This is a genomic window from Streptomyces longwoodensis (assembly GCF_001514125.1).
Classification (GTDB): Bacteria; Actinomycetota; Actinomycetes; order Streptomycetales; family Streptomycetaceae; genus Streptomyces; species Streptomyces longwoodensis.
In genome coordinates this window covers 165,276-220,838 of the sequence record NZ_KQ948562.1, presented here as the reverse complement: position 1 = coordinate 220,838, position 55,563 = coordinate 165,276, and the positions used below count along the sequence as shown (strand labels likewise).

At 73.0% G+C, this 55,563-nt stretch carries 56 protein-coding genes and 1 pseudogene (2 of these 57 running past the window's edge); 33 read left to right on the top strand and 24 right to left on the bottom strand.

The window, feature by feature from the left end; genetic code table 11:
• Positions 1-1,171, top strand: the 3' portion of a protein-coding gene (locus AQJ30_RS31260; RefSeq protein WP_067240627.1) for an aminotransferase-like domain-containing protein. 50 nt of this gene lie to the left of the window's left edge; only the last 1,171 of its 1,221 coding nucleotides appear in the window; its start codon lies beyond the left edge, outside the window; it ends in the stop codon at positions 1,169-1,171.
• A 24-nt stretch (positions 1,172-1,195) separates the two neighbouring features.
• Here the strand turns inward: AQJ30_RS31260 and AQJ30_RS31255 are convergent, their stop codons facing one another.
• The 4 genes and pseudogenes from AQJ30_RS31255 to argS all read right to left on the bottom strand — a co-directional run bounded on the left by AQJ30_RS31255 (position 1,196) and on the right by argS (position 4,301).
• Entirely contained in the window at positions 1,196-1,987 is a 792-nt protein-coding gene (locus AQJ30_RS31255) for a DUF4253 domain-containing protein (protein ID WP_067240625.1), read from the bottom strand.
• Between the two features lie 47 nt (positions 1,988-2,034).
• Complete coding sequence (locus tag AQJ30_RS31250) at positions 2,035-2,226, bottom strand: DUF397 domain-containing protein (RefSeq protein WP_067240623.1); 192 nt, start codon at positions 2,224-2,226, stop codon at positions 2,035-2,037.
• Positions 2,223-2,393, bottom strand: a pseudogene (locus AQJ30_RS37455) (Scr1 family TA system antitoxin-like transcriptional regulator); the annotation flags it as partial. The gene AQJ30_RS31250 and the pseudogene AQJ30_RS37455, both read right to left, overlap by 4 nt.
• Before the next feature lie 135 nt (positions 2,394-2,528).
• A complete protein-coding gene (gene argS / locus AQJ30_RS31245; protein ID WP_067240621.1) occupies positions 2,529-4,301 on the bottom strand; it encodes an arginine--tRNA ligase in 1,773 nt (590 codons plus the stop codon).
• A 137-nt stretch (positions 4,302-4,438) separates the two neighbouring features.
• On the opposite strand from argS, the gene lysS reads away from it, so the two are divergent.
• A complete protein-coding gene (gene lysS, locus AQJ30_RS31240; RefSeq protein WP_067240619.1) occupies positions 4,439-6,181 on the top strand; it encodes a lysine--tRNA ligase in 1,743 nt (580 codons plus the stop codon).
• A gap of 85 nt (positions 6,182-6,266) precedes the next feature.
• Here the strand turns inward: lysS and AQJ30_RS31235 are convergent, their stop codons facing one another.
• From AQJ30_RS31235 to AQJ30_RS31225, 3 genes are all read right to left on the bottom strand, one after another.
• Positions 6,267-7,568: a DUF2637 domain-containing protein gene (locus tag AQJ30_RS31235; RefSeq protein WP_245727206.1), complete on the bottom strand. Its 1,302-nt coding sequence runs from the start codon at positions 7,566-7,568 to the stop codon at positions 6,267-6,269.
• A 76-nt stretch (positions 7,569-7,644) separates the two neighbouring features.
• On the bottom strand, positions 7,645-8,676 hold the full coding sequence (locus AQJ30_RS31230; RefSeq protein WP_079084418.1) for a DUF3558 domain-containing protein: 1,032 nt from the start codon (positions 8,674-8,676) through the stop codon (positions 7,645-7,647).
• 131 nt (positions 8,677-8,807) lie between these two features.
• A complete protein-coding gene (locus AQJ30_RS31225; RefSeq protein WP_067240615.1) occupies positions 8,808-9,659 on the bottom strand; it encodes a hypothetical protein in 852 nt (283 codons plus the stop codon).
• A 179-nt stretch (positions 9,660-9,838) separates the two neighbouring features.
• On the opposite strand from AQJ30_RS31225, the gene AQJ30_RS31220 reads away from it, so the two are divergent.
• The gene (locus AQJ30_RS31220; protein ID WP_067240613.1) at positions 9,839-11,032 is read left to right on the top strand and encodes an RtcB family protein; all 1,194 of its coding nucleotides are present in this window, start codon (positions 9,839-9,841) and stop codon (positions 11,030-11,032) included.
• Here the strand turns inward: AQJ30_RS31220 and AQJ30_RS31215 are convergent.
• From AQJ30_RS31215 to AQJ30_RS31200, 4 genes are all read right to left on the bottom strand, one after another.
• Complete coding sequence (locus AQJ30_RS31215; protein ID WP_342671642.1) at positions 11,004-11,903, bottom strand: LAGLIDADG family homing endonuclease; 900 nt, start codon at positions 11,901-11,903, stop codon at positions 11,004-11,006. The genes AQJ30_RS31220 and AQJ30_RS31215 overlap by 29 nt on opposite strands.
• A 141-nt stretch (positions 11,904-12,044) precedes the next feature.
• Positions 12,045-13,304, bottom strand: a complete 1,260-nt coding sequence (locus tag AQJ30_RS31210) for a tyrosine-protein phosphatase (protein WP_067240611.1) — start codon at positions 13,302-13,304, stop codon at positions 12,045-12,047.
• A 10-nt stretch (positions 13,305-13,314) separates the two neighbouring features.
• Positions 13,315-14,100: an SDR family NAD(P)-dependent oxidoreductase gene (locus AQJ30_RS31205; protein ID WP_067240610.1), complete on the bottom strand. Its 786-nt coding sequence runs from the start codon at positions 14,098-14,100 to the stop codon at positions 13,315-13,317.
• A gap of 305 nt (positions 14,101-14,405) precedes the next feature.
• A complete protein-coding gene (locus AQJ30_RS31200) occupies positions 14,406-14,741 on the bottom strand; it encodes a YnfA family protein (RefSeq protein ID WP_067240608.1) in 336 nt (111 codons plus the stop codon).
• Between the two features lie 232 nt (positions 14,742-14,973).
• Here AQJ30_RS31200 and AQJ30_RS31195 point away from each other — a divergent pair, with 232 nt between their 5' ends.
• Together AQJ30_RS31195 and AQJ30_RS31190 are read left to right on the top strand one after the other, a co-directional pair.
• Positions 14,974-15,171, top strand: coding sequence for a hypothetical protein (locus AQJ30_RS31195; protein WP_159052404.1), 198 nt, complete (start codon positions 14,974-14,976; stop codon positions 15,169-15,171).
• Positions 15,172-15,185: 14 nt separating this feature from the next.
• Positions 15,186-15,728, top strand: coding sequence for a MarR family winged helix-turn-helix transcriptional regulator (locus AQJ30_RS31190; protein WP_067240604.1), 543 nt, complete (start codon positions 15,186-15,188; stop codon positions 15,726-15,728).
• On the opposite strand, the gene AQJ30_RS31185 is transcribed toward AQJ30_RS31190, so the two are convergent.
• Entirely contained in the window at positions 15,700-16,590 is an 891-nt protein-coding gene (locus AQJ30_RS31185) for a helix-turn-helix transcriptional regulator (protein ID WP_067240602.1), read from the bottom strand. The two genes, AQJ30_RS31190 and AQJ30_RS31185, sit on opposite strands and share 29 nt — an antisense overlap.
• Before the next feature lie 161 nt (positions 16,591-16,751).
• Here AQJ30_RS31185 and AQJ30_RS31180 point away from each other — a divergent pair, with 161 nt between their 5' ends.
• The 4 genes from AQJ30_RS31180 (at position 16,752) to AQJ30_RS31165 (ending at position 20,872) form a co-directional block, all read left to right on the top strand.
• Positions 16,752-17,876: an LLM class flavin-dependent oxidoreductase gene (locus AQJ30_RS31180; RefSeq protein ID WP_067240601.1), complete on the top strand. Its 1,125-nt coding sequence runs from the start codon at positions 16,752-16,754 to the stop codon at positions 17,874-17,876.
• A complete protein-coding gene (locus AQJ30_RS31175) occupies positions 17,873-18,454 on the top strand; it encodes an FMN reductase (protein WP_067240599.1) in 582 nt (193 codons plus the stop codon). Before AQJ30_RS31180 ends, AQJ30_RS31175 begins: the two co-directional genes overlap by 4 nt.
• A gap of 204 nt (positions 18,455-18,658) precedes the next feature.
• Positions 18,659-19,441: a response regulator transcription factor gene (locus AQJ30_RS31170; protein WP_067240597.1), complete on the top strand. Its 783-nt coding sequence runs from the start codon at positions 18,659-18,661 to the stop codon at positions 19,439-19,441.
• Positions 19,442-20,872, top strand: coding sequence for a HAMP domain-containing sensor histidine kinase (locus AQJ30_RS31165; protein ID WP_067240595.1), 1,431 nt, complete (start codon positions 19,442-19,444; stop codon positions 20,870-20,872).
• 208 nt (positions 20,873-21,080) lie between these two features.
• Here the strand turns inward: AQJ30_RS31165 and AQJ30_RS31160 are convergent, their stop codons facing one another.
• From AQJ30_RS31160 to AQJ30_RS31140, 5 genes are all read right to left on the bottom strand, one after another.
• Positions 21,081-22,169: an ABC transporter ATP-binding protein gene (locus tag AQJ30_RS31160; protein ID WP_067240593.1), complete on the bottom strand. Its 1,089-nt coding sequence runs from the start codon at positions 22,167-22,169 to the stop codon at positions 21,081-21,083.
• Complete coding sequence (gene modB, locus AQJ30_RS31155) at positions 22,166-22,972, bottom strand: molybdate ABC transporter permease subunit (protein WP_067240592.1); 807 nt, start codon at positions 22,970-22,972, stop codon at positions 22,166-22,168. Before modB ends, AQJ30_RS31160 begins: the two co-directional genes overlap by 4 nt.
• Entirely contained in the window at positions 22,969-23,814 is an 846-nt protein-coding gene (gene modA, locus AQJ30_RS31150; protein WP_067240590.1) for a molybdate ABC transporter substrate-binding protein, read from the bottom strand. The genes modB and modA overlap by 4 nt, the downstream gene beginning before the upstream one ends.
• A 143-nt stretch (positions 23,815-23,957) precedes the next feature.
• A complete protein-coding gene (locus AQJ30_RS31145; protein WP_067240588.1) occupies positions 23,958-24,353 on the bottom strand; it encodes a TOBE domain-containing protein in 396 nt (131 codons plus the stop codon).
• A 70-nt stretch (positions 24,354-24,423) separates the two neighbouring features.
• On the bottom strand, positions 24,424-25,056 hold the full coding sequence (locus AQJ30_RS31140; protein WP_211279139.1) for a hypothetical protein: 633 nt from the start codon (positions 25,054-25,056) through the stop codon (positions 24,424-24,426).
• 363 nt (positions 25,057-25,419) lie between these two features.
• Here AQJ30_RS31140 and hemL point away from each other — a divergent pair, with 363 nt between their 5' ends.
• The 8 genes from hemL (at position 25,420) to AQJ30_RS31095 (ending at position 33,698) form a co-directional block, all read left to right on the top strand.
• Positions 25,420-26,766: a glutamate-1-semialdehyde 2,1-aminomutase gene (hemL, locus tag AQJ30_RS31130; protein ID WP_067240586.1), complete on the top strand. Its 1,347-nt coding sequence runs from the start codon at positions 25,420-25,422 to the stop codon at positions 26,764-26,766.
• Complete coding sequence (locus AQJ30_RS31125; RefSeq protein ID WP_067240584.1) at positions 26,763-27,458, top strand: histidine phosphatase family protein; 696 nt, start codon at positions 26,763-26,765, stop codon at positions 27,456-27,458. The genes hemL and AQJ30_RS31125 overlap by 4 nt, the downstream gene beginning before the upstream one ends.
• A 136-nt stretch (positions 27,459-27,594) precedes the next feature.
• Entirely contained in the window at positions 27,595-28,917 is a 1,323-nt protein-coding gene (locus AQJ30_RS31120; protein WP_067240582.1) for a polysaccharide deacetylase family protein, read from the top strand.
• Positions 28,918-28,999: 82 nt separating this feature from the next.
• Entirely contained in the window at positions 29,000-29,704 is a 705-nt protein-coding gene (locus tag AQJ30_RS31115; RefSeq protein WP_079084416.1) for a TlpA family protein disulfide reductase, read from the top strand.
• Position 29,705: 1 nt separating this feature from the next.
• Positions 29,706-30,479 carry a cytochrome c biogenesis CcdA family protein gene (locus AQJ30_RS31110; RefSeq protein WP_067240580.1) on the top strand — a complete coding sequence of 258 codons (774 nt, stop codon included), beginning with the start codon at positions 29,706-29,708 and terminating at the stop codon, positions 30,477-30,479.
• 3 nt (positions 30,480-30,482) lie between these two features.
• The gene (gene resB, locus AQJ30_RS31105) at positions 30,483-32,201 is read left to right on the top strand and encodes a cytochrome c biogenesis protein ResB (protein WP_067240578.1); all 1,719 of its coding nucleotides are present in this window, start codon (positions 30,483-30,485) and stop codon (positions 32,199-32,201) included.
• On the top strand, positions 32,198-33,277 hold the full coding sequence (gene ccsB / locus AQJ30_RS31100; RefSeq protein WP_067240577.1) for a c-type cytochrome biogenesis protein CcsB: 1,080 nt from the start codon (positions 32,198-32,200) through the stop codon (positions 33,275-33,277). Before resB ends, ccsB begins: the two co-directional genes overlap by 4 nt.
• Before the next feature lie 25 nt (positions 33,278-33,302).
• Positions 33,303-33,698, top strand: coding sequence for an SRPBCC domain-containing protein (locus tag AQJ30_RS31095; RefSeq protein WP_067240576.1), 396 nt, complete (start codon positions 33,303-33,305; stop codon positions 33,696-33,698).
• 59 nt (positions 33,699-33,757) lie between these two features.
• Here the strand turns inward: AQJ30_RS31095 and AQJ30_RS31090 are convergent, their stop codons facing one another.
• The 3 genes from AQJ30_RS31090 to AQJ30_RS31080 form a co-directional block, all read right to left on the bottom strand.
• Positions 33,758-34,207 carry a nucleoside deaminase gene (locus tag AQJ30_RS31090; RefSeq protein ID WP_067240574.1) on the bottom strand — a complete coding sequence of 150 codons (450 nt, stop codon included), beginning with the start codon at positions 34,205-34,207 and terminating at the stop codon, positions 33,758-33,760.
• A gap of 61 nt (positions 34,208-34,268) precedes the next feature.
• Entirely contained in the window at positions 34,269-35,267 is a 999-nt protein-coding gene (locus AQJ30_RS31085) for a quinone oxidoreductase family protein (protein ID WP_067240572.1), read from the bottom strand.
• 125 nt (positions 35,268-35,392) lie between these two features.
• Positions 35,393-35,782 carry a PLD nuclease N-terminal domain-containing protein gene (locus tag AQJ30_RS31080; RefSeq protein ID WP_067240570.1) on the bottom strand — a complete coding sequence of 130 codons (390 nt, stop codon included), beginning with the start codon at positions 35,780-35,782 and terminating at the stop codon, positions 35,393-35,395.
• A 195-nt stretch (positions 35,783-35,977) separates the two neighbouring features.
• Between AQJ30_RS31080 and AQJ30_RS31075 the strand changes: the two genes are divergently transcribed.
• From AQJ30_RS31075 to AQJ30_RS31040, 8 genes are all read left to right on the top strand, one after another.
• A complete protein-coding gene (locus AQJ30_RS31075; protein WP_067240568.1) occupies positions 35,978-37,429 on the top strand; it encodes a menaquinone biosynthesis decarboxylase in 1,452 nt (483 codons plus the stop codon).
• The gene (gene mqnP, locus AQJ30_RS31070; RefSeq protein WP_067240566.1) at positions 37,426-38,328 is read left to right on the top strand and encodes a menaquinone biosynthesis prenyltransferase MqnP; all 903 of its coding nucleotides are present in this window, start codon (positions 37,426-37,428) and stop codon (positions 38,326-38,328) included. The genes AQJ30_RS31075 and mqnP overlap by 4 nt, the downstream gene beginning before the upstream one ends.
• Positions 38,329-38,439: 111 nt before the next feature.
• Positions 38,440-39,123, top strand: coding sequence for a UbiX family flavin prenyltransferase (locus tag AQJ30_RS31065; protein ID WP_079084415.1), 684 nt, complete (start codon positions 38,440-38,442; stop codon positions 39,121-39,123).
• A 121-nt stretch (positions 39,124-39,244) separates the two neighbouring features.
• A complete protein-coding gene (locus AQJ30_RS31060; RefSeq protein WP_067240563.1) occupies positions 39,245-39,700 on the top strand; it encodes an Lrp/AsnC family transcriptional regulator in 456 nt (151 codons plus the stop codon).
• Positions 39,701-39,738: 38 nt separating this feature from the next.
• Complete coding sequence (mqnE, locus tag AQJ30_RS31055) at positions 39,739-40,902, top strand: aminofutalosine synthase MqnE (protein ID WP_067240561.1); 1,164 nt, start codon at positions 39,739-39,741, stop codon at positions 40,900-40,902.
• Between the two features lie 32 nt (positions 40,903-40,934).
• Positions 40,935-41,459: a GNAT family N-acetyltransferase gene (locus tag AQJ30_RS31050; RefSeq protein ID WP_067240559.1), complete on the top strand. Its 525-nt coding sequence runs from the start codon at positions 40,935-40,937 to the stop codon at positions 41,457-41,459.
• A gap of 105 nt (positions 41,460-41,564) precedes the next feature.
• Positions 41,565-41,867 carry a DUF4229 domain-containing protein gene (locus tag AQJ30_RS31045; protein WP_067240557.1) on the top strand — a complete coding sequence of 101 codons (303 nt, stop codon included), beginning with the start codon at positions 41,565-41,567 and terminating at the stop codon, positions 41,865-41,867.
• Between the two features lie 102 nt (positions 41,868-41,969).
• A complete protein-coding gene (locus tag AQJ30_RS31040; protein ID WP_067240555.1) occupies positions 41,970-42,638 on the top strand; it encodes a TetR/AcrR family transcriptional regulator in 669 nt (222 codons plus the stop codon).
• Here AQJ30_RS31040 and AQJ30_RS31035 read toward each other — a convergent pair.
• Positions 42,635-43,543 carry a MaoC family dehydratase gene (locus AQJ30_RS31035; protein ID WP_067240686.1) on the bottom strand — a complete coding sequence of 303 codons (909 nt, stop codon included), beginning with the start codon at positions 43,541-43,543 and terminating at the stop codon, positions 42,635-42,637. The two genes, AQJ30_RS31040 and AQJ30_RS31035, sit on opposite strands and share 4 nt — an antisense overlap.
• The gene (locus tag AQJ30_RS31030) at positions 43,543-44,928 is read right to left on the bottom strand and encodes a 3-oxoacyl-ACP reductase (RefSeq protein WP_067240553.1); all 1,386 of its coding nucleotides are present in this window, start codon (positions 44,926-44,928) and stop codon (positions 43,543-43,545) included. Before AQJ30_RS31030 ends, AQJ30_RS31035 begins: the two co-directional genes overlap by 1 nt.
• A 130-nt stretch (positions 44,929-45,058) precedes the next feature.
• Here AQJ30_RS31030 and AQJ30_RS31025 point away from each other — a divergent pair, with 130 nt between their 5' ends.
• The 3 genes from AQJ30_RS31025 to AQJ30_RS31015 all read left to right on the top strand — a co-directional run bounded on the left by AQJ30_RS31025 (position 45,059) and on the right by AQJ30_RS31015 (position 49,059).
• The gene (locus AQJ30_RS31025; protein WP_067240552.1) at positions 45,059-46,345 is read left to right on the top strand and encodes an acetyl-CoA C-acetyltransferase; all 1,287 of its coding nucleotides are present in this window, start codon (positions 45,059-45,061) and stop codon (positions 46,343-46,345) included.
• A 264-nt stretch (positions 46,346-46,609) separates the two neighbouring features.
• Positions 46,610-48,529 carry an AMP-dependent synthetase/ligase gene (locus AQJ30_RS31020; protein ID WP_067240550.1) on the top strand — a complete coding sequence of 640 codons (1,920 nt, stop codon included), beginning with the start codon at positions 46,610-46,612 and terminating at the stop codon, positions 48,527-48,529.
• A 41-nt stretch (positions 48,530-48,570) separates the two neighbouring features.
• Positions 48,571-49,059, top strand: coding sequence for a hypothetical protein (locus tag AQJ30_RS31015; protein WP_067240548.1), 489 nt, complete (start codon positions 48,571-48,573; stop codon positions 49,057-49,059).
• A gap of 27 nt (positions 49,060-49,086) precedes the next feature.
• Here the strand turns inward: AQJ30_RS31015 and AQJ30_RS31010 are convergent, their stop codons facing one another.
• Positions 49,087-49,557, bottom strand: coding sequence for a hypothetical protein (locus AQJ30_RS31010; protein WP_067240546.1), 471 nt, complete (start codon positions 49,555-49,557; stop codon positions 49,087-49,089).
• Between the two features lie 150 nt (positions 49,558-49,707).
• Complete coding sequence (locus AQJ30_RS31005) at positions 49,708-49,911, bottom strand: cold-shock protein (protein ID WP_067240544.1); 204 nt, start codon at positions 49,909-49,911, stop codon at positions 49,708-49,710.
• A gap of 298 nt (positions 49,912-50,209) precedes the next feature.
• Between AQJ30_RS31005 and AQJ30_RS31000 the strand changes: the two genes are divergently transcribed.
• The 5 genes from AQJ30_RS31000 to AQJ30_RS30980 all read left to right on the top strand — a co-directional run.
• Positions 50,210-51,058, top strand: a complete 849-nt coding sequence (locus AQJ30_RS31000; RefSeq protein WP_067240543.1) for a menaquinone biosynthetic enzyme MqnA/MqnD family protein — start codon at positions 50,210-50,212, stop codon at positions 51,056-51,058.
• Between the two features lie 71 nt (positions 51,059-51,129).
• On the top strand, positions 51,130-52,944 hold the full coding sequence (locus AQJ30_RS30995; RefSeq protein WP_067240685.1) for a serine/threonine-protein kinase: 1,815 nt from the start codon (positions 51,130-51,132) through the stop codon (positions 52,942-52,944).
• A gap of 5 nt (positions 52,945-52,949) precedes the next feature.
• A complete protein-coding gene (locus AQJ30_RS30990; RefSeq protein ID WP_107119744.1) occupies positions 52,950-53,723 on the top strand; it encodes a prepilin peptidase in 774 nt (257 codons plus the stop codon).
• A gap of 78 nt (positions 53,724-53,801) precedes the next feature.
• Entirely contained in the window at positions 53,802-55,016 is a 1,215-nt protein-coding gene (mqnC, locus tag AQJ30_RS30985; protein WP_067240539.1) for a cyclic dehypoxanthinyl futalosine synthase, read from the top strand.
• Positions 55,017-55,023: 7 nt separating this feature from the next.
• Positions 55,024-55,563 carry the 5' portion of an amidohydrolase family protein gene (locus tag AQJ30_RS30980; protein WP_067240537.1) on the top strand. It continues 66 nt past the right edge of the window, so only the first 540 of its 606 coding nucleotides appear in the window; it begins with the start codon at positions 55,024-55,026; its stop codon lies beyond the right edge, outside the window.

Here is a 55,563-nt window from a genome sequence, read left to right as displayed (position 1 = left end):
GCCGCTCGCCGCCCGCGCACGGACCGTCGGCGGGTCGCCGGTGCGGGACATCCTCGCCGTCACCGCCCGCCCCGAGGTCATCAACTTCGCCGGCGGGCTGCCCGCCCCGGACGTCTTCGACCAGGCCGGGGTGGCCGCCGCCTTCCGGTACGTGCTCGACGAACTCCCCGCGCAGGCCCTGCAGTACGCCACCACCGAGGGCGAACCCGCCCTGCGCGACCTCCTCGCCGCCCGGCACACGGCCCGCGGACTCGCCACCGACGCCGACGACCTGCTCGTCACCACCGGCTCCCAGCAGGCCCTCTCCCTCCTCGCGAGCGCGCTCCTCGACCCCGGCGACACCGTCCTCGTCGAGGAGCCCTGCTACCTCGCCGCCCTCCAGGTCTTCGGCCTCGCCGGCGCCCGCGTCCTCGCCGTCCCCGGCGACGCCGACGGGCCCGACCCGGACGCCCTCGCCGACCTCGTCGTGCGCGAGCGGCCCAAGCTGCTCTACACCGTCCCCACCTTCCAGAACCCCACCGGCCGCACCCTGCCCGCCGGCCGCCGCGCCGCGCTCGCCGCCGTCGCCGCGCGCCACGGCCTGTGGATCGTCGAGGACGACCCGTACGGCGAACTGCGCTACGAGGGCGAGCGCGTGCCCTGGATCGCGACCCACGACGACGCCCGCGACCGCACCGTGCTGCTCGGCTCCTTCTCCAAGGTCATGGCCCCCGGACTGCGCCTGGGCTGGCTGCGCGCCCCCGCCGAGCTGCGCCGCGCCTGCGCCGTCGCCAAGCAGGCCGCCGACCTGCACACCCCGACCGTGAACCAGCTCGCCGCCGCCCGCTACCTCACGGAGTACGACCTCGACGCCCACGTCGCCAGGGTGGCGGGCGTCTACCGCGAGCGCCGCGACGCCATGCTCGCCGCCCTGCCCGGCGCGCTCCCCGAGGGCTCCACCTGGAACCGCCCCGAGGGCGGCATGTTCCTCTGGGCGCGGCTGCCGGAGCCGTACGACACCACCGCGCTGCTGCCCCGGGTCGTCGCCGAGGACGTGGCCTACGTCCCCGGCGCGCCCTTCTACGCCGGCACCCCCGACCCGGGCACGCTGCGGCTGTGCTTCGTGACCCAGACGCCACAGGAGATCACGGAGGGCCTGCGACGCCTGGGCCGAGGCCTGCTGGGGGGTTGAGTTCCTCTTTCGGTGGGACGGGGCTCAGTCCCACCAGAAGGTCCAGGCGTGCTCGCCGACGAGCCCCTTGGCGTAGGCGTCGAGCGTGCCCGGGCCGCTCTGCAGGATGTTGTCCGGGCAGAACGCGAAGTGCTCCGCCGCCACCTGCCCGGCCTCCGTGAGGGTGGCCGGCGGGGCGGCGACGGACGCGACCAGGACGTCGAAGCCGAGGCCGACGACGCGCAGCCCGAAGCGGTCCTCCCAGGTGCGCAGCACGGCGCACAGGCGCGCGACGTCGCCCTCGTGGTTCAGCGGGCCCGTCCAGCCGACGGCCGCGGGTATGTCGGCGCTGCGTCGGGCGGACACCAGGGCCAGGTGCGGGTCCTTGAACCAGGACGGGCACTCGGCGGACAGCCCGTCGGCGACCTCCGCGGCCCGCACGTCCGGCGTGGCGGTCGCACCGGGCCGGCTGTCGCCGAGCCCGGGCCACGGCTCGTCCTCGGCGGCGCACTCCTCCCAGTACTCGGCCAGCACCTCGTCCGGGTCGTGGTCCCCCGGGTACGACACCTCGCCGGGCAGCAGCTCCCACCCCTCGGGCCCGCCCTGCGACCCGCCGAGGTCCACCAGCACGGGCAGCAGCCCGGCCCGCGCCGCGGGCCCGCCGAGGGCGCTCCAGGTGCCGGGCGCGGCCGACTTGTCTGCGTGCCACAGCAGGGGTTCGTGCCACGGTCCGTCCTCCGTGACGTCGATCAGCCGCCCCGGCGGAAGCCGGAGCCCGAGCGAACGCCCACTCGGATCGGTGGCCAGGGAGGGCAGCGGATTGGGAAGAGTCGCCATGCGGCCGACTGTAGGGGCGCCCACTGACAACGGCCCGCGGCCGAGGCTCACTTCACGGCGTAGGCGAGGAAGTCGGTCCAGGTGGCGGGGGTGATGTGGAGGGTGGGGGCGTGGTGGTCCGGGGCGGTCTTGGAGTCGCGGACGTGGATGGTGTGGGGGGTGACGGCGACTTCGAGGCAGGCGCCGCCTTCGCTTCCGCTGTAGGACGACTTGGACCACTGAAGGGCCTCGGTGCTCATCGCTCTCCTCGCAGGCGGTCGAGCAGGCGCAGCGAGTCCTGGGTGGTCATGGCCTGCGTCCGCAGCATCGCATGTCTGCGCGCCAGGATGGATACCTCCTCCGGGCTGGAGACCCACTGGCTCCCGCGCTGCGACTCGGTGTAGGCCACGTGCTCGTGGTTCGGCGTTCAAGGCGCGACAAGTGGGGCGTGCGGCAACGGGAGCTCGGCAGGCGGTGTGGTGCGACTTCGCCTTCTGATCAGCGCAACGGCCCCGCCGGAAGGATCCCGACGGGGCCGTTCACGCGTGCAGTTGACGCGGCGTCAGAGACGCTCAGGCGTCCTGATGCCCAGCAGGGCCATGCCCTGGTGGAGGGTCTTCGCCGTGACGTCCGACAGGAACAGGCGGTTCTCCGCGACGTCCCGCGGCGGCTCCGGCTTGATCACCGGGCACTTGTCGTAGAACGTCGTGAAGAGCGAGGCCAGTTGGTACAGGTACGCGGCCAGCTTGTGCGGGGCGTACTCGGCGGCCGCCTCCCCCACCGTCTCCGCGAACGCGTCCACGTGCAGGCCCAGGGCCCGCTCCGCCGGGTGGAGTTCCAGTTCCGGGTGGGCCGCGGGGCGGACCTCGCCGGCCTTGCGGAGGATGGAGTGGATGCGGGCGTAGGCGTACTGGAGGTAGACCGAAGTGTCGCCGTTGAGGGAGACCATCTGGTCCAGGTCGAACTTGTAGTCGCGGGCCGCCGACGTCGACAGGTCCGCGTACTTCACCGCGCCGATGCCCACCTGGGTGCCCCGCTCGGCGATCTCCTCCTCGCCCAGCAGGCCCTGGGTGTCCTTCTCGCGCACCACGGCCGTCGCCCGGTCGATCGCCTCGTCGAGGAGGTCGACGAGCTTGACCGTCTCGCCCTCACGCGTCTTGAACGGCTTGCCGTCCTTGCCGAGGACCGTGCCGAAGGCGAGCTGGACCGCCTTGACGTCGTCGTTCAGCCAGCCGGCCCGGCGGGCGGTCTCGAAGACCATCCGGAAGTGCAGGGACTGCCGGGCGTCCACGACGTACAGCAGCGTGTCCGCCTTCAGGTGGAAGACGCGGTCGCGGATCGCGGACAGGTCGGTCGCCGCGTAGCCGTAGCCGCCGTCGGACTTCTGGACGATCAGCGGGACCGGCTTGCCGTCCGGGCCCTTGATGTCGTCGAAGAACACGCACAGCGCGCCCTCCGAGCGGACCGCCACCCCGGACTCCTCCAGCAGGCGGCACGTCTCGGCGAGCATGTCGTTGTAGCCGGACTCGCCGACGATGTCGGCGTCCCGGACCTCCATGTCCAGCTTCTCGAAGACGGAGAAGAAGTAGATCTTCGACTCGTCGACGAACTTCTGCCAGGTCGCCAGCGTGTGCGCGTCGCCCGCCTGGAGGTCCACCACCCGGCGCCGGGCGCGCGTCTTGAACTCCTCGTCGGAGTCGAACTTCCGGCGCGCGGCCTTGTAGAGGCGGTCCAGGTTCGACATCGCCTCCTCGCCGCTCACCTCGGCGCCGCCGTGGTCCAGCTCGTGCGGGTGCTCGTCCAGGTACTGGATGAGCATGCCGAACTGGGTGCCCCAGTCGCCGATGTGGTGCCGGCGCACCACCGTCTCCCCGGTGAACTCCAGCAGTTGGACCACCGCGTCACCGATGACGGCGGACCGCAGGTGACCGACGTGCATCTCCTTCGCCACGTTCGGCTGGGCGTAGTCGATCACCGTGGTGCCCGGCTCCGACGCGAGCGGCACACCGAGGCGGCCGGTGTCGTCCGCGTACCGCGCGGCCAGGTTCCGCACGATCGCCCCGTCCGCGACGGTGACGTTCAGGAAGCCCGGACCCGACACCTCGACGTCCGCGATCACGTCACCGGTGACCACCCGGGAGACGACCTGCGCCGCCAGCTCCCGCGGGTTCGCGCCGGCCTTCTTCGCCAGGGCCAGCATGCCGTTGGCCTGGTAGTCCGCCCGGTCGCTTCGTCGCAGCAGCGGGTCCGCGGAACCGGCCTCGGGCAGGGCGGCCGAGATCGCGGACGACAGGTGCTGCTGGACGGAGTCGCTGAGGGACGTGACCGAGGCCATAGGAGTGGGTGCCGTTCTCCTCGTGGGATGGATAGACCCAGCCAGTATCCCACGGGGGGTAAAGCCGTTTTCCCGGCCACGGCGCCGTCTGGGAGTATGGGAAGGTCCAATCCCCTTCCAGCTCCAGATCAGAGGACGTGCCGATCGTGGCTCAGAGCACCGAGACCACCGACTGGGTCTCCCGTTTCGCGGACGAGGTCATCGAGGCGTCGGAGCGCCGGGCCCCGGGCAAACCGGTCGTGGTCGCGTCCGGGCTCTCCCCGTCCGGCCCGATCCACCTCGGCAACCTCCGCGAGGTCATGACCCCGCACCTGGTCGCCGACGAGATCCGCCGCCGCGGGTACCAGGTGCGCCACCTGATCTCCTGGGACGACTACGACCGCTACCGCAAGGTCCCGGCCGGCGTCCCCGGTGTCGACGAGACCTGGTCCGAGCACATCGGCAAGCCGCTCACCTCGGTGCCCGCCCCCCAGGGGTCCCCGCACCCCAACTGGGCCGAGCACTTCAAGGCGGCGATGGCCGCCTCGCTCACCGAGCTGGGCGTCGAGTACGACGGGATCAGCCAGACCGCGCAGTACACCTCCGGCGTCTACCGCGAGCAGATCCTGCACGCCATGAAGCACCGCGCCGACATCGACGCCGTGCTCGCCCAGTACCGCACCAAGCCCAAGACCGGGCCCAAGCAGTCGCAGAAGCCCGTCGACGAGGCCGAGCTGGAGGCCGCCGAGGGCTCCGGCGCCGCCGCCGAGGACGACGGCTCCTCCGGCTCCGCCGGGTACTTCCCGTACAAGCCCTACTGCGGCAACTGCGAGAAGGACCTCACCACCGTCACCTCCTACGACGACGACACCACCGAGCTGACCTACACCTGCTCGGCGTGCGGCTTCTCCGAGACCGTGCGGCTGGCGGAGTTCAACCGCGGCAAGCTGGTCTGGAAGGTCGACTGGCCCATGCGCTGGGCCTACGAGGGCGTCGTCTTCGAGCCCAGCGGCGTCGACCACTCCTCGCCCGGCTCCAGCTTCCAGGTCGGCGGGCAGATCGTCGGCATCTTCGGGGGCGAGCAGCCCATCGGGCCGATGTACGCCTTCGTCGGCATCTCCGGCATGGCCAAGATGTCCTCCTCCCGCGGCGGGGTGCCCACCCCGGCCGACGCGCTGCAGATCATGGAGCCCCAGCTGCTGCGCTGGCTCTACGCCCGCCGCCGGCCGAACCAGTCGTTCAAGATCGCCTTCGACCAGGAGATCCAGCGGCTCTACGACGAGTGGGACAAGCTCGACGCCAAGGTCGCCGACGGGACCGCCCTGCCCGCCGACGCCGCCGCCCACTCCCGCGCCGTGCGCACCGCCGCCGGTGAGCTGCCGCGCACCCCGCGCCCGCTGCCGTACCGGACGCTGGCCTCCGTCGCCGACATCACCGCCGGCCACGCGGACCAGGCGCTGCGCATCCTCAGCGAGCTCGACCCCGACCAGCCGCTCGGCTCGCTCGACGAGGCACGGCCCCGGTACGACAAGGCCGAGGCGTGGATCAACACCCACGTGCCCGCCGACCAGCGCACCATCGTCCGCGACGAGCCCGACACCGAGCTGCTGAAGTCCCTCGACGACCGCGGCCGCGAGTCCGTACGACTGCTGCTCGACGGGCTGGCCGACCACTGGTCACTGGACGGGCTGACGCACCTCGTCTACGGCGTGCCCAAGGTCCAGGCCGGGTTCTCCGCCGACGCCACCCCCAAGGAACTGCCCGCCGAGATCAAGACCGCCCAGCGGGCGTTCTTCGCGCTGCTCTACCACCTGCTGGTGGGCCGGGACACCGGCCCGCGCCTGCCGACCCTGCTGCTGGCCGTGGGCCAGGAGCGCGTACGGCGGCTGCTCGGCGAGTAGCCCGGCGACGCGGTGACGCACGCATGAGGAAGGGGGCCCTCCCCGGGAGGGCCCCCTTCCTCATGCTCATCGCCGCCGCCGGGGCTCAGGCGATGTGGTCCTCCTCCAGCTCCGCGTTGTAGCGGTTCGTGAAACGGTTGACCATCCGCTTGGCGTCCTCCGGCAGCAGCGCCAGGCCGAACTCCGCCTCGACGTTCTCGCTCAGCTCACGGGCCGTCGGATAACCGCTGCCACTGCTGATCGACTGCTTGAAGACCTGGTAGTAGTCCTCCTCGGTCGGCTCCGGCGCGCCGCCGCCCTCGCCGAGCTCCCGCGTGCGGCCCGGGGCCACCGGGATCGGGAAGCTGCCCGTCTCCTCCGGAGAAGGCTCCGGCTCCTCCGGCGGAGGCTCCTGCAGGTACTGGTCCTGGTACTGCTCGGCCTGCTGCTGCTCCTCGTACCAGTCCGCGTACTGCGCTTCCGGGTCGTAGTTGGGGTCGTAACCCCCGTGGTACTCGATCTGCCGCGGGTCCCGCGCGTGCAGCCACGGGCTCACCTCCGGCTCCGGCTCGGCCGGCTCGGGGCGCCGCGCGGGACCGGGCACCGCCCGGCCCACCGGCGCCGCACCGGCCGCCGTACCACCGCCCGCCGCCACCCCCGCCAGCTCCGGCACCGCCGCCGGCGCCTGCTGCCGCGGGGCCGGCGGCAGCAGCACCGGCTCGATCCCCGCCGCCGCCAGGCCCGCCGGGGCCGTCTCCGCGAGCGGCACCCCGTAGCGCGCCAGCCGCAACGGCATCAGCGACTCCACCGGCGCCTTGCGCCGCCACGCCCGGCCGAAGCGCGAACGCAGCCGCGCCTGGTAGACGAGACGTTCCTGCTCCAGCTTGATGACCTGCTCGTACGAGCGCAGCTCCCACAGCTTCATCCGCCGCCACAGCAGGAACGTCGGCACCGGCGACAGCAGCCAGCGGGTCAGCCGCACGCCCTCCATGTGCTTGTCCGCCGTGATGTCCGCGATCCGGCCGATCGCGTGACGGGCCGCCTCCACCGACACCACGAACAGCACCGGGATGACGGCGTGCATGCCCACACCCAGCGGGTCCGGCCAGGCCGCCGCGCCGTTGAACGCGATGGTCGCCGCCGTCAGCAGCCACGCCGTCTGCCGCAGCAGCGGGAAGGGGATGCGGATCCACGTCAGCAGCAGGTCCAGGGCCAGCAGGACACAGATGCCGGCGTCGATGCCGACCGGGAACACGTACGAGAAGTTCCCGAAGCCCTTCTTGATGGCCAGCTCCCGGACGGCCGCGTACGAACCGGCGAAACCGATGCCGGCGATGATCACGGCGCCGGTCACCACCACGCCGATGAGCACGCGGTGCATCCGGGTCAGCTGTATCGGCGCTGCCACTCGTACTCCCTCCCCATTGCGTGTCGTTGCGCGCAACAGAGTGGCACATGTGTGCGGCGCACGGGGTGCCGGTCCGTCAGCTCTTGCGGGAAGCGGAGGGAGAGGCTCCCGCCGCGGCCGCCTTCGCGGCGGACTTCGACGGGGAGGCCGACGGAGACACGGAGGGCGCCGACGACGCCTTGGACGACGCCTTGGACGACGTCGACGGCGACGCCGAAGCCGACGGCTTCCCGTCCGAACCACCCGACGCGGCACCGCCGTTGCCCTCGCCATTGGCCGCGCGGACCGACACCACGGCCTCCTTCGCCGCCTTCTCCGCCGCCTTCACCAGGGTGTCGGCACTGGGCGTCTTGTCACCGGCCAGACCCGCGCCGTTGTAGTCGACCGTCACCACCACGTTCTCCACCCGCGCGACGACCGTCTGCTGCTTGAAGGCGCCTTCCTTCTTCTTCAGGTCGTACCGCACCACCGTCGCCTGGTCACCGGTACCGGGCACCGCCTGCGACGTCGTGCCCTTGGCACCCGCCACGGCCTGCGCGTCCCCGACCTGCTTCGCGTAGTACTCCTGCGCCAGCCGGTCACCGGCACCCCGCGTCGCGTCCGACTCGAAGCGCAGCAACGACACGTTCAGCCAGCGGAACTGCGAGCCCTTGACGCCGTTGTTGTCCAGGCTGCTCCACGAGCAGCTCGCCCGGTCCTGCGGGTCCGTGGACGTGCCCTGCTTCGCCTTCGCCTTCGGCACCAGCTCGGTCAGCGTCTTCGCGGACAGCGTCGCGCACGCCTTCGGCAACGCCTTGAACGCCGCCGCCTGCACGGTCGGCGCCGCGCTCACCGACGGGTCGGACGCCGAGGAGCCGCCCGCGTCCGCCTGGGCGGTGCCGCCCGAACCAGCGGAGTCGTCGGAGCCGGAGTCCGAGGAACAGGCCGCCGCGAACAGCAGCACGGGCAGGGCGGCCGCGGCGGCCAGGGCGCGGTTCACCCCGCCGGCCCGGGACGCACGCCGCACCCGCCGGTCACCGCCGTCCGTCAGGACGCCCGGCTCACTGCGGTCGGTCCGGTCGCTCTGGTCGTCTCGCTGGGCTCGTCGCTGCATGGTTCCTTCACTCATGACGCTCGTGGTTCCTGCGGTCGGATCGGGTCCGGTCGGTCCGGTCGGATCGGGTCCGAGGGGCCACCGTACGCGGTGGACGAGCGGCGCGGCTCCCGTTCCCGGCCCCCGCGGCGCCGCCCGCCGGGCACCTAACCGGCGAGCGCGTCGGCCAGCTGGGAGGCCAGTTTCCGCACCTTGTCCTGCATTTCCTTGCTGTCCGGGACGGCACCGACGGTGGCCGGCTGCTCCTCGTACTGGACGGTCACGATGACGTTGGACGTGCGGAACGCCACAGTGATCGTGCGCTGTTTCGCCGTCGAACCCGAGCTGCTCAGGACGTCGTTGAGGAACGCCTCGTCACCGAGGTCGTCCAGCGTGCGGGGCTGGAGGTCCGCCGAGGCGGTCGAGGACGACGCCGACGGGGTCGGTGTGCCGCTCGCGGAGGAGGCGCCGGCCGGGGAGGTACCGGAGGGGGAGGTGCTCGCGCTCGCCGACGGGGTGCCGCCGCCCGTGCCGCCCGTGCCACCCGTGCCGCTCGGCGCCGGCGCCGGCGCCGGCAGGTCGGCCGCGTCCCGCTTCCCGGCGAACAGCTGCTCCGCCTGCGCGTCGTCGCTCACCGCGTTCGCGTACGACACGACGCGCTCGAAGTCCACCGACAGGTGGTCGGTGGCCTCGCTCGACTCCACCTTCCAACGGCAGCCGACCTTGCGGTGCGTGTCGAAGGTGAGGGTGGCCGAGCCGTCGTACGCCGCCTCGCGCTGCTGCTGGTCCGGCAGCTGCCGGATGCCCGGCAGGAGCGAGTCGAGCGTGCCCCGCGGGACGGCGCCGCACGGCTCGGGCAGCGTGGCGTACTTGCCGGGCTGGGCGGGCGCGGTGACCGTGCCGGCCTGACCCGACTTGGAGTTGTCGTCGGAACCGCCGTCGTCCGAACCGCCGGTGCAGCCGGCCAGCAGCGCCGCGAGGAGGGCGGCGACGCCGGTTACGTACGCCTTCCGCTGCACGGTCGGCTCCTCTCGGGGTGGGTGGCCTGCTAATTGCGTTGCCGGGCGGGGGTGACTCCTGGAGACAATGTGTATCGCACGCACCACCGCGCACGCCGGTCCGGCGTCCCGTTCGTGGCCCTTGGCGCCGGTTTTGCGATTCACCACTTCTGTCTGTCTTCCGGGGGAATGAGGGCGTTATGTCGTACGTCGAGATGCCGGGTGCGAAGGTACCGATCCGCATGTGGGCCGACCCGGCGACCGTCGAGGAGGGCGCGCTCCAGCAGCTGCGCAACGTCGCGACGCTGCCGTGGATCAGGGGCCTGGCGGTCATGCCGGACGTCCACTACGGCAAGGGCGCGACGGTCGGCTCGGTCATCGCCATGCAGGGCGCGGTGTGCCCGGCGGCGGTGGGGGTGGACATCGGCTGCGGCATGTCGGCGGTGAAGACGTCCCTGACCGCGAACGACCTGCCCGGCGACCTCTCCCGCCTGCGCTCGCGCATCGAACAGGCGATCCCGGTGGGCCGGGGGATGCACGCGGACCCGGTGGACCCGGGGGGCTTCCACGGGCTGGCCACGGCGGGGTGGGAGGACTTCTGGGGGCGGTTCGACCGGGTCGCCGAGGCGGTGCGGTTCCGCAAGGAGCGGGCGGCCGCCCAGATGGGAACCCTCGGCCAGGGCAATCACTTCGTCGAGATTTGTGTCGATTCGTCCGATTCGGTGTGGCTGATGCTGCACTCCGGCTCCCGCAACATCGGCAAGGAGCTCGCCGAGCACCACATCGGGATCGCGCAGCGCCTGCCGCACAACCAGGGGCTCGTCGACCGCGACCTGGCCGTGTTCGTGGCGGACACCCCGCAGATGGCGGCCTACCGCAACGACCTGTTCTGGGCGCAGGAGTACGCCAAGTACAACCGCACCCTGATGATGGCGCTGCTCAAGGACGTCGTGCGCAAGGAGTTCAAGAAGGCGAAGCCCACCTTCGAGCAGGAGATCTCCTGCCACCACAACTACGTGGCGGAGGAGCGGTACGAGGGCATGGACCTGCTGGTGACCCGCAAGGGCGCGATCCGGGCGGGCTCCGGCGACTACGGGATCATCCCGGGCTCGATGGGCACGGGCTCGTACATCGTGAAGGGCCTCGGCAACGAGAAGTCCTTCAACTCCGCGTCCCACGGCGCCGGTCGGCGGATGAGCCGCAACGCCGCCAAGCGCCGCTTCTCCACCAAGGACCTGGAGGAGCAGACGCGGGGCGTGGAGTGCCGCAAGGACTCCGGTGTGGTGGACGAGATCCCGGGCGCCTACAAGCCGATCGAGCAGGTCATCGACCAGCAGCGGGACCTCGTCCAGGTGGTGGCGAAGCTCAAGCAGGTCGTCTGCGTGAAGGGCTGACGTGGGGGGACCCGGGTGACGCCCGGGCCCTCACCCGGTCACGGCCGGCTGGGCGTGCCCACTTGGCCGGTGCCCAGGCGCCACCGGCGCAGGTGACAGCTCTGGATCGTCCTGCCGAGTGCCTCCGCCGCCGCTGCCGGGCTGTCACAGGCGAGGAGGATCCGTCCTCCTCCTGCGTCCAGCGGCGCCGCGTGTGGGCGGCTCGCATGCCCGCCGGGCGAGCCCAGGCCGAGAGCAACCCGGCGGCGGTCCGTTTGCGCTCCAAGGACAGGCAGCCGGGGTAGTAGAGGTCCGCGGCCAGGCGCTGGGCCACCTCCATCGTGTAGAGGACGTTGTAGATGTTGTCGCGGGCGTTGCGGCTGAGGATCCGCTCGGCCCCCGTCGTGTCCTTGCAGTAGTCGCGCAGGAAGCGTGCGACGGCGTCACTGGCGGTGGTCAGGGAGACGAAGGGGAAGCCCTTGCTGGTGAAACCGACCGAGCCGTCCGCGTCGATCAGGCCCCGCAGGTAGTCGCGACGGGAGAACTCCCCGTGCGGAGGAGCGATCGTCGCCGACTTGCGTCCGTACGGCAGGCCGCAGGCGTTGAGTCGGGTCCTCGCCTCCAATGAGCACAGGGTCCACGTGGCCGACGTGTGGGCCTCGGCGAAGTTGGTGGTTCTGGTGCGCTCGGTGACGCTGCTGTAGTAGGGCGTCAACCGCTGGAACGCGCGCAGCAGATCGATGTCGTGGCTGTTGAGTTCGACCGACAGCTTGCCCTTCCGCCCGGCACTTTGCTGCAGGTGCCCGTCCGCCTGCAGGAATCCGAACATGTAGGCGTACTCGGGGACCGTGAGGTCCATGAACCGGTGGTCGACGGGCTCGCGGTCAGCCATGGGAAGCCCCCCACTTCCATGCTGGTCGGGCCCGCGGCCGGAGGTGTCCCGGTCGCGGGCCGACGAGTTGATCGTGTGGCGCGAGCCCAGGTCGGCAGTTCGGTGGCCGGATGGGTGATCGACCACCCTCACCCCTGTGGGTTACCTCAGCCGCTTCTCCAGCAGGGTCACCGCGTACGGGCTGCCCGTGGCGTTCGGTTTGGCCTTTTGTTCTCCTACGACGGTGTAGCCCGCCTTCTCGTAGTAGGCGCGCAGGTGCGGGTTGGTGGCGAGGCAGTCCAGGCGGGCGTGGGTGCGGCCGGTGGCCGTGATGCGGGACTCGGCGTGGGCGAGGAGGTGGCGGCCGGTGCCGGGCGGGGCCGTGTGCGGGGTGACCATCAGGCGGTGGACGTAGCCCGCGTCCGCGGGGCGGGGGCCCCAGGCCGCGAGGTCGGTCCACCACAGCTCGTAGGCGCCGGTCAGGTGGGGGCCGGTGTGGGCCAGCCAGACCTCGCCCTCGCGCATGCGGCGCAGGAAGTGTTCCTCGTCCTTCGCGCCGGGCTGCCACTGGTCGATGCCGCGGGCCTGCTGCCACAGGGCCGCCGTGGAGTACAGGCGCACCAGCGCGGGCGCGTCGTCCGGGGTCGCCCTGCGGTACACCGGCTCCGGGCGGCCGGCGGGCGGCTCCTCCAGGTAGCGGGCGCGCAGGGCGGCCTTCAGGGCGTCGACGTCCATCCCCAGGGCCGTGGCGACGTACGCGTCGACCGAGCCGTACCGCTCGCGCAGCGCCGCGAGGAACAGGCGCATCACCGCGGCGGGGGCCGTGCCGAAGGCCGGCCAGGCGGGGGTGCGGCCGCCGTTGCGGGCGGTCCACTCCGCGAGCAGGGCACCGGTGGCCAGTCCGGTGAGGGAGAAGTCCTCGACGACCGTCGTCTCGGGCACGTCCAGGAGGGTCAGCACCAGGGCGGCCAGCTCGCCGGTGCGGTCCTTGCCCGACGCGCAGTGGAAGACCACGGGCTCACGCGCGTCCGCGATCAGCTCCAGGGCCGTGCGGATCTCCGCGTGGCCGTCCTCGGCCACCTCCAGGAAGCGCTCCGCGAGGTACGGGCCCGGGTCGACGTCCGCCGTCAGCGCCGCCTGGTCGTACGGGCGGTGCTCGATGCTCAGGTGGTGGTAGGTGAAGGAGGCGTCCTCGGGGACCCGGCCCCGCGCCTCGATCTCCCAGCCGTGGCGCAGGTCGATCACCGTGCCCACGCCGAGGGCGAGGAAGCGGTCCCAGTCCGCGGTGCCGGTGCGCAGCTTGCCGAGCGAGTCGGCGCGGTACAGCAGGCCGGGCCGGACCCGGTGGCGGCCGTCCGCGGTGCGGTAACCGCCCAGGTCACGGACGTTGTGCAGGGTGTCGAAGGGTATGTGCCGGTCCACGCCGCCCGCCCTACCGCTGTTCCCGGTGGACCTTGGTGTTCGACGCCTGGGCGCGCGGCCGCAGGACCAGCAGGTCGACGTTGACGTGGCTGGGGCGGGTGACGGCCCAGGTGATGGTCTCGGCGACGTCGTCCGCGGTGAGCGGCTCGGCGACGCCCTCGTAGACCTTCGCCGCCTTCTCGCGGTCGCCGCCGAAGCGGGTCAGCGCGAACTCGTCCGTCTTGACCATGCCGGGCGCGATCTCGATGACGCGGACCGGCTTGCCGACGATCTCCAGCCGCAGCGTCTCGGCGAGCACGTGGGCGCCGTGCTTGGCGGCGACGTAGCCCCCGCCGCCCTCGTACGTGCCGTGCCCGGCCGTCGAGGACACCACGACCACCGTGCCGTCGCCGCTCGCCTCCAGCTTGGGCAGCAGGGCCTGGGTGACGTTCAGGGTGCCGAGGACGTTCGTCTCGTACATCGTGCGCCAGTCCTCCGGGTCGCCGGTGGCGACCGGGTCGGCGCCGAGCGCGCCGCCCGCGTTGTTCACGAGCACGCCGATGGTCTTGAAGGCGGTGGCGAACTCGTCGACGGCGGCGCGGTCGGTGACGTCCAGGCGGTACGCGGTCGCGGAGCCGCCGGCCTCGGTGATCTCCTTGGCGAGCGCCTCGACGCGGTCTTCGCGGCGGGCGGTGAGGACGACGCGGTAGCCGGCCGCGGCGAGCCGGCGGGCCGTGGCGGCGCCGATGCCGCTGCTCGCGCCCGTCACGACGGCGATGCGGGAGGCGGCGGACGGGGCGGCGGGGGCGGTGGCCATGGAGGGCGACTCCTCGTGCGGACGACGGGTGGCTGGCCCCGCCAGGATAAGCGGGGCGTCGTCGGCGCCGGTGGGCCGGAGGGCCGGAGGGCCCGTGGGGGGTGGGGGGTTGGGGCGGGGCGCCGGTCCCGGTGGGTGGCTCGGGGAGCGCTGGTCGGTCTGCGGCGGCGGCGGGGGGAGGGGCGCTCGGTGTCCGTCGGCGGCCGGGGAGAGGCGCTCGGTCTCCGTCGGAGGCCGGGGAGGGCGGTCGGTCTCCCCGGGCGGCCCGCGGGACGGGCAGTATCCGCCGCGTGAGAGGCCCGCGCTCAGTTCCCCCGCGGCGCGTACATGATCAGTGCCATGCCCGCCAGGCAGACCACCGCGCCCGTGACGTCCCAGCGGTCCGGCCGGTAGCCGTCGGCGACCGCGCCCCACACCAGCGAGCCCGCGACGAAGACGCCGCCGTACGCGGCGAGGATGCGGCCGAAGTGGGCGTCGGGCTGGAGCGTGGCGGCGAAGCCGTACGCGCCGAGCGCCAGGACGCCCCCGGTGATCCACAGCCAGCCGCGGTGTTCGCGCACGCCCTGCCACACCAGCCAGGCCCCGCCGATCTCGAACAGCGCGGCGACGACGAAGAGGGCGACGGAGCGGAGGATCGACATGGGGGCAGCTTCGCAGACGCCCCCGCGCGGGGCCCGGCTCGGGCGACGTCACCCGGACGTCACCTGTTGGAGGGCGCCTGCCGGTCGGCGCGCGGGGGATACATCACCAGGTCCCGTGGGTCCGGTCGGCCGAGGAGTGACTGTGGTGGTGGCAAGGGGCGGCAGGCGCCGTGCGCGGGTTCTCGCTCGCCGGGGGGTGGCGGTCGGGTGCGCGCGCACCGGTGAGCGGGACGTGATGTGCCGTACGGGCGCGCTGGACGCGGACGGGTGGGGCCGGGAACTCGCGCTGGGGGTGTGGCTGCGGGGGCGTCCGGCGGAGGTGACGCTGGACATCGACACGGTGTGGGCCGCGGGGGCGGTGGACCGCGACCGGGGGGACGACCGGCAGCGGCTGCTGGTGCTGGACACCGGCGACACGTACTCCTTCTGACGGGTGGTGCAGGCATGTCCAGCTACTCCGGGTACGCGCGGGTCCGGCTGCTCGACGAGCTGTCCGTCGTCTCGCACCGCTACGTCGCCTCGTACGCGCTGTTCAACCAGGCCGTCGCCGACCACCTCGGGCTGCACCCGACCGACCTGCAGTGCCTGAACCTGCTCACGCTGGAGCCGGGGCCGGTCACGACCGGCCGGGTCGCGCAGCTGACGGGCCTCACGACCGGGTCGGCGACGCGGCTGGTGGACCGGCTGGAGCGGGCCGGGTACGTCCGCCGGCAGCGGGACGCGGCCGACCGGCGCAAGGTGCTGGTGGCGACGGTGCCGGAGCGGATCGCCGAGTTCCGGCGGATGTGGGAGCGGCTGGGCGGCGACCGCTCGGAGCTGTTCGAGGACCTGGAGGAGGAGGAACTCGCCGCGATCGTCGGTCACATGCGGCGGACGGTGCAGTTCAGCGGGGAGCAGATCGCCCGGCTGAGGTCCGGAGGCGTGCGGGACCCGGAGAACGGCGGACCAGGGGCGTCCGTCAGCGCACGGCCTGGGCGTACGCCGTAGGGGGCACGCCCACGGTCGCGGTGAAGTCGCGGACCAGGTGGGCCTGATCGGCGTAGCCGAGGTCGGCGGCGAGGGCGGCCCAGTCGACCGCGCGCTCGGTCTCGGCGCGCTCCAAGGCCTCGTGGATGCGGTAGCGCAGGATGACCCACTTGGGGCCGACGCCGACGTACGCCGAGAAGAGCCGTTGCAGCAGCCGTACGGAGAGCCCCTCGGCGCGGGCGAAGTCGGCGACGCGGCGGATGGAGCGGTCGGTGCGGATGCGCTCGGCCAGGGCCATCGCGAGGTCGGCCTGGGGGTCGGGGCGGGGACCGAGGGAGAGGAGGAAGGCGTCGAGGGCGGCGACGCGGGCGTCCTCCTCGGGCGGGTCGAGGACGGCGGCGACCGTGGCGTGCATGGTGTGCACGACGGGCGTGGCGTGAGTGCTCTGTGTGACTCGCGTGCCCTCCGTGGCCCGCGTGACCTCCTGGCCCGTCGGCCCCGTCAGGGCCTCGGGGAAGCGGACCCGGCGGCCGGTCCAGCCGGACACCGGGTGGTCCGGGAAGAAGGGGCGGAAGCCGCCCGGCCGGAACTGGACGCCGCAGACCCGGCCCCACCCCTCCAGCTTCTGCGTGAAGAGCCCGAGCCCGATACCGGAGACCTCGGCGAACGGGTCCTGGTCGCCGAAGCGCTGGAAGACGATGTTGACCGACGGGTGCGGGACGACGTGGGAGGCGTACGGCTGGGGGAGGTCCCAGTCGATCAGCCAGTAGTGCTCCAGGTAGGGGCGCAGGGCCTCGGCGGGTTCGCGGCGGCGGAACCGCACACGGGCGAAGAGCTCCGCGGCGTCCACGATGCCTCGGGTGTCACGGCGGGGAGCGGCCATGGGGCGATCGTAGGACGGGGGTCCGACAGTCACAGGGGAGCAGGGGAGCAGGGGAGCAGGGGGAGCAGAGGGGGCTGGGGGAGCGCGGTGGAATACGGGGACGGGGGCCGCTGTTTGCCCGTATAGTTTAATCGTCAACCAAATGCGGAGGGTGAGCGGCCATGCAGTTCGGGATCTTCACGGTCGGCGACGTCACGCCGGACCCCACCACGGGGCGTACGCCGACCGAGCGCGAGCGGATCAAGGCCATGGTCGCCATCGCGCTCAAGGCCGAGGAGGTCGGCCTGGACGTCTTCGCGACCGGCGAGCACCACAACCCGCCGTTCGTGCCGTCCTCCCCGACGACGATGCTCGGCTACATAGCGGCCCAGACGCAGCGGCTGGTCCTGTCCACCTCCACCACGCTGATCACCACCAACGACCCGGTGAAGATCGCGGAGGACTTCGCGATGCTCCAGCACCTCGCCGACGGCCGGGTGGACCTGATGATGGGCCGCGGCAACACCGGCCCGGTCTACCCGTGGTTCGGCAAGGACATCCGCCAGGGCATCAACCTCGCCGTCGAGAACTACGCGCTGCTGCACCGGCTGTGGCGCGAGGACGTCGTGGACTGGGAGGGCAAGTTCCGCACCCCGCTGCAGGGCTTCACCTCAACCCCGCGTCCCCTGGACGGGGTCCCGCCGTTCGTCTGGCACGGCTCCATCCGTTCGCCGGAGATCGCCGAGCAGGCCGCGTACTACGGCGACGGCTTCTTCCACAACAACATCTTCTGGCCGGCCGACCACACCAAGCGGATGGTCGAGCTGTACCGCGACCGGTACGCGCACTACGGCCACGGGACGCCCGAGCAGGCCATCGTGGGCCTCGGCGGCCAGGTGTTCATGCGCCCGAACTCCCAGGACGCGGTCCGTGAGTTCCGCCCCTACTTCGACAACGCGCCGGTGTACGGCCACGGGCCCTCGCTGGAGGACTTCACCCAGCAGACCCCGCTGACCGTCGGCTCCCCGCAGCAGGTCATCGAGAAGACGCTGGCCTTCCGCGAGTACGCCGGTGACTACCAGCGCCAGCTGTTCCTGATGGACCACGCGGGGCTCCCGCTGAAGACCGTGCTGGAGCAGATCGACCTGCTGGGCGAGGAGGTCGTACCGGTGCTGCGCAAGGAGTTCGCGGTGGGCCGCCCGGCCGGGGTGCCGGAGGCGCCGACCCACCCGACCCTGCTCGCCGCCGCCCGCAGGGGCCGGGAAGCCGAGGACCAGGACGTCAAGGACCAGGAGGTCGTGGCATGAAGCTCGTCGTGGTGTCCGCGGGACTGAGCGTGCCGTCGTCGACGCGGCTGCTGGGGGACCGGCTGGCCGCAGCGGTGGAACGCCGGGCCGGGGACGTGGACGTCCAGGTGGTGGAGCTGCGCGAGCTCGCAGTGGAGATCGCCCACCACTTCACCAACGGCTTCCCGGGCCGGGCACTGGCCGCCGCGCTGGACGCGGTGGCCGGGGCCGACGGGCTGATCGTGGTCACGCCGGTGTTCTCCGCGTCGTACAGCGGACTGTTCAAGTCCTTCTTCGACGTGCTGGACAAGGACGCGCTGACGGGCAAGCCGGTGCTGATCGCCGCGACCGGGGGCACGGCACGGCACTCGCTGGTCATGGAGCACGCGCTGCGGCCGCTGTTCGCGTACCTGCGGGCCGTGGTCGTGCCCACCGGGGTCTACGCCGCCTCGGAGGACTGGGGCGGCCCGGACGGCCTGGCCGACCGCGTCGAACGGGCAGCCACCGAACTGACCACCCTCATGCAGGGCCTCACCCCGACCCCCCGCACCCCGAAACCGGACTTCGAGGTCACCCCCTTCGCCGAACTTCTGAAATGAGGGCCACTGCTCCCACCTCAGGGGCGCGGGGCGGTTTCGACATGCGGCTCCGCCGCGTGGGCGCGACCAGCCCCCACCGGCCCGCACCCGCAAAACGACCGCCCCACGGCACAACGCCCACGACACGGTGAGAGCCCAGTAAGAAGCCCATCCCCACCCATCCCACCCCCGCCCAACCGCCGGAGGCCTTGGCAGACTGGACCCGTGCCTCAGACCCTGCTCCTCGCCGAAGACGACCGCGCCATCCGTCACGCCCTCGAACGGGCGCTGACCCTGGAGGGCTACCAGGTCACCGCGGTCGCCGACGGCGTGGAGGCACTGGCGCAGGCGCACAAGAGCCCGCCGGACGTCCTCGTCCTCGACGTGATGATGCCGGGCATCGACGGCCTCCAGGTGTGCCGCGTGCTGCGCGCCGAGGGCGACCGCACGCCCATCCTCATGCTCACCGCCCTCGTGGAGACCGCGGACCGCATCGCGGGCCTGGACGCCGGCGCCGACGACTACGTCGTGAAGCCCTTCGACGTCGAGGAGGTCTTCGCCCGGCTGCGCGCCCTCCTACGCCGCACGAGCAGCCCCACGGGCACCACGGGCACCACCGGTGCCGGGACCGGTCGTGACGCCGGTGGCGGCCCGGCCGGTCCCGGCACGCCCGCCCCGGCCGTCCGCGAGTCCGAACCCCCCGCCGAACGGCTCCTCACCGCCGCCGGCCTGCGCATGGACCCCCAGGCCCGCCGGGCCTGGCGCGGCGGGCGCGAGCTGGAACTGACCCGCACCGAGTTCGAGCTGCTGGAACTGCTCGTCCGCAACGCAGGCATCGTGCTCGACCACTCCACGATCTACGACCGCATCTGGGGCTACGACTTCGGCCCCGGCTCCAAGAACCTCGCCGTCTACGTCGGCTACCTGCGCCGCAAGCTCGACGAGCCCGGCGCGCCGCAGCTCATCCACACCGTGCGCGGTGTCGGCTACGTCCTGCGGGAGGACTGAGTGGGCACCGCCCCCGGCGTCCGGCTGCGCCGGCTGCTGGCCCGGCGGCGCCCCAAGCTCGTCTCGCTCGGCACGACCTTCGCGGTGTCGTTCGCGGCCGTCGCCGCCGCCGTGACCGTCCTGGTCGGCATCCTGTCGTACAACGCCGCCGCCCGGCTGGTCCGCGTCGACCAGCAGTCCGTCTTCGACGAGGTGGTGCAGGACCTGCGCGACGAGGTCCGCCAGCACGCGATGACCCCGGAGGACTTCTCCTCCTCCGCGCCGGGTCACGACCTGGTCCGCCCCGCCCGCACCGACGTCCAGGTCCTCGGACCCGACGGCGCCGTCGTCGACCCCGGGCGGCCCGGGCTGCCGGTGACCGCCGCCGACCGGGCCACCGCCACCGCGGCGACGGCCGGGCGGATGACGGCGCACAAGGACGTCGACGTCGGCAGCGACGTCTACCGCATCGCGACCGTCTCCCTCGGCAGCGGCCGGGGCGCCGTGCAGGTCGCGCAGGAGTTCAGCGACACCGAGGACCTGCTGCGGGCCCTCCAGCAGCGCACGCTGATCCTGATGGCGGCGGTCGTCACGGCGGCCGGGCTGTTCGGCTGGTGGCTGGCCCGGCGCATCACGCACCGGCTGGTCATCCTCACCAGCGCCGCGGAGGACGTGGCCCGCACCCGGCAGCTCGGGGTGCAGGTGCCCGTCACCGGTTCCGACGAGGTGGGGCGGCTCGGCCGGGCCTTCGACCGGATGCTGGGCCGCCTCGCGCAGTCCGAGGAGGACCAGCGCCGGCTCGTCCAGGACGCCGGCCACGAGCTGCGGACGCCGCTGACGTCCCTGCGCACCAACATCTCCCTGCTGCGCCGGATCGACGAGCTGCCGCCCGGCACCCGTGACGACCTGGTCGCCGACCTCACCCAGGAGGCGCGGGAGCTGACCGACCTGGTCAACGAGCTCGTCGAGCTGGCGGCCGGGCAGTCCGGCACGGAGCCGCCGCAACGGGTGGACCTCGGGGAGATCGCCGAGGAGGTCGCGGCGCTCGCCCGGCGCCGTACCGGGCGGGAGGTGCTGGTGCGGGCCAGCGGGGACACCACCACCGACGGGCGGGCGGGGATGCTGACGCGAGCGGTGTCGAACCTCGTGGAGAACGCCACGAAGTTCGACCGGGGCGGGGAGGCGCCGGTCGAGATCAGTGTCGTGGGGCCGGCGCGGCCGGGGACGGTGCGGGTGGAGGTGCTGGACCGGGGGCCCGGGATCGCCGAGTGCGATCTGACGCGGGTGTTCGACCGGTTCTACCGGGCTGCGGATGCGCGGTCCCTGCCGGGGTCGGGGCTGGGGTTGTCGATCGTGCGGGAGGTTGCGCTGTCGCATGGGGGGACGCCGTTTGCGTTTCGGCGGGCGGGGGGTGGGGCGGTGATCGGGTTCACGGTGGGTGGGCGGCCGTAGTTTTCTGGGTGCGGGTGGGTGGGGGCTGGTCGCGCAGTTCCCCGCGCCCCTGGGGGTGTGGGTGGTGCGGTGTTCGGTTCCCTGCGGGCCGTCATGGGCTTGTCGCGCAGTTCCCCGCGCCCCCGGTAGCTTCCGCCGGCCTGAGAGTTTCCGCACCGCTGGCTGCCCCCAGCCCCTGACAGTTGCCGCCCCCGACCAACCGGGTGGATCACGCCGGGTAGGCGTGGGTCTGGGTTGCTTTGACCGTGGCCCAGACCTGGGTGCCGGGGCGGAGGTCCAGTTCGGTGGTGGCGACGGTGGTGAGGTCGGCGGCCAGGGAGAGGTCGCCGGTGAGGGCGAGGCGGATCCGGTCGCCGTGGGTCTCCAGGCCGGTGACCTGGCACTGCCAGAGGTTGCGGGCGCTGGAGCCGGTCGGGCGGTCGCGGTGCAGGGTGACCGCGCTGGGTGGGAAGGCGACGAAGACCGGGCCGGTGAGGTCCTCGGTCGTGGTGATCGCGGGCCCGGCGTCCAGGCGGACCGTGTGTCCCGCGGCCTCGCCCCGGTAGAGGTTGAGGCCGACCAGGTGGGCGATGTAGTCGGTGCGCGGGTGGCGGGCGATGTCGGAGGGCCCGCCCTCCTGGACGCTGCGGCCGTCCTCGATGACGACGAGGCGGTCGGCCAGCACCATGGCGTCCAGCGGGTCGTGCGTCACGAGCACCGCGACCGCCTCGAACTCGGCCAGGTGGTGCCGGAGTTGAGCGCGCACGTCGAGGCGGGTGCGGGCGTCGAGGGCGGCCAGCGGCTCGTCGAGGAGCAGCAGCCGCGGGTGGGTGGCCAGGGCGCGGGCGAGGGCCACGCGCTGCGCCTGGCCGCCGGAGAGCCGGCGCGGCTTGCTCGCCGCGTGCTCGGCGAGGCCCATGCGCTCCAGCCACTCGGCGGCCTGCGCCCGGGCCCGCGCCCGCCCGGCGCCCCGGCAGCGCGGTCCGAACGCGACGTTGTCCAGCGCGGACAGGTGCGGGAAGAGCAGGTAGTCCTGGAAGACCACGCCGACCGGGCGGTCCTCCGGCGCCGTACGCTCCAACGGCACGCCGTCCAGCCGTAGATGACCGCCGGACAGCGGGACGAGACCGGCGAGGGCGCGCAGTGCGGTCGTCTTGCCGGCGCCGTTGGGGCCGAGGAGCGCGACGACGTCGCCGGGGGCCGCGGACAGCGCCACGTCGAGCCGGAACGAGCCCCGCTCCACGACCAGGTGGGCGTCCAGCCCCTCGGCGGGGCGGGGCGCGGCGACGGCGGCCGGGGTCGGGTCCTTCATGGTCATGAGGCGGTCATCCAGCGGTCGCGCAGGCCCGCCAGCACCGCGATCGACACGGCGAGCAGGACCAGGCTGAGGGCGATCGCCGCCTCGGGGTCGTTCTGCAGGGCGAGGTAGACCGCGAGCGGCATGGTCTGGGTGCGGCCGGGGAAGTTGCCGGCGAACGTGATGGTCGCGCCGAACTCGCCGAGCGCCCGCGCCCACGCGAGGACGGCACCCGCGGCGACACCGGGCGCGATGAGGGGCAGGGTCACCCGGCGGAACGCGGTGAAGCGGGAGGCGCCCAGCGTCGTGGCGGCCTCCTCGTAGCGGGGGTCGGCGGCGCGCAGGGTGCCCTCGACGCTGATGACCAGGAACGGCATCGCGACGAACGCCTCGGCGATCACCACGCCGGTCGTGGTGAACGGCAGGGTGAGCCCGAACCAGGAGTCCAGCCACCGCCCCACCACCCCGTTGCGGCCGAGCGCCATCAGCAGCGCCACACCGCCCACCACCGGCGGCAGCACGAGCGGCAGCGTGACCAGGGCCCGCACCAGCCCCCGCCCCCGGAACTCGACCCGGGCCAGCAGCCAGGCCAGCGGCACCCCGAGCACCAGGCTCACCGCGGTCGCCGCCGTCGCGCACACCAGGGACAGCCGCAGCGCCTGCCACACCTCGGCGCTGGTCAGCAGCTCCGGCATGCTCCGCCAGGGGGCGCGGACCAGCAGCGCCACCAGCGGCAGCACCAGGAACACCAGCCCGGCCAGCGCGGGCAGCAGCAGCGGCAGCGGGGCGCCGCCCCGGCCGGGGCGCGGGGGCGGGGGCGTCACGGCTCGAGGAACCCGGCCCCGGTCAAGACCTTCCGGCCCTCGGCGGAGCGCACCAGGGCGATGAACGCCTCGGCGGTGTCGGTGCGCTGCGCGCCCTTGAGGAGGGTGATCGGGTAGTCGTTGACGGCGTCGGCCGACTCGGGGAAGTCCACGCCCTCCACCTTGTCACCGGCGGCCCGCACATCCGTCCTGTACACGACGGCGGCGTCGGCCTCCTTCAACACGACCTTGTTCAGCGCGGACTTGACGTCCTCCTCGTAGGAGACCGGGGTGAGCTCCAGCCCGGCGGCGTCCAGGGCCTTCCGTGCGGCGGCCCCGCACGGCACGGCCTTGTCGCACAGCACGACCTTCAGGCCCGACCGGGTGAGGTCCTTCAGCGAGGCGATCTTGTCGGGGTTGCCGGGGAGGGTCGCGATCTCCAGCTGGTTGCGGACGAAGGTGGCGGGCGTGCCGGCGGCGTCGCCCGCGTCGGTGACGACCTTCATCGTCTTCGGGCTGGCCGAGGCGAACACGTCGGCGGGCGCGCCCCCGGTGATGCTCGCGGCCAGGGCGTCGCTGCCGCCGAAGCTGAAGGTGACCGTGGTGCCGGGGTGCGCCTTCTCGAACTCCTTGCCCAGCGTGGTGAAACTCTCCTTCAGGGAGGCGGCGGCGAAGACGGTCACCTCACCGGACAGCTTGCCGGTCGAGTCCTTGCCGGAGGAGCTCGTGGCGGCGGAGTTCTTCCCGGACGCGTCGGAGCCGGAGTCGGAGCAGGCGCTCAGGGCCAGCAGGGCGGCGGCCCCCGCACCGGCCACCTGCAGCGTCCGGCGGGTCCGGTGGGTCCGGCGCACGGAACGGGTCATCACGGGTCCATTTCCTCGGGTCCTGACGGACTCGGCCACGGTCCGATGATAATGCCGCACCTGCGAGGTGAAAGCCCCTAGTCGCATCGCATGAGCAGGGTCTGAGCGCGCCGTGCCTGGCATGTGCGATCGTACGAGGGTCCTCAGGCCCGGTCGACGTGCACGTTGGTGGACTTCACCCGGGCCGTGGCCTCCATGCCGACCTCCAGGCCCAGTTCCTCCACGGCCTCCCGGGTCAGCAGGGACACCAGGCGGTGCGGGCCGGCCTGGATCTCCACCTGGGCGGCGACGTCCCCGAGCTTGATCGCCGTGACGATGCCGGGGAAGGCGTTGCGGACGGAGGTGGTGGGGACGTCCTCCTCGCCGCTGCCGGTGCGCGCGAGCTCCACGGAGAAGGAGGCCAGGTCCCTGCCGTCGATGAGCCGCTTGCCGTGCTCGTCGCGGTGGGTGGCCACCCGGCCCGCGTCCGCCCACCGCCGGGCGGTGTCCGGGCTCACTCCGAGCAGCCGCGCGGCCTGACCGATCGTGTATGACTGCATGCGCGCCAAGATAGGCCAGCGCCGGGACACGCACCGGGAGGGGCCACGGCCGGCCCCGGCCGCGGTCGGCTCAGGGCCAGACCAGGCAGTACGGCTGGTGTCCCGCCTCGTGGAGGCGGTGCGAGAAGTCCTGCCACTCGTGCAGCAGCTGGTACACGTTGAACGCGTCCCGCGGGCCGCCCCGGTCCGGGACCGTCGACCAGATGAACGCCGCCGCGCCGACCGCTTCCTCGCCGATGTCGCGCAGGGGGTCGACGACCGTCATGGGGAGCTTCACGACCGCGTAGTCGGGGTGCAGGACGACCAGTTCCAGCGGGGGGACCTTGTGCAGGGGGACGCCCTCGATGCCGGTGAGGACCATCGCGGCCATGGTCTCGGGCTTGATCTTGGTGAACATGCCGCCCATGCCGAGTTCGTCACCGCCGAGTTCCTCGGGGCGCATCGAGATCGGGACCCGGGCCGCGGTCGCGCCGTCCGGCGCGCCGAAGTACTTGTACGTCACCCCCACCCGACCACCATTCCTGCTCCCGGCCCGCAGCGGGTCCACCCGGCCCAGCCGGTCGATCCGCTCGGACTCGCTCGGTGCACCCTGTGCCTGACGTGCCTCGTTCGCTTCCTCCGCGTCGCGCCGGTGCCTTCCCCGCCGGGCACGTCGAGGACCCAGGTCGTCAGTCCCCTCGCCCAGTCCGCCACCGCGATGCATATCTCCACCCGACTGCTTTTCTAGGACGCGTGGCCCCCGCCGCGCAACCCGATCATCGTGTCAGTGACCTCCCCCACGGCCGCCCGCCGAAACGTGCGCTCAAACACCTCTCGACTGGGGGCGCGGGATCTGCCCGGTCCCTGACCATCACGGGCCGCGCGGGCCGTCCGTTCAAGAACTCTGTGTATCAGGGGCCAGTTTCGCAGATCACCGGCGCCCGCATGAGTTCGATCACCGGCCGGCGCCGACCCGCCCGCCCGTCCCCACGCCCCGCTGCCGCGTCGGCCCCCTGGCCTACCCTGAGGAGGTCACCCAGCATCCGGAGTCCGAGCAAGTCGGAGAAGGTCGGAGAAGTCGCAGGTCATGAGCGAAACGCCCTCTTCGGGAGCGCCCTCCGCGGCGCCCTACCCCTACGAAGCGCCTGTCTCCCAGGCACTGTTCGACCGTGCGGCCGCCGTCACGCCGGGCGGGGTGAACTCCCCGGTGCGCGCCTTCCGCGCGGTCGGCGGCACGCCCCGGTTCATGGTGTCCGGCAAGGGCGCCTGGCTCACCGACGCCGACGGGCGCGAGTACGTCGACCTGGTGTGCTCCTGGGGACCCATGATCCTCGGGCACTCCCACCCCGAGGTGATCGCCGCCGTGCAGGACGCCGTCGCGCGCGGTACGTCCTTCGGCACGCCCGGTGAGGGCGAGGTCGCGCTCGCCGAGGAGATCGTCGCGCGCGTGGCGCCCGTGGAGCAGGTGCGGCTGGTCTCCAGCGGCACCGAGGCCACCATGAGCGCCATCCGCCTGGCCCGCGGCTTCACCGGCCGGTCCAAGGTCATCAAGTTCGCCGGGTGCTACCACGGCCACGTCGACGCCCTGCTCGCGGCCGCCGGCTCCGGCCTCGCCACCTTCGCGCTGCCCGACACCCCGGGCGTCACCGGCGCCCAGGCCGGCGACACGATCGTGCTGCCGTACAACGACCTCGAGGCCGTGCAGGAGGCCTTCCACCGGCACCCCGGTGAGATCGCCTGCGTGATCACCGAGGCGTCCCCGGGCAACATGGGCGTCGTCCCGCCGCTGCCCGGCTTCAACCAGGGCCTCAAGGACGCCTGCGCCACCAACGGCGCCCTCTACATCTCCGACGAGGTCATGACCGGCTTCCGCACCAGCCGCAGCGGCTGGTTCGGCATCGACGGCGTGGTCCCCGACCTGCTGACCTTCGGCAAGGTCATGGGCGGCGGCTTCCCCGCGGCCGCGTTCGGCGGGCGCGCCGACGTCATGGCGCACCTCGCCCCGGCCGGGCCCGTCTACCAGGCCGGCACCCTCTCCGGGAACCCGGTGGCCACCGCCGCCGGCCTCGCCCAGCTGCGCCTCCTCGACGACGCCGCCTACGCGCGGGTCAACGCCGTGTCCGAGCAGATCCAGGCGCTGGTCTCGGAGGCCCTCGGCAAGGAGGGCGTCGCGCACACCGTGCAGAGCGCCTCCAACATGTTCTCGGTGTTCTTCACCGACCGCCCGGTGCGCACCTACGAGGACGCCCGGACGCAGGAGTCGTACCGCTTCACCGCCTTCTTCCACGCCCTGCTCGCGAACGGCGTCTACCTGCCGCCGTCCGCGTTCGAGTCGTGGTTCGTGTCGACGGCCCACGACGAGCGGGCCCTTCAGACGATCGCCGACGCCCTCCCGGCGGCGGCCCGAGCCGCAGCGGAGGCCACGCCCGCATGAGCAGCAGCACCGACATCACCGTCGTCCACCTGATGCGGCACGGCGAGGTCGAGAACCCGGACGGGGTCCTCTACGGCCGGCTGCCGGGCTACCACCTGTCCGAGCTCGGCCGGCAGATGGCCGACCGGGTCGCCGAGCACCTCTCCTCGCGGGACGTGACGTACGTGTGCGCCTCCCCGCTGGAGCGGGCGCAGGAGACCGCCACGCCGATCGCCAAGGCGCACGGCCTCGACCTCGCCACCGACGAGCGGCTGATCGAGGCCGAGAACACCTTCCAGGGCAAGACCTTCGGCGTCGGCGACGGTGCGCTGCGCCGGCCGGGCAACTGGAAGTACCTGGTCAACCCGATGAAGCCGTCCTGGGGAGAGCCGTACGTCGACCAGGTCGTGCGGATGATGGGCGCGCTGGACTCCGCCAAGGAGCGGGCCCGGGGGCACGAGGCGGTGCTGGTGAGCCACCAGCTGCCGATCTGGATCGTGCGGTCGTACGTCGAGAAGCGCCGGCTGTGGCACGACCCGCGCAAGCGGCAGTGCACGCTCGCCTCGCTGACCACGTTCACCTACCGGGGGGACCGGATCGTCTCCGTCGGCTACAGCGAGCCGGCCCGCGACCTCGTCCCGGCCCACCTCCTGGCCGGTGCCAAGCCGGTCAAGGGGCAGGGCAAGGGGCAGGGCAAGGCCTTCGGCGCCTGACCGTACCGGGGCGGCCACCGGCCGTAACGGGTCGTCCGACCTGTTACGGAATCCGGACCTTTCCGCGGAACCCCCCCGTTCGTCGCGTCCTCTGACTGGGTGACCACCCAAGCACGTGAACGAACGGGGGACGCGCATGCGCATTCTCACCCGCAGGGGAGCACTCGGAATCGGCGCGGGCGCGGCGGCCTCCGCCGGACTGGCGGGCTGCGGCACCCTCACCTCCGGAGGCGGGTCGAGCGGGTCGCACGGGTCGGACGGGTCCTCCGAGGGCCCGTCGGGCAGGCCGAGCGCCACCGCCACCGCGCGCCCCATCGGCGACGGGTCCACCTCCTTCACCGGCAAGCAGCCCCACCAGCCCGGCAAGCCGGTGCCCCTGGAGCCGGGCCAGCAGCCCCCGCAGTTCGTCGTCTTCTCCTGGGACGGCGCCGGCGAGGTCGGCAACGGCCTCTTCCCGCGCTTCCTCGACCTCGCGCGCGAGCACGGCGCGTCCATGACCTTCTTCCTGTCGGGCCTGTACCTGCTGCCCGAGGCGAAGAAGCGGCTCTACGACCCCCCGAACAACGCCCGCGGCGCCTCCGACATCGGCTACCTCACCGACGGCCACATCAAGGAGACGCTGAAGAACGTCCGCCGTGCCTGGCTGGAGGGGCACGAGATCGGCACCCACTTCAACGGCCACTTCTGCGGCGAGGGCCACGGCTCCGTCGCCCACTGGACGCCGCAGCAGTGGCGCAGCGAGATCGACCAGGCGAAGTCGTTCGTGAAGCAGTGGCGCACCAACACCGGCTGGACCGACCTGCCCGCGCTCCCCTTCGACTACGACAAGGAGCTGGTCGGCGGCCGCACGCCGTGCCTGCTCGGGCAGGACAACCTGCTGCCCACCGCCCGTGCCCTCGGCTGGCGCTACGACGCCTCCTCGCCGGGCGGCCGCCAGGTCTGGCCGCAGAAGCGGCAGGGGCTGTGGGACCTGCCGCTGCAGCAGGTGCCGTTCCCCGGCCGCAGCTTCGAGGTGCTGTCGATGGACTACAACATGCTCGCCAACCAGTCGGTCAACTCGACCAACGCGCCCGCCCACAACCACCCGGCCTGGCGGCGGCAGGCGGCCCAGGCGTACATATCCGGCTTCCAGCGGGCGTACGAGACGAACAGGGCGCCCCTGTTCATAGGCAACCACTTCGAGCGCTGGAACGGCGGCATCTACATGGACGCCGTCGAGGAGGCGTTCACGCACATCGCCCGCGAGAAGGAGAAGGGCGCCGACGTCCGGCTCGTCTCCTTCCGGCAGTTCGTGGACTGGATGGACGTCCAGAAGCCCGAGGTGCTGGCCAAGTTGCGCACCCTGGAGGTCGGACAGCAGCCGGCCGGCGGCTGGAAGACGTTCCTCGGCGCCGGGACCCCCTCGGGCACCGGCACCGGGACCCCCGCCGGTGCGGCCACGCAGATCCCCGCGGCGTGACGGAACCGCCGCCTGAAATGCGGGTTTCCGCCCGCAAGGGGGGCGGGCAAGATCCCCAGAACGGGCATGCGAAACTTTTCACATGAGTGCCGCCCGCCGCGCCGTACCCCTGCGCTCGACCAGCGCACCCCGCCCGTCCGGCTCCCCCCGACCCTCGGGCCCGTCCGGCCTTGCCGACGCCCCCCGCCCGACCGCCCGGCCGAGGCGGCGCACCGCCCTCGCGGCGGCCGCCGGCGCCGCGGCCACGGGGCTGCTGCTCACCGCGTGCAGCTCCGGCGGCACCTCCGGCGGAGGGGGCGACACCAACTTCGTCATGGGCAAGGACGGCATCTCCACCGTCGACCGCGGCGCGCGGACCACCGCCCCCGACCTGTCCGGCACCGCCCTGGACGGCACGAAGCTCGACGTCGCCGCCTACAAGGGCCAGGTCGTCGTCCTCAACGTCTGGGGATCGTGGTGCTCGCCCTGCCGGGCTGAGGCGCCCAACTTCGAGAAGGTCTACCAGCAGGTCAAGGGCCGGGGCGTGCAGTTCGTCGGCATCAACACCCGCGACACCAGCACCGACAACGCCCTCGCCTTCGAGAAGCAGCAGGGCATCAGCTACCCCAGCCTGTACGACCCGGCGGGCAAGCTGCTGCTGCGCTTCAAGAAGGGCACCCTCAACCTCCAGGCGATCCCCTCCACCCTGGTCCTCGACCGGCAGGGGAAGATCGCCGCCCGCTCGCTGGCCCCGCTCAGCGAGACCAAGCTGCGCAAGATGATCGACCCGGTCCTCGCGGAGAAGTGACGTGACCGCAGTGTCGACGCTGGCCGCGGCCACCGACCCCAACCAGACCGTCCTGCACGGCGCCCTGCTGGTCGCCCTGCCGGTCGCGGTCCTCGGCGGCCTGGTCTCCTTCTTCTCCCCGTGCGTGCTGCCCCTCGTCCCCGGCTACCTCTCCTACGTGACCGGGGTCACCGGCACCGACCTCGCGGAGGCCAAGCGCGGCCGTATGGTCGCCGGCGCCTCCCTGTTCGTCCTCGGCTTCACCGCCGTGTTCGTCTCCAGCGGCGCCCTGTTCGGCTACTTCGGCGACACGCTCCAGGCCAACAAGGGCGTGCTGTCCAAGGTCCTCGGCGTGCTGATGATCGGCATGGGCGTGTTCTTCATGGGCCTGATGCCCTGGCTCACCCAGCGCGAGTTCCGCTTCCACCGCACCCCCACCACCGGGCTGATCGGCGCCCCCTTCCTGGGCGCCCTGTTCGGCATCGGCTGGACGCCCTGCATCGGCCCGACCCTCACCTCGGTCCTCGCCCTCTCCTACAACGAGGGCAGCGCGGGACGCGGTGCCATACTGACCGTCGCCTACTGCCTCGGCCTCGGTGTGCCGTTCGTGCTCGCCGCGGTCGCCTTCCGCAAGGCGCTCGGTGCCTTCGCCTGGGTCAAGCGCCACTACGTCTGGGTGCTGAGGATCGGCGGCACGATGATGATCGTGACCGGTGTGCTGCTGCTCACCGGCGCCTGGGACCGCATCGTGCAGGACATGCAGACCTGGTCCAACGGCTTCACTGTGGGGATCTGACCGATGAGCAAGACCACCGCGCCCACCGACCCGACGGGCGAGCGGGACCTGGCCGAGGCCGGCTCCCAGCTCTCCACCGCGCCCGACGAGTCCGCGCCCCAGCTCCCCGCGCTCGGCGTCGTCGGCTGGGCCCGCTGGTTCTGGCGGCAGCTGACCTCCATGCGGGTCGCGCTGCTGCTCCTGCTGCTGCTCGCGCTCGCCGCGATCCCCGGCTCGCTGATCCCGCAGACCGGCACCGACGCCACCAAGGTCGCCGCCTTCCGCGCCGCCCACACCACCCTCGGGCCGGTGTACGAGCGGCTCGGGCTGTTCCACGTGTACAGCTCGGTGTGGTTCTCCGCGATCTACATCCTGCTGTTCGTCTCCCTCGTCGGCTGCATCGTGCCCCGCACCTGGCAGTTCGTCGGCCAGGTGCGCAGCCGCCCGCCGGGCGCCCCGCGGCGGCTGACCCGGCTGCCCGCGTACACCACCTGGCGCACCGAGGCGTCGCCGGAGCAGGTGCGCGAGGCCGCGCTGGCCCTGCTGAAGAAGCGCCGCTTCCGGGCGCACACCGCCGGGGACGCGGTCGCCGCCGAGAAGGGCTACCTGCGCGAGATCGGCAACCTCGCCTTCCACGTCGCGCTGATCGTGCTGCTGATCGCCTTCGGCTGGGGCCAGCTGTTCAAGTCCGAGGGCAACAAGCTGGTCGTCGAGGGCGACGGCTTCTCCAACACGCTCACCCAGTACGACGACTTCAAGTCCGGCAGCCTCTTCACCTCCGACGACCTGGTGCCGTTCAGCTTCCACCTGGACAAGTTCACCGGCACCTACGAGATGACCGGGCCCAACCGGGGCACCCCGCGCACCTACCAGGCCGCCCTCACCTACAGCGAGGGCGCCTACGGCAAGGACCGGAAGACCACCGTCAAGGTCAACCACCCGCTGGAGATCGGCGACGCCAAGGTCTACCTCACCGCGCACGGCTACGCGCCCGTGATGACCGTCCGCGACGGCAAGGGCAACGTGGTCTACCGCGACGCCGTCCCGCTGCTGCCGCTGGACAACAACGTCACCTCGACCGGCGTGGTCAAGGTCATGGACGGATACCGCAACGCCCGGGGCGTGAGCGAGCAGCTCGGCATCAAGGCGTTCTTCTACCCCACGTTCGGCGGCGCGGGCACCGAGGCCGGCTCGCAGTTCCCGGCGCTGATCAACCCGCTGCTGAACCTGGAGCCGTACCACGGCGACCTGGGCGTCGACTCGGGCATCCCGCAGAGCGTGTACCAGCTCGACAAGACCCACATGAAGAACTACAAGGACGCCAAGGGCCTCCAGGTCCGCGGCAATCTCAAGCCCGGCGAGACCCTGACCCTGCCCGGCGGCGCCGGCTCGGTCACCTACGAGGGCACCCGGCAGTGGGCCAACTTCCAGGTGGTCCAGGAGCCGGGGGGCGGCTGGGCCCTGGCCGGCGCCCTCGCCGCGATCTTCGGACTCGCCGCCTCCCTGTTCATCCAGCGCCGCCGCGTGTGGGTGCGCGCCGTACGGGGCGACGACGGCGTCACCGTCGTCGAGATGGCCGGGCTCGGCCGCAGCGAGTCCGCCAAGGTGCCCGAGGAGCTCGGCGACCTCGCCGGTCTCCTCTACGAGCGGGCCCCCGGCGCCCCGGACCCGGATCCCGACCCCGCAGTTTCCCCCGACCCCGACCCTCACGTCGTACCTGCCGAAGGGGCTGAGCAGCAGTGACCCTCGCCGCCGCCACCAACGAACACCTCGCGAACATCAGCAACACGCTGATCTACTCCGCGATGGCCGTCTACACCCTGGCCTTCTTCGCGTACATCCTCGAGTGGCTGTTCGGCAGCCGCAGCAAGGTCGGGCGCACCGCCGCCGCGCTGACCGCCGAGGCCCGCCGGGCGGAGGCGCCGGCCGTCACCGTCCGCCGGAACGGCGGGACCGCCGTCCTGGAGCGGCCGGAGGTCGTCGTGCGCTCGGCGGCCGGGGCGCGGGACGTGCCCGACGGGCCGGGCGCGCACGGCGGGGACGAGCAGGGCGACCTGTACGGCCGGATCGCGGTCTCCCTCACCGTGCTGGCCTTCGCGGTGGAGCTGGCCGGCGTCATCGCCCGCGCGGCCTCCGTGGAGCGGGCGCCGTGGGGCAACATGTACGAGTTCAACATCACGTTCTCCACGGTCGCCGTCGGCGTCTACCTCGCCCTGCTGGCCCTGAAGAAGAACGTCCGCTGGCTCGGCCTGTTCCTGACCACCACGGTCCTGCTCGACCTGGGCCTCGCGGTCACCGTCCTGTACACCGCGAGCGACCAGCTGGTCCCGGCGCTGCACTCGTACTGGCTGTACATCCACGTCTCCACCGCGATCTTCTGCGGCGCGGTGTTCTACGTCGGCGCGGTCGCCACCATCCTGTACCTCTTCAAGGACGGCTACGAGACCAAGCTGGCCGGCGGCGGCACGCCCGGCCGCTTCGCGAACTCCGTCCTGGACCGGCTGCCGTCCGCCGCGTCCCTGGACAAGTTCTCCTACCGGGTCAACGCGGCCGTCTTCCCGCTGTGGACGTTCACGATCATCGCGGGCGCCATCTGGGCGGGCGACGCCTGGGGCCGCTACTGGGGCTGGGACCCCAAGGAGACCTGGTCCTTCATCACCTGGGTCGCCTACGCCGGCTACCTGCACGCCCGCGCCACGGCCGGCTGGAAGGGCCGCAAGGCCGCCTACCTGGCCCTGATCGCCTTCGGCTGCTGGCTGTTCAACTACTACGGCGTCAACATCTTCGTCTCCGGCAAGCACTCCTACGCGGGCGTCTGAGCCGGTCAGGGGGCACCCTGGAGACATGACCGGTTCCATTGAACAGGGCACCAGCCAGACCCACGGGAACACGCACATCCTGCACTTCCTGGTGACGTTCCCGCAGCCGATGGAGGCGGTCTGGCCGGCGCTCTCCACCCCCGAAGGGCTCGGCGCCTGGTGGACCCCCGTCGACGTGCTGGAGCCCCGGCTCGGCGGCACGGTCGCCCTGCGCGGCCAGGGCGCCGGCCAGGTCACCGCGTGGGACGTGGACCGGGTCGCCGAGTACACCCTCGACGACGGCGCCCGGGTCCGCTTCCACCTGGAACCCGACGCCGGCCAGGGCAGCGCCCTGCGCCTCACCCACGAGTTCCGCGGCGAGGGCACCTCGGAACAGGCCTGGCGCGACCACCTCGAACGCCTGATCGGAGAGCTGGGCTAGGTCGTGTCCGCAGGGCAGGCGGGACTTTGCGGACACGGCCTAGGACGGTCCGGCGCCGGTCACGCGCCGATGTCCTCGTGCCACAGCTCCGGGTCGCTCTCGATGAAGGCGCGCATCATCGCGACGCACTCGGGGTCGTCCAGGAGGACGATCTCCACGCCGTGTGCGGCCAGCCAGTCGTGGCCGCCGTGGAAGGTGTCGGCCTCGCCGATCACCACCCGGGAGATGCCGAACTGGCGGACCAGGCCCGAGCAGTACCAGCAGGGCGACAGCGTGGTGACCATCGTGGTGCCGCGGTAGGTCCGCTGCCGGCCGGCCGCGCGGAACGCGGCGGTCTCCGCGTGGGCCGAGGGGTCGCCGTCCTGGACGCGGCGGTTGTGGCCGCGGCCCAGCAGGGTGCCGTCGGGGCCGTGGAGGGCGGCGCCGATGGGGACGCCGCCCTCGGCGAGCCCGGCCCGCGCCTCCGCCACCGCCGTGGCGAGCCACTCACGTGCCTGTGCCTGGTCCATGCGTCCGGTCTCCCGTCCTCGTCGTGCCCGCTCCGCTGGTGCCCGCCGACGGCCGGGCCGCTCAGCCGACCCGCAGCAGCAGCTTGCCGGTGCTGGCCCGGGTGCCCATCAGCCGGTGGGCCTCCGCCGCGTCCGCCAGGTCGAACTCCGCGGTGACCGGCAGGGTCACGGTCCCGTCGACCGCCGTGGCGAACGCCCGCTCCGCCAGCGCCCGCAGGTCGGCCGGGGAGGTCTGCGCGAGGGACAGGATGGAGAAGCCGCCGACCGAGCGGCCGCCCGGGTACAGCTCCGGCTGCCCCACGTGCCACGGCTCGGCCGAGCTCGCGTTGCCGAAGGAGACCAGCCGCCCGAAGACCGCCAGCGAGGCCAGGGACTGCCGGAAGGTCTCCCCGCCGACCGCGTCGAGGGCGAGGTCCACGCCCCGGCCGCCGGTGGCCGCCCGCACCCACGCGGGCAGGCCGTCCGTTCCCGGGTCGGCCTCGACGTCCCCGACGTACACCTCGTCGTAGCCGTGCTCGCGGGCGTACCGCGCCTTGGACTCCGACGACACCACCCCGTACACCGCCCCCGCGCCCGCCGCGCGCGCCAGCTGGCCCGCCACCGTGCCGACCCCGCCCGCCGCGCCCTGCACGAGCACGCTCTCGCCGGGCTGGAGCCGGCCCACGGAGTGCAGCAGCGCGTACGCCGTCGGCAGCACGGTCGGCAGGGTGGCCGCCGTGCGCAGGTCCACGCCGGCCGGGACCGGGAAGACGGTCACCGCGTCGGCCACGACGACCTCGGCGTACGCCCCGCCCTCGGTCAGCGCGGCCACCTCCTGGCCGACGGCGAGCCCCGTCACGCCCGCGCCGACGGCCCGGACGCGGCCGGAGACCTCCAGGCCGGGGCGGTGGGGGAGCGCGGGCACCCGGTACCCCTCGGAACGCGCTTTCAGGTCGGCGAAGTTGACCCCCGCCCAGGCCACGTCCACGCTCACCCGGCCCGGGCCCGGCTCGGGCACCTCGGCGTCCACGACCCGCAGCACCTCGGGGCCGCCGTACTCCTGGAACTCGATCGCGCGCATGCTGCAGCCGTCCTTCCGGCAGGGGAGCGGGGCCGTAGAAATACGATGACCGTCAAACTACGACGGTCATCGAACAAGCGCAAGCGGTGCGCCGGGCGGCCGCGGGCCCCGTCGGGAACGTCCTGTCAGGAACCCTGCGTGTCCTCGCCCCGCTCCTTGCGGCGCAGCTCCTCCTCGCGGCGGCGCAGGTCCGCCTCCCAGTCCTTCAGCAGCGCCTCGTCGCGCTTGTTCTCCTCGGCGAGGGACTTCAGGAACTCGGGGTTGTCGTCGGGTGCGACGTACTGCGGGCGGTGGTTGCGGTGCCACTCGGAGGGTGTGCGCCCGCCCGCCGGCACGGTGCGGACCTTGCCCGCGGCCAGCCACGCGATCGGGCCGACGATCCAGAACAGCAGGATGATGAACACCCAGGCGATCTTCGGCAGGTGCCGGGCCTCGTCCTCGGGCGTGTTCAGGCAGTCGATGAACGCGAAGATCGTCAGCGCCAGCGGCACGAGGTACATCAACAGCCGGAACATGGTGGTGCGACCCCCAGGAGACGGTTGCGGGGCCCCGAGGGCCCCGATGACGCGCACAGGGTAGCGGGTGGGCGCGAACCCCTCCCACCCGGCGGCCGGGGCGGGGCCATAGCGGGACAAAGGGACGGCTGGCCCGGCCGGCCACGGGCGGCCCCGCGCGCGGGACGGGCGGGGGCCTCGGCGATACTGGGACGCATGGCTTACGACGATCTTCGTTCCCTGCTGAGGGCACTGGAACGCGAAGGCGACCTCAAGCGCGTCAAGGCGGAGGTCGATCCGTACCTGGAGGTCGGGGAGATCGTCGACCGGGTCCAGAAGTCCGGCGGGCCCGCGCTGCTCTTCGAGAACGTGCGCGGCTCCGACATGCCGCTCGCCATGAACGTCTTCGGCACCGACCGCCGCCTGCTCAAGGCGCTCGGGCTGGCGTCGTACGGCGACATCTCCGACAAGATCGGCGGGCTGCTGCGGCCCGAGCTGCCGCACGGGTTCGTGGGCGTGCGCGAGGCGTTCGGCAAGCTCGGCGCGATGACCCACGTGCCGCCGAAGAAGGTCAAGGACGCCCCCGTGCAGGAGGTCGTCCTGCGCGGTGACGACGTCGACCTCGACCGGCTGCCCGCGCTGTTCACCTGGCCCCAGGACGGCGGCTCCTTCTTCAACCTCGGACTCACCCACACCAAGGACCCGGAGACCGGGATCCGCAACCTCGGCCTGTACCGCCTCCAGCGCCACGACAAGCGCACCATCGGCATGCACTGGCAGATCCACAAGGACAGCCGCAACCACTACCAGGTCGCCGCCCGGCGCGGCGAGCGGCTGCCCGTGGCCATCGCCTTCGGCTGCCCGCCCGCCGTCACCTACGCCTCCACCGCCCCCCTGCCCGGCGACATCGACGAGTACCTCTTCGCCGGGTTCGTCGCGGGCAAGCGCATCGAGATGGTCGACTGCAAGACGGTCCCGCTCCAGGTGCCCGCGCAGGCCGAGGTCGTCCTGGAGGGCTGGCTGGAGCCCGGCGAGATGCGGCCCGAGGGCCCCTTCGGCGACCACACCGGCTTCTACACCCCGCAGGAGCCCTTCCCGGCGCTGACCATCGACTGCGTCACGATGCGCCGCAAGCCCCTGCTCCAGTCGATCGTCGTGGGCCGCCCCCCGACCGAGGACGGGCCGCTGGGCCGCGCCACGGAACGCTTCTTCCTGCCCCTGCTGAAGATCATCGTCCCGGACATCGTGGACTACCACCTGCCCGAGGCCGGCGGCTTCCACAACTGCGCGATCGTCTCGATCGACAAGAAGTACCCCAAGCACGCCCAGAAGGTGATGCACGCCGTCTGGGGCGCGCACATGATGTCGCTGACCAAGCTGATTGTGGTCGTCGACGCCGACTGCGACGTGCACGACCTGCACGAGGTCGCCTGGCGCGCCCTCGGCAACACCGACTACGCCCGCGACCTCACGGTGGTCGAGGGCCCCGTCGACCACCTGGACCACGCCTCCTACCAGCAGTTCTGGGGCGGCAAGGCGGGCATCGACGCGACGCGGAAGTGGCCGGAGGAGGGATACACGCGCGACGGCGGGTGGCCCGAGATGGTCCTGTCCGACCCGGACACCGCGGCCCTGGTCGACCGCCGCTGGAAGGAGTACGGCCTGTGAGCTCCGCGTCCGCCGCGATCCCCACGCCGGGGCGCACCAAGGCGTTCCTGCGCCTGGTGATGATCGAGCACTCCGTGTTCGCGCTGCCCTTCGCCTACATCGCCTCGCTGACCGCGATGTACGCCTGGGACCGCAACATCCACTGGGGCCGGCTGCTGCTGGTCACCGTCTGCATGGTGGGCCTGCGCACCTTCGCCATGGCGGTCAACCGGATCATCGACCGCGAGATCGACGCCCGCAACCCGCGCACCGCGCAGCGGGAGCTGGTCACCGGCGCGATGTCCGTCCGGCACGCCTGGACCGGCGCGGTGATCGCCCTGGTGGTGTTCCTCGGCGCGGCCGCGCTGCTGAACCCGCTGTGCCTGGCGCTCGCACCCGTGGCCGTGGTCCCGATGGTGGTGTACCCGTACGGCAAGCGGTTCACGAACTTCCCGCAGGCCATCCTGGGTCTCGCCCAGGCGATGGGCCCGATCGGCGGCTGGCTCGCGATCAGCGGCGAGTGGTCCTGGGACGCGGTGATCCTCGGCCTCGCGGTGGGCATCTGGATCGGCGGCTTCGACCTCATCTACGCCTGCCAGGACGTGGAGACCGACCGGCGGATCGGCGTGCGCTCGGTCCCGGCCCGCTTCGGCATCCCGGCCGCGATCTGGGCGGCGCGCGGGTGCCACGTGGTCACCACGGCCCTGTTCGCCTGGTACGCCGTCGCCACCGACGCGGGCGCCTTCTTCTGGCTGGGCCTGCTGATCGTCGCGGGCGCCTTCGTCTACGAGCACTCCCTGGTCCGCCCGCACGACCTGTCCCGCCTGAACCGCGCCTTCTTCAGCGTCAACGGCTTCATCGGCATCGCCCTGTTCGTGTGCGCGCTGCTGGACCTGCTGGTGCGGGGGCTCACGCCTTAGGGGGTATCTCGGGCCCGGACCGGGGGCGCCGCGTGGTGCCGGAGGCGGGTGCGGGCCCGCGGGAGTGCGGGCGGTCCGCGGTCCGGTGCGACGCGCCGGTAGGCTCGTCGTGTGAACGCAGGAGAAAAGCAGCGCGCGCCTTGGATCGTGGGGGTGTCCGGGGCCTCCGGGACGCCCTACGCGGCCGCCGTGCTGCGGGCGCTGATCGCCGCCGGGGAGAGCGTCGACCTGGTGGTCAGCCGGGCGTCGCGGCTGACGCTGCTGGACGAGACCGGCATCTCCTTCCGTGACGCCCACTGGCGGGACGACCTGGGCGCATGGCTGGCCCGCGGGGCCGACGGCAAGCCCGACACCTTCGCCCCCGCCCTCGACGACGTGCGGTACTGGAACCCCGGGGACCTGGCCGCCGGGCCGTCGTCCGGGTCGTACCCGGTCAAGGGCATGCTGATCGTGCCGGCCTCGACGGAGTGCGTCGCGGGTGTGGCGCTGGGGCTGTCGAAGGACCTGCTGCAGCGGGCGGCGAGCGTCACACTGAAGGAGCGCCGCAAGCTGGTGGTGGCCGTGCGGGAGACCCCGCTGAACGGCCAGACGCTGCGCCACCTCGTCGCGCTGGACGACGCCGGGGCGAGTGTCGTACCGGCCTCACCCGGCTTCTACGCCGGTGCCACGCACATCCAGGACCTGGTGGACTTCGTGGCCGGGCGGGTGCTGGACGCGGCGGGCGTCGAGCACGGCCTGTACCGGCGCTGGAAGGGCGAACTGGGCGGCGGTGCGGCACCCGCACCGACCCGGTAGCCGGCACCTCGCGGTACCCCGCAGCACCTCGTACCACCCCGTACTCCGCAACACCCCGTACTTCGCAGCACCTCGCAACACCTCAACCGAAAAGCGACTTTCACCGGAAGGCTTCGATCGCATGGACGCGGTGGACAGGCAGCTCATCCAGGCCCTGAGGGAGAACGGCCGGGCCTCCTACGCGGAGCTGGGGCGCCTCGTCGGCCTGTCGGGACCCAGCGTCACCGACCGCATCAACCGGCTGGAGGCGGCCGGTGTCATCACCGGCTACCGGGCCACCGTGAACGCGGCCCAGCTCGGCCTCGGCGTGACCGCCCTGATCGGCATCTCGCTGTCCGACGCGGCCGACCACGAGGACGTGGCGCGCCGGATGAAGGACTTCACCGAGATCGAGGACTGCTGGTTCATCGCCGGCGACGACTCGTTCATGCTCAAGGTGCGGGCCGGTGACGTGGACGGCCTGGAGCGGATCATCCGCCGGCTCAGCGGCACCAAGGGCGTCTCCCGCACCCGTACCACGATCGTGCTGTCCACGAAGTGGGAGAACCGGGTCGGGGAACTGCCCGAAGAGGTCTAGGGATACCGTGGGTCGGGCTGTCGGAGAAAGGTGTGGGCATGGACGTCGGGCTCAAGCGCGAGCTGGAGGAGAAGGTCAGGGCCGGTGAGCGGCTGACCCGCGAGGACGGCATCGCCCTGTACGCGTCGGACGACCTGGCCTGGCTCGGCGGCCTGGCCCACGAGGTGCGCACCCGCAAGAACGGCGACGTGGTGCACTTCAACGTCAACCGGCACCTCAACATGACCAACGTGTGCACGGCGTCCTGCGCCTACTGCTCGTTCCAGCGCAAGCCGGGCGAGAAGGACGCGTACACGATGCGCATCGAGGAGGCCGTGAAGCTGGCCAAGGCGATGGAGGGCGAGAACCTCACCGAGCTGCACATCGTCAACGGCCTGCACCCGAACCTGCCCTGGCGCTACTACCCGCGCTCGCTGCGCGAGCTGAAGGCGGCCCTGCCGGACGTCTCGCTGAAGGCGTTCACCGCCACGGAGATCCACCACTTCGAGACGATCTCCGGACTGAGCGCGAGCGAGATCCTGGACGAGCTGATCGACGCCGGTCTGGAGTCGCTGACCGGCGGCGGCGCCGAGATCTTCGACTGGGAGGTCCGGCAGCACATCGTGGACCACCGGACCCACTGGGAGGACTGGTCCCGCATCCACCGGCTGGCGCACGAGAAGGGTCTGAAGACCCCGTGCACCATGCTGTACGGCCACATCGAGGAGCCGCGCCACCGCGTGGACCACGTGCTGCGGCTGCGCGAACTCCAGGACGAGACCGGCGGGTTCCAGGTCTTCATCCCGTTGCGCTACCAGCACGACTTCGTGGACGTGAAGGACGGCAAGGTCCGCAACCGGCTCCAGGCGCGCACGCAGATGGCGACGGGCGCGGAGGCGCTGAAGACCTTCGCGGTCTCGCGGCTGCTGTTCGACAACGTCCCGCACGTGAAGGTGTTCTGGGTGATGCACGGCGTCCAGACCGCGCAGCTCGCCCTCCAGCACGGCGCGGACGACATGGACGGCTCGGTCGTCGAGTACAAGATCACGCATGACGCGGACAACTACGGCACGCCGAACAAGCTGACCCGCGAGGACCTGCTGGAGCTGATCCGCGACGCGGGCTTCCGCCCGGTGGAGCGCAACACGCGGTACGAGATCATCCGCGAGTACGACGGCCCGGACCCCGCGCGCCGGGAGTCGCCGCAGCCGATGCGGGTCTGACGCCGTGAACGGGTAAGGGTTACGATGCGATCGTGTCCCTTACCTTCACCCTCGACCCCGCCGTCACCCCCGAGCTGCGCGACGGGGTCCTCGGACTGTGGACGGACGTGTCCAACGCCGGGGGCTCCGTCGGGTTCGTACCGCCGGTGACGCCGGAGGCCGTCCGGCCGGAGCTGGTCAAGCACCTGGTCGCGATGGCCGAGGGCCGCACCCGCCTGCTCGTCGGGCACGACGCGGACGGGCGGGTCGCCGCGACGGCCTTCCTCACCCTCAACACGCACCGGCTGATGTCCCACTGGCTGTGGCTCTACACGGTCATGGTCCACCCGCGCCACCAGGGCAAGGGGTACGGCCGCGACCTGCTCGCCGCCGCCGCGGACGCGGCCCGCGGCATCGAGGGCATCGAGGCGATCCGGCTCACCTGCCGGGGCGGCCTCGGCCTGGAGCGGTTCTACGCCTCCTGCGGCTACAAGGAGGTCGGCCGGGTGCCGGACGCGATCCGGGTCGCCCCGGGCGACGACCGCGACGACGTCATCCTGCTGCTGCCGCTGCGCTGACGGAGGCCCCAGCCCCCCGGGACCCCCTGCCAAGATCCGTCCCCCGGCGTGCTTCACTGGAAGCTGCCAGGGTGTCCCTTTTTGGAATCGGAAGAGTGGATTGAGATGCTCCGCTACACGCTGATGCGCCTCGGGATCTTCGTGGGCTGCCTCGTGGTCGTCTGGGGTCTCGTCTACTCCGGGATCGTCCCGCGCGGCCTCGGCGACTCCAACGGCATGTGGGTCGTCCTGCTCTCGCTGGTGATCTCGGCCCCCCTCAGCTTCGTCCTGCTGCGCAAGGAGCGCGACCGGGCCTCGGAGACGGTCGTGCGCCGGGTGGACCGGATGAAGGCCAACCTCGACGCCAACCGCTCCCAGGAGGACGCGGTCGTCGACGAGACCACCGCCTCCCAGCGGACGGCCTCCTGAGCAACCGCCCCTGAGGGACCGCCCCTGCGGCATCGGGCCTGAGGCATCGCCCCGCCCCGCGGAGGGGCCGGTCCGCGGCACCGCCCAACTACCCTTGGCCCCATGGGTGCCGTGAAGACCAAGCGGATGCCGCGCGCGGTCCGTGAGCAGCAGATGCTGGACGCCGCCGTGCGGACCTTCGGCCAGCGCGGGTACCGGGCCGCGTCGATGGACGAGATCGCCGAACTCGCGGGCGTGTCCAAGCCGTTGGTCTACCTGTACCTGAACTCCAAGGAAGACCTCTTCACCGCGTGCATCCGCCGGGAGGCCACCGCGCTCGTCGCGGCGGTGCAGGCCGGCGTGCGCACCGACCTGCCCGCCGACCGCCAACTCTGGGACGGGCTACGGGCGTTCTTCGCGCACACCGCGCAGCACCCGGACGCCTGGTCGGTGCTCCACCTCCAGGCCCGCACCCACGGCGAGGTGTTCGCGGCCGAGGTCACGGCGATGCGCGACGAGATCGTCACCTTCGTCACCCAGCTCATCGCGGCCGCGGCCCGGGAGGCGCACCGCAACCCCCACCTGCCCGAGCGGGAGGTCGCCGGACTGGCCGAGGCCCTGGTCGGCGCCGCCGAGTCCCTGGCCGCCTGGGCCAACGCCACCGAGGGCGTCACGGCCCGCCAGGCGGCCACCACCCTGATGAACTTCGCCTGGTCGGGCCTCGGCGACCTGATGGCGGGCCGCCGGTGGTCCCCGCCGGGCGAGGAGCCCCTCACCCGGCCGGCCGGCTAGCCGCGGGCGCGCGGTGCGGGGAGGCGCTCCACGCGTCCGCTCACGTGCAACCGTCCGTCGTCGCCGGCTCCGCGCAGCGTGAAGCGGTCGCCGTCCGCCGCGAACACCACCGTGCCCGGCAGCAGCACCGGCGCCCGGAAGGCGGCGTGCACCCGGACCGCCGCCGGGGTGCCGTGCGCGGCCAGACAGCGCGCCACGGTCCACATGCCGTGCGCGATGGCCCGGGGGAAGCCGAACAGGCGGGCGGTGAGCGGGTGCAGGTGGATGGGGTTGCGGTCGCCGGAGGCGGCGCCGTACCGGCGCCCGACGTCCCCCGAGAGCCGCCACTCGTCGACGACCGGCAGCGGCACGTCGTCGGCGTCCCCCCTGCCCGCCCCGGGTGACGCCACGGGACCCTCCGTCCGGTGCCGGGCCAGGTAGGTGCTGCGGGACTCCCACACCACCTCCCCGCCGGAGCGCAGCGCGGTGGCCACGGTGGCCTCCGTGCCGCGCCGGTGCGGGGCCAGGCCCTCGACGTGCACGGCGAGGTCGTACGGCTCGGTGGCCGGGAGCGCGGTGTGCCGGGTGACGTCGATCGAGGTGTGCACCAGGCCGAGCAGCGGCAGCGGGAAGTCCCGCCGGCTCATCAGCCGCATGGCGGACGGGAAGCCCAGCACGTGCGGGTAGGTCACCGGCAGCCCGTCGTCCCCGGGGGCGAAGCCGCACACCCGCTCGTAGGCGGCCAGCCGTGCCAGGTCGACGCGCAGGCCGGGCAGCACGATCCGGTCCCGCGGGTGGCCGGCGTCGGCGCGCGGGCGCTTGAAGGGGGACAGCAGCGCCCCGCGGGCGAGCAGCAGGCCCAGCGGGGGACCGGACGTGGCGGGGGCCGCGGGGGTGGGCGGCGTCGAGGAGTCCGTGGTGGTCATCACGCCCCCAGCAGGCTCTGGCCGCAGACCCGCACGACCTGTCCGTTGACCCCGCCGGACGCGGGGTCGGCCAGCCAGGCGGTGGTCTCGGCGACGTCCACGGGCAGTCCGCCCTGGGCGAGGGAGTTCATCCGGCGGCCCGCCTCGCGGAGGAACAGCGGGACCGCGGCCGTCATCCGCGTCTCGATGAAGCCCGGCGCGACCGCGTTCACCGTCACGCCGTGCTCGGCCAGCGCGCGCGGCGCCAGGGACCGCACGAGACCGACGATCCCGGCCTTGCTCGCCCCGTAGTTGGTCTGCCCGGCGTTGCCCGCGAGGCCCGCGATGGAGGCGGTGGCGACGATCCGTCCGCCCGGGCGCAGGGTGCCCTTGGCGAGCAGGGCGTCCGTGGTGCGCAGCACGCTCGCGAGGTTGACGTCGAGCACGGAACTCCAGCGCTCGGCGGGCATGTTGACCAGGCGCCGGTCGCGGGTGACACCGGCGTTGTGGACCAGGACGTCGAGCCCGTCGGGGAGTTCGGCGGCGATCCGTTCGCCCGCGTCGGCGGCCGTGATGTCCAGGGTGAGCGCGGTGCCGCCGAGGCGGCCGGCGAGGCTCCGGGCGTCCTGCTCGGCCTGCGGCACGTCGAGGACGACGACCCGGGCGCCGTCGCGGGCCAGGGTCTCGGCGACGGCCGCGCCGATGCCCCGGGCGGCCCCGGTGACCAGGGCGGTGCGGCCGGCGAGGGGACGGCCGGGGTCGGCCTGCGGGGCGTCGGCCTGCGGGGCGGAGCCGGCCGCCGCGAGGACGTCGATCACCTGGCCGCTGACGTAGGCCGACCTGGGGGAGAGCAGGAAGCGCAGGGTGGACCCGGCGGCGCCCGCGTCGGTGAGCCGGACCAGGTTCACGGTCCTGCCCCCGCCGATCTCCTTGCCGAGCGACCGGGTGAAGCCCTCCAGGGCCTGCTGGGCGGCCGACTGGTGGTGGTCGGCCGGGTCGAGCGGCGCCCCGAGGACGACGATCCGCCCGCTCGGGGCGACGGACCGCACGACCGGGTGGAGGGCCGCGTGCACCCCGGCGAGCGTGTCGACGTCCCGGACCCCGGTGGCGTCGAGGACGACGGCGGCCGGGCGGGCGGCACCGTCGGCCGGGCGGGTGCCACCGGCGCCCGGATCGCCGGCAGCCGCGACCTCCGGCCGCCGCGTCGTGACGGTCAGCCCCGTCCGTGCGAGCACGGGTGCGAGGTCGAGGGACGAGGGGCCGGCCGTGAGGTGGAGCACGGGGCCGTCGAGGGCGGGGCGGTCGGGGGACCAGCGGTGCAGGGCGGCCGGCTGGGGCAGCCCGAGCCTGCGGGTGAGGAACCGGCCGGGTGCGGTGCCGGTGAGGCTCAGATAGCGGTCGGCCATGTGTATAACTCCCCGGTGTCCCTGGCGCGTTGTCGTGTCCCGGTGTCTTACCCCGGCGTCTTACCCCAGTCCTTACTCTGGAGTAAGGTTACCGGAGGTAATGCTACGTGACCATGAGGAGCAGGTCGAGATGAGCCCCGTGCAACCGCCCCGGGCCCGGCGTGTGGCGATCATCGGCGGGAGCCGTGTCCCGTTCGCCCGCTCTGACGGCCCCTACGCCACCGCGTCCAACCAGGACCTGCTCACCGCGGCGGTGGACGGCCTCGCCGACCGCTTCGGGCTGCGGGAGCCGGGCGCGGTGGACGAGGTGATGGCCGGCGCCGTCCTCAAGCACAGCCGGGACTTCAACCTGGCCCGCGAGACCGTCCTCGGCTCGGCCCTGGACCCGCGCACCCCGGCGTACGACGTCCAGCAGGCGTGCGGCACCGGACTCCAGGCGGTCGTCGCCGCCGCCAACAAGATCGCCCTCGGGCAGACCGAGTCGGCGGTCGCGGGCGGCGCGGACACGGCGAGCGACGCGCCCCTCGGCGTCAACGACCGGCTCCGGCGCATCCTGCTGGAGGCCCGCCGGGCCCGGTCCACCGGTGACCGGCTCAGGGCGCTCGCCCGGATCCGCCCCGGCCACCTCGTCCCGGACGTCCCCCGCAACGCCGAGCCGCGCACCGGCCTGTCGATGGGTGAGCACGCGGCGGTGACCGCGCGCGCCTGGGGCATCGGCCGTGAGGCGCAGGACGAGTTGGCGGCCACGAGTCACCAGCGGTTGGCCGCCGCCTACGAGCGGGGCTTCTTCGACGACCTGGTCGTCCCCTTCCGCGGCCTGGAGCGCGACCAGAACCTGCGCCCGGACTCGACGGTCGCGCAACTCGCCCGCCTGAAGCCGGTGTTCGGCCTCGACGCCCCCGACCCGACAATGACCGCGGGCAATTCGACCCCGCTGACGGACGGCGCCGCGGTGGTGCTGCTGGCCTCCGAGGAGTGGGCCGAGGCACGCGGCCTGCGCCCGTTCGCGTTCCTCACCACGTACGCGACGGCCGCCGTCGACTTCGTGCACGGCGACGTGGCCGACGGCGAGGACGGCCTGCTGATGGCGCCCGCCCACGCGGTGCCGCGCATGCTGGAGCGCGCCGGGTACGGCATCGAGGACTTCGACCTGGTCGAGATCCACGAGGCGTTCGCCTCCCAGGTGCTGGCCACCCTCGCGGCCTGGGAGAAGCGCGGCCTGGCCCCGGTGGACCGGGACCGGCTCAACGTCACCGGCTCCTCGCTGGCGACCGGGCACCCGTTCGCGGCGACCGGTGCGCGCATCGTCGCCACCCTGGCCAAGCTGCTCGCCGAACGCGGCGGTCCGGGACGGGGGTTGATCTCGGTGTGCGCGGCCGGCGGGCAGGGGGTGACGGCGGTGCTGGAGCGGGAGTGAGCCCGGCCGGAGCGGTCGGAGGGCGGTCCGGGGCGCCCGGGACGGCGTACCTGAGGGTCACTCACATGACCGGCAAGAATGCACAGCCCCGGCCCCGGAGCAACCCGGAAACCTCACAGCACGCTCACGTCAGGCCCGTACGATCCACTGGCTGACCGGCGGTAACACCTTTCCGGGACGTACCACGGTGAACGCCTCGACACCCGAGGCACGTAGTTCAGGCAGCAAGCAGTTCTCGTCGCTGCACGCCCAGGGAGCCGCCCCGTGTCCATCGCACACCCCACCTCCGCCGACTACGACACGGCTCCCCCCGCCCTCGTCCAGCCCGAGACGCTGCGCCTGGACGGGGTCGTGCGCGAGGCCTCCGTACCGGCGTTCGCGCAGCCGGTGCGGCACGGTTCGCTCGCCGACCTGCCCTTCGACAACGCCTCCGCCGCGCCGGGCGCGGTGGTCCTCAGCCGCAGGTGGCCGGACGGCCGCTGGAGCGACGTGACGGCCGAGGAGTTCGCGGCGCAGGTGCTCGCCCTGGCCAAGGGGCTGATCGCCGAGGGGCTGACGCCGGGCGACCGCATCGCCATCATGGCGCGCACCACGTACGAGTGGACGCTGCTGGACTTCGCCGCCTGGGCGGCCGGGCTGGTCACCGTGCCCGTCTACCCGACCTCCTCCGTCTTCCAGACCCGCTGGATCCTCCAGGACTCCGGCGCGGTCGCCCTGGTCACGGAGACCGTCGCCCAGGCATCCGCGCTCGGCCCGGAGCGCGACCGCATCCCCGACCTGCGGCACGTGTGGGTCATGGACAAGGGGCACCTCGACCGGCTGGGCGAGGTCGGCGCGGCGCACGTCACGGACGGCGAGGTGTCCGTGCGCCGGGGCGTGCTGGGCCCCGACACCCTCGCCACCCTGATCTACACGTCCGGCACCACCGGCCGGCCCAAGGGCTGCGCGCTCACCCACGGCAACTTCTTCGCCGAGGTCGACAACGCCATAGAACTCCTCCACCCGGTCTTCCGGGCCGGCGGCGACGACCTCTCCGTCCTGCTCTTCCTGCCCCTGTCCCACGTGTTCGGGCGCATGGTCGCCATCGCCTGCCTGCGCGCCCGGGTGCGGCTGGGCCACGCGCCCAGCCTGAGGTCCGAGGACCTGCTGCCCGACCTGGCCGCGTTCCGCCCCACGTGCCTGCTGGCCATCCCGTACATGCTGGAGAAGATCTTCAACACCGCGCGCGCCCGGGCCGAGGCGGGCGGACGGCTGTCCGCGTTCGACCGCGCGGCGGCCGTCGCGCGCCGCTACGGCGAGGCGGTCGAGGCCCACAAGGCCGGCACCGGAGCGGGGCCCGGCGCCACCCTGCGGGCCGCCCGCACCTTCTACGACCCGCTGGTCTACCGGCGGCTCCGCAACGCCATGGGCGGCCGCGTCCGGCACGCCATCTGCGGCGGCTCCCCGCTCGGCCGCCCCCTGGCCGCCTTCTACCTGGGCGCGGGCATCGAGATCTACGAGGGCTACGGCCTGACCGAGACGACCGGCGCGTCCACGGTCACCCCGCCCCTCAAGCCCCGCCTCGGCACCGTCGGCTGGCCGCTGCCCGGCACCCGGGTGCGCATCGCCGCCGACGGCGAGATCCTGCTCGCCGGCGACCACGTGCTGCGCGGCTACTGGGACCCGGCGGCCGGCGGGGTCGTCCCGGCGGACCGCGACGGCTGGCTGCCGACCGGTGACCTCGGGCAGCTGGACGACGAGGGCTACCTGACGATCACCGGCCGCAAGAAGGAGATGATCATCACCGCGGGCGGCAAGAGCGTGGCGCCCGCCCCGCTGGAGAACTGGCTGCGCTCGCACCCGCTGATCTCGCAGGTGATGCTCGTCGGCGACGGCCGCCCCTACGTCTCCGCCCTGATCACCCTCGACGCCGACGGCATCACCCACTGGCGGCGGATGAACGGCAAGCACCCGGTCCCCGCCGAACTCCTCCTGGACGACGACGACCTCAAGGCGGTGCTGCAACGGGCCCTGGACGAGGCGAACAAGCTCGTCTCCCGCCCCGAGTCGATCCGCCGCTTCGCCGTGCTCCCGGTGGACTTCACGGAGGAGGCCGGCCACCTCACCCCGTCGATGAAACTCCGCCGCGACCGGATCCTGCGGGACTTCACGGACGTGGTGGACGGGCTGTACCCGGCGCAGTAAACGGGTGGCACGTTCCTGCGCGGGCGCCCGAGGATGCCCGGGTGCACACGATCGAGTTCCTCCGCCACCCCGCTCCGGAGCACCCCTCCGCCCACCTGTGGGCCGTGCGCGTCGACGGCGTGGACCTGCGCCGGCGGGTGGCGGACGCGACCCGCGCCCTGTGGCACCCGGAGCTGGCGGACCAGTTCGAGGACCAGGAGCGTGAGGAGGAGGAACTCCTCCTGACCCAGCACGCCGGTCTGCCCACGACGGAGTTCGCCCCCGCCCACTTCCTGACCCCGAAGGACAGCACCCCGGTCCTGGGCTGTTCCTGCGGCATCTGGGGCTGCTGGCCCCTGCTGGCCGCCGTCGGCGTGACCGCGGAGTCGGTCACCTGGACCGGGTTCCGCCAGCCCCACCGGCCCCGGTGGGGCACCCTGCCCCTGGGCCCGTTCACCTTCGCCCGCACCTCGTACGAGAGGGCCCTGGCGTCGGCGCCGACGCTGGACCGGGACCCGCTGGAGGGCGAGCAGCCGGGGACCTGTTCGTAGGGACGCGCCCCCGGGGCCGACGCGCCGTCAGGCCACCCAGTCCCCGGTGTTCCGGTGCCGGTGCAGGCCGGCGGTGGCGAACTCGTCCTCGCCGGGCCGCGCCGTGACCCCCAGCCGGCGCAGCGCCCGGGAGACCGGGCTGCCGGCCGGCGGGAACGGCTCGCCCTCCTCGACCCGGAGCGGACCCAGGACGAGGGAGCCGCCCTCCCAGACGGCCGCCCGCTGCTCGCCCGCGCCGCCGAAGTACTCGGCCTCCACGTAGGCCACCGGTCCGCCGGCCGACCAGACGGCGAGCACCCGGTCGAACCCTTCGGGCACCTCCCGGAAGCCCAGGGCGCCCCGGCCGCGGCCGTCGGCGACGGCGTGGAACAGGGCCTCCGTCATCGGCAGCAGCGACAGACCCCGGCCGAGCGCCGCCGTACGGACGGCGGGCAGACCCCGGGCGGCCGTGCGCAGGACCTCCTCGCCGGCGATCACCGCGCTCAGCTCGTAAGCCATTCCAGGGGCCTCCTCGGAGGGGCGTGGGCGGATTTCCGCCCGGACGGACGGGGCCGGACGGTGCAAAGGCAGGAGCCCCGTCGCCTTGCGGCGCGGGGCTCCTTGGGTACTGCACTCGGTGTCTGTGCTCAGGGCCTGGTCAGCCCCGGATCAGACGGGGGTGACGTTCTCCGCCTGCGGGCCCTTCGGGCCCTGCGTGACGTCGAAGGACACCTGCTGGTTCTCCTCGAGGGACCGGAAGCCGGTCGAGTTGATCGCGGAGTAGTGGACGAAGACGTCCGGGCCGCCGCCTTCCTGGGCGATGAAGCCAAAGCCCTTTTCGGCGTTGAACCACTTCACGGTTCCGGTAGCCATAAGCCCTCCTTGGGCCCAAAGGGTTGCCCTGCTCCAGAACCAGCAAGTGTGAAGACGATGTTCTGCACAACTGCGTACGTCTGAAAACGACGAGAGCCCGCGGTCACATGCTCCGCAGGCTCTGTACTGCAAGGGAAACCAAACTGCAACTTGCGGCGAGCCTAGCACGCGGGCAGCCGAAAGCAACAGGGGTCAAGATCACATCACTCGGATGTTTGAACCGTGCCCGAGTGGTTGACGTCGCCCGGCGGCGGGGGGCGAAGCTCACAGCCTATCGGATGGGGTCTAGCCTCGCGATGTGGACAATTCTCGCACCCGGCCGCGCGTCGGCCACATCCAGTTCCTGAACTGCCTGCCCCTCTACTGGGGGCTCGCGAGAACGGGCACGCTCCTCGACTTCGAGCTGACGAAGGACACCCCGGAGAAGCTCAGCGAGCAGCTGGTGCAGGGCGACCTCGACATCGGGCCGATCACCCTGGTCGAGTTCCTCAAGCACGCCGACGAGCTGGTCGCCTTCCCCGACATCGCCGTCGGCTGCGACGGCCCGGTGATGAGCTGCGTGATCGTCTCGCAGGTCCCGCTGGAGCAGCTGGACGGCGCCCGCGTCGCCCTCGGCTCCACCTCCCGCACGTCCGTGCGCCTGGCCCAGCTGCTGCTGGCCGACCGCTACGGCGTCACCCCGGAGTACTACACCTGCCCGCCCGACCTCAGCCTGATGATGCAGGAGGCCGAGGCCGCCGTCCTCATCGGCGACGCCGCGCTGCGGGCCAACCTGCTCGACGGCCCCCGCTACGGGCTGACCGTGCACGACCTGGGCGCGCTGTGGAAGGAGTGGACCGGGCTGCCGTTCGTCTTCGCGGTGTGGGCGGCACGCCGCGACTACCTGGAGCGCGAGCCGTTCATCACGCGCAAGGTCCACGAGGCCTTCCTCGCCTCCCGCAACCTCTCCCTGGAGGAGGTCGGCAAGGTCGCTGAACAGGCGGCGCGCTGGGAGGCGTTCGACGAGGAGGTCCTCGAGCGGTACTTCACCACCCTCGACTTCCGGTTCGGCGCGCCCCAGCTGGAGGCCGTCACCGAGTTCGCGCGCCGGGTCGGCCCCACGACGGGTTTCCCCGCGGACGTGAGGGTGGAACTGCTGCGGCCGTAACCTGCCTCTGAGTTCTCACAGGGCGCCGCGCGCGGTGGCACGGGGCGCCGTACGGGGGAGGGGTGGACGGCATGCAGCCGCTCGGAGCGGACGAGCCCACGGTCGTCGGGCCCTACCGGCTGCTCGGCCGGCTCGGGGCCGGCGGCATGGGCCGGGTCTACCTGGGGCGCAGCGCGGGCGGACGCACGGTCGCCGTGAAGATCGTGCACCCGCACTTCGCGCTGGACGAGGAGTTCCGCGCCCGCTTCCGGCGCGAGGTGGACGCGGCACGCCGGGTGGGCGGCGCCTGGACCGCGCCGGTGCTGGACGCCGACCCGGACGCCGCGGTGCCCTGGGTCGCCACGGCGTACGCGGCCGGGCCGTCCCTGGCCGCCGCGGTCGGCCCGCACGGCGAGCCGCTGCCCGGGCACACCGTGCGGGTCCTGGGCGCGGGCCTCGCCGAGGCGCTGACCGCCGTGCACGACCTGGGCCTTGTCCACCGCGACGTGAAGCCGTCCAACGTGCTGCTCACCATGGACGGCCCCCTGCTGATCGACTTCGGCATCGCCCGTGCCACCGACGGCACGGCCTCCCTCACCTCCACGGGCGTCTCCGTCGGCTCGCCCGGCTACATGGCCCCCGAGCAGATCCTCGGCAAGGGCGCCTCCGGCGCGGCCGACGTCTTCTCCCTGGGCGCCGTCCTCGCGTACGCGGCGGCCGGCGCGCCGCCCTTCCGGGGCGACACCTCGGCCGCGCTCCTCTACAAGGTGGTGCACGAGCAGCCGGAGCTGGGGGAGCTGCCCCCGGGCGAGCTGCGGGACGTCGTCGAGGCGTGCCTGGCCAAGGACCCGGCCGCGCGGCCCACCCCCGCCGAGGCGGCCCGGCGGCTCGCCCCGCAGGGCGCGGCCCGGCTGGTGACGGCCGGCTGGCTGCCGGGGCCGCTGGTGGAACAGGTGGGCCGCAGTGCCGTCCAGCTGCTCAACCTGGAGGGCGCGGCCACCGGCCCGGGCGCCGCGCCGGTGGCGTCGGGACCGGTCGGCTTCGACGGGGTGGCGGTGGAGTCGGACGGGACGACGGCGACGGGGGGCCGCGGGACGGGTCCGGCCGCCGACCGGGCCGCGACCCACGGCACGTTCGGGCCGCCGCCGGTGATGCCCGGGTCCCGGACGCCCGCGGACGCCCCGTCGGTGCCGCACGGCGGCGCGTCCACCGTCGTACCGGCGCCGCGGGAGGACAAGCCCGGCAAGGTGTCCGTCACCGTCGCCGCCGGGGTGGCGCCCGGGGAGGGCGGCCGCGGGCGGCGGATGAGCTGCACGGTCGCGCTCGCGGTGGCCGGGGCGCTGGCCGCCGTGACGCTCGGCTCGACGGTCCTCTTCGACCTCGTGCCCGGCGGGGACCACGACCGCGACAGCGGGGCCGCGGGCGCGCCGTCGTCGCCCCCGGCGGACGGCTCCGACCGGCCCGGCCCGAGCACCGGCGGCCCGTCCGGTCCCAGCGACTCCAGTTCGGGCGCCTCCAGTCCGGGCGCGTCCAGCCCCGGGCCGACGGCCTCCGGCGCGCTGCCCGCCCGGTACGCCGGCACCTGGGAGGGCGAGGGCAGCGGGCTCGGGGGGACCCTGCCCATGGGGACGTTCCGGGTGACGCTCCACAAGGCCGCGGTGGGTCAGCGGATCGGCGAGCTGCGCCAGACCGACGTGCTCGGCTCGGTCTGCGTCGACCTGCTCACCCTGAAGCAGGTCACCGCGAGCGAGGTGGTGGCCACCTCGACCGGCGCCGCGTCCAACCACGGCGGCTGCAACCCGACCCCGCACACCGTACGACTGGTGCCCACGGGCGAGGACCTGACGTACCGCTCGGACAGTGCGGCGGAGGGCGAGCCCGTCGCCCGCATGGCACGGGTCGGGTGAGCGGCGTGCCCGTCGACCCGCTGCTGGTCCTGGCCGCCGCGCTGTGGGGCGCGGTGGCCGGAGCCCTGCTGCCGCGCCCGGCCCACCGGTTCTCCGTGGCCCTTCCGGAGCCTGAACCGGAGGGGACAGAGGCGGAGGCTGTCTGGGGGTACGGCTGGCGGGACGCGTGTCCCGGCGGGCACCCGGTCCGGGGCTGGCTCGGGCCCGCGCGCTGCGCGCCGTGCGGCGGGGTGGCGTACGGCCCCCGCCCCCTCCCGTTCGCCGTCGTCACCGCCCTGCTCTGCGCCGTTCTCGCCGCCGCGACCGGGACGCGGCCCGAGCTGGCGGTCTGGCTGCTGCTCGCGCCCGTGGGCGTGCTGCTCGCGGCCGTCGACCTGGCGGTGCACCGGCTGCCGGACCCGCTCACCCTGCCGCTCGCCGTGGCCGCCCCCGCGCTGCTCGGCGCGGCCGCCCTGCTGCCCGAGCACGCCGGGGACTGGACGACGGCCCTGCTCGGCACGGTCGCGCTCGGCGGCGCCTACCTGGTGCTGCACCTCCTCAACCCCTCCGGGATGGCCTTCGGGGACGTGAAGCTGTCGCTCGGGGCGGGGGCCGTGCTCGGCTGGTACGGCTGGCCGACGGTGATGCTCGGCACGCTCGCCGCGTTCGTGCTCGGCGCGCTGTATGGCGGGGCGCTGGTCCTGGCGCGGCGGGCGGACCGCGGCACGGTGATCCCGTTCGGCCCGTTCCTGCTCGCGGGGACGCTCGTGGGCGTCCTGGTCGGCGCCGGTGCGGCCTGACCTCGGGCGCCCGAGCGGGCTGGCGTAGGCTGGCTCAGTCCGTCCACAACCCTTGTGAACCTTGCGAAAGGGACGCCGGTGACCGAGAAGGCCGACCTCACCCCCATCGATGTCACAGCCGTCCTCGACCGTGCCGCCGCCGGGGGGCGGATCACCCCCGAGGAGGCGCTCGTCCTCTACCGCGACGCGCCCCTGCACGCGCTGGGCGCCGCCGCCGACGCCGTGCGCCGCCGCCTGTACGCGGGGACCGAGCACATCGCGACGTACATCATCGAGCGGAACATCAACTACACGAACGTGTGCGTCACGGCGTGCAAGTTCTGCGCCTTCTACGCCGCCCCCAAGGACACCGCCAAGGGCTGGACGCGCGACCTCGACGACATCCTGCGGCGCTGCGCCGAGACCGTCGAACTCGGCGGCACGCAGATCATGTTCCAGGGCGGCCACCACCCGGACTACGGCGTCGAGTACTACGAGTCGCACTTCCGGGCCATCAAGGAGGCCTTCCCGCAGCTGGTGATCCACTCGCTGGGCGCCTCCGAGGTCGAGCACATGGCCCGGATCAGCGGGGTGTCGGTCGAGGAGGCCATCACCCGCATCCACGAGGCCGGACTGGACTCCTTCGCCGGCGCGGGCGCCGAACTGCTGCCCGAGCGGCCGCGGAAGGCCATCGCCCCGCTGAAGGAGAGCGGCGAGCGCTGGCTGGAGATCATGGAGACCGCGCACCGGCTGGGCGTGGAGTCCACCTCCACCATGCTGATGGGCACCGGCGAGACCAACGCCGAGCGCATCGAGCACCTGCGGATGATCCGCGACGTCCAGGACCGCACCGGGGGCTTCCGGGCCTTCATCCCGTACACCTACCAGCCCGAGAACAACCACCTCAAGGGCCGCACCCAGGCGACGATCTTCGAGTACCTGCGGATGATCGCCATCGCCCGGCTGTTCCTCGACAACGTCCGGCACATCCAGGGCTCCTGGCTGACGACCGGCAAGGAGATCGGCCAGCTGTCCCTGCACTACGGCGCGGACGACCTCGGCTCGATCATGCTGGAGGAGAACGTCGTCTCCTCGGCCGGCGCCAAGCACCGCTCCAACCGCCTGGAGATCATCGACCTGATCCGCAAGGCGGGACGCGTGCCGGCCCAGCGCGCGACGACGTACGAGCACCTCGTCGTGCACGACGACCCGGCGAACGACCCGGTCGACGACCGCGTGGTCTCCCACATCTCCTCGACCGCCATCGAGGGCGGCACGGCCCACCCGGAGCTCAAGCTCCTCGCCCCCAACTGAGCGGTCCGTGCTGACGATCCACGCGGACGCCCGCGGGCACGCGCTCGCCGTGCGGGGCGAGTGGATCGCGGACGCCGGGCCCCTGGCGGACGTGGTCGCGGCGCACCCGCACGCGCGCGTGCGGGAGTGGCCCGGCATCCTCACCCCCGGGCTGGTCAACCTGCACGGCACGGAGCTGCTGGAGGAGGCGTACCACCCGGATCCGCGCGAGGCCGACACCCTGGGCACCGAGCCGCTGACCGGCGACGCGCTCGCCGACCTCGCGCCGGACGACGCCCGTTGGGGCGCGAGCGCCCGGCGCGGGGTGCAGCGGATGCTGGCCCACGGCACGGTCGCCGCGGCCTGCGAGGAGCTGCGCAACCGCGCGGTGCGGGACGCCGTGTGGCGCACCGGGCTCGGCGTGGTGGGCCGCATCGGGCGCCCCGGCGGGGTGCCGTCGCTCGACCCCTACGCCTCGGGCCTGCCCGTCGAGTTCCCGCCGCCCCGCGTGCGGGGGTCCGCCGCCCGCTTCGCCGTGTTCGACGTGCGCGACGAGTCCGAGCTCGCG

Excerpts from the sequence above, each read along its gene's own strand:
- AQJ30_RS31035 (WP_067240686.1), bottom strand. The coding sequence starts at position 43,543 with ATGACCACCACGGACTCCTCGACGCCGCCCACCCCCGCGGCCCCCGCC.
- AQJ30_RS31180 (WP_067240601.1), top strand. The coding sequence starts at position 16,752 with ATGCAGTTCGGGATCTTCACGGTCGGCGACGTCACGCCGGACCCCACC.
- AQJ30_RS31115 (WP_079084416.1), top strand. The coding sequence starts at position 29,000 with ATGAGTGCCGCCCGCCGCGCCGTACCCCTGCGCTCGACCAGCGCACCC.
- AQJ30_RS31200 (WP_067240608.1), bottom strand. The coding sequence starts at position 14,741 with ATGTCGATCCTCCGCTCCGTCGCCCTCTTCGTCGTCGCCGCGCTGTTC.
- AQJ30_RS31095 (WP_067240576.1), top strand. The coding sequence starts at position 33,303 with ATGACCGGTTCCATTGAACAGGGCACCAGCCAGACCCACGGGAACACG.
- AQJ30_RS31215 (WP_342671642.1), bottom strand. The coding sequence starts at position 11,903 with ATGGCTGACCGCGAGCCCGTCGACCACCGGTTCATGGACCTCACGGTC.
- argS (WP_067240621.1), bottom strand. The coding sequence starts at position 4,301 with ATGGCCTCGGTCACGTCCCTCAGCGACTCCGTCCAGCAGCACCTGTCG.
- AQJ30_RS31250 (WP_067240623.1), bottom strand. The coding sequence starts at position 2,226 with ATGAGCACCGAGGCCCTTCAGTGGTCCAAGTCGTCCTACAGCGGAAGC.
- AQJ30_RS31075 (WP_067240568.1), top strand. The coding sequence starts at position 35,978 with ATGGCTTACGACGATCTTCGTTCCCTGCTGAGGGCACTGGAACGCGAA.
- AQJ30_RS31175 (WP_067240599.1), top strand. The coding sequence starts at position 17,873 with ATGAAGCTCGTCGTGGTGTCCGCGGGACTGAGCGTGCCGTCGTCGACG.
- AQJ30_RS31080 (WP_067240570.1), bottom strand. The coding sequence starts at position 35,782 with ATGTTCCGGCTGTTGATGTACCTCGTGCCGCTGGCGCTGACGATCTTC.
- AQJ30_RS31085 (WP_067240572.1), bottom strand. The coding sequence starts at position 35,267 with ATGCGCGCGATCGAGTTCCAGGAGTACGGCGGCCCCGAGGTGCTGCGG.
- AQJ30_RS31005 (WP_067240544.1), bottom strand. The coding sequence starts at position 49,911 with ATGGCTACCGGAACCGTGAAGTGGTTCAACGCCGAAAAGGGCTTTGGC.
- AQJ30_RS31220 (WP_067240613.1), top strand. The coding sequence starts at position 9,839 with ATGTCGTACGTCGAGATGCCGGGTGCGAAGGTACCGATCCGCATGTGG.
- AQJ30_RS31230 (WP_079084418.1), bottom strand. The coding sequence starts at position 8,676 with ATGAGTGAAGGAACCATGCAGCGACGAGCCCAGCGAGACGACCAGAGC.
- hemL (WP_067240586.1), top strand. The coding sequence starts at position 25,420 with ATGAGCGAAACGCCCTCTTCGGGAGCGCCCTCCGCGGCGCCCTACCCC.
- AQJ30_RS31140 (WP_211279139.1), bottom strand. The coding sequence starts at position 25,056 with ATGCATCGCGGTGGCGGACTGGGCGAGGGGACTGACGACCTGGGTCCT.
- modA (WP_067240590.1), bottom strand. The coding sequence starts at position 23,814 with ATGACCCGTTCCGTGCGCCGGACCCACCGGACCCGCCGGACGCTGCAG.
- AQJ30_RS31160 (WP_067240593.1), bottom strand. The coding sequence starts at position 22,169 with ATGACCATGAAGGACCCGACCCCGGCCGCCGTCGCCGCGCCCCGCCCC.
- AQJ30_RS31120 (WP_067240582.1), top strand. The coding sequence starts at position 27,595 with ATGCGCATTCTCACCCGCAGGGGAGCACTCGGAATCGGCGCGGGCGCG.
- AQJ30_RS31025 (WP_067240552.1), top strand. The coding sequence starts at position 45,059 with ATGAGCCCCGTGCAACCGCCCCGGGCCCGGCGTGTGGCGATCATCGGC.
- AQJ30_RS31090 (WP_067240574.1), bottom strand. The coding sequence starts at position 34,207 with ATGGACCAGGCACAGGCACGTGAGTGGCTCGCCACGGCGGTGGCGGAG.
- AQJ30_RS31010 (WP_067240546.1), bottom strand. The coding sequence starts at position 49,557 with ATGGCTTACGAGCTGAGCGCGGTGATCGCCGGCGAGGAGGTCCTGCGC.
- AQJ30_RS31040 (WP_067240555.1), top strand. The coding sequence starts at position 41,970 with ATGGGTGCCGTGAAGACCAAGCGGATGCCGCGCGCGGTCCGTGAGCAG.
- AQJ30_RS30995 (WP_067240685.1), top strand. The coding sequence starts at position 51,130 with ATGCAGCCGCTCGGAGCGGACGAGCCCACGGTCGTCGGGCCCTACCGG.
- AQJ30_RS31060 (WP_067240563.1), top strand. The coding sequence starts at position 39,245 with ATGGACGCGGTGGACAGGCAGCTCATCCAGGCCCTGAGGGAGAACGGC.
- mqnE (WP_067240561.1), top strand. The coding sequence starts at position 39,739 with ATGGACGTCGGGCTCAAGCGCGAGCTGGAGGAGAAGGTCAGGGCCGGT.
- AQJ30_RS31185 (WP_067240602.1), bottom strand. The coding sequence starts at position 16,590 with ATGGCCGCTCCCCGCCGTGACACCCGAGGCATCGTGGACGCCGCGGAG.
- AQJ30_RS31255 (WP_067240625.1), bottom strand. The coding sequence starts at position 1,987 with ATGGCGACTCTTCCCAATCCGCTGCCCTCCCTGGCCACCGATCCGAGT.
- AQJ30_RS31045 (WP_067240557.1), top strand. The coding sequence starts at position 41,565 with ATGCTCCGCTACACGCTGATGCGCCTCGGGATCTTCGTGGGCTGCCTC.
- resB (WP_067240578.1), top strand. The coding sequence starts at position 30,483 with ATGAGCAAGACCACCGCGCCCACCGACCCGACGGGCGAGCGGGACCTG.
- AQJ30_RS31145 (WP_067240588.1), bottom strand. The coding sequence starts at position 24,353 with ATGCAGTCATACACGATCGGTCAGGCCGCGCGGCTGCTCGGAGTGAGC.
- AQJ30_RS31125 (WP_067240584.1), top strand. The coding sequence starts at position 26,763 with ATGAGCAGCAGCACCGACATCACCGTCGTCCACCTGATGCGGCACGGC.
- AQJ30_RS31190 (WP_067240604.1), top strand. The coding sequence starts at position 15,186 with ATGTCCAGCTACTCCGGGTACGCGCGGGTCCGGCTGCTCGACGAGCTG.
- AQJ30_RS31205 (WP_067240610.1), bottom strand. The coding sequence starts at position 14,100 with ATGGCCACCGCCCCCGCCGCCCCGTCCGCCGCCTCCCGCATCGCCGTC.
- AQJ30_RS31030 (WP_067240553.1), bottom strand. The coding sequence starts at position 44,928 with ATGGCCGACCGCTATCTGAGCCTCACCGGCACCGCACCCGGCCGGTTC.